The following is a 50,081-nucleotide window of genomic DNA, read 5'->3' on the forward strand; positions in this document are numbered from 1 at the left end:
AAAAATAAGGGGGCATTGTATGCAATGCCCCCTTTACTCGCGAGGGCGAGCAACCCAGAAGTTGAGCCGAGCGAAGTCTTGTGGCGAGCGGGCTTGTCGGGACGCCGCACCGCCACTCTCGGCTGCGAAGCAGTCGTAAAACCGGCTATCTCAGTCTGCCTGATAGACCGAGTTCTCGGGTTTCAGGACCGCTTCGCGCTCCAGCGCGGGCAAGCCCGCTCGCCACAAGACCGCGCTTGCCTTTAAATGTCCTTGGCCCAAGGGCAGGCGCCGCCACATCGTCATCGCTGAAACGCCCCGGGACCTTGCCCGTCAGCCCCTGCCCCAGCGAGACATCGACCCCGGCACTCACCAGCCCCACCACCGCGTCGATATCCAGTGTCCAGCCCTGTTCCGGATCCAGGGCCACGCCGGTGACTTCGCAAAGACTCAGCGGGATGGTTTCAGGCCTTGGACCGAGAATACGCAAAATCAAATAAAATTTATTTTAGACACGCAGTCCAATTTATCCGTTCCCGACGCATTCAAACCATCACACTCTTGTGCTCGGTTCCGTTCAATCTGAGGGGCAGGATCACCAGCAGGACGCCCGAGACCACGCAAAAGCCCGCGATCGCCTGACCAGGCGGTTGGACAAGTTGCAAAAGATGGGGGCAGCCACGAGTCGGCGAGCATGCGGCCGAGCAACTTGATGGCAGTAAGGACCTCAAGTATCAATTCGCCAAATTTTTACGGAAAATTGATAGCGCCAATCACTAAAAAGACGCAGGTCTTATCGGGTCCGAACAAGCCTCTACTTATACTGGAAGCGTACCCACCGAGATCGGCCAAGCCGATTGAACGTGCCCATTAACGCTACAGGTATCGAGGACTAACGTCATGTTACTCAGCGCACTCCTGTTTGCAGCGATCATCGGCTTTTATCTGTTGTGCGGGCTCGTCGTCTACTTTGCCGATAATGTCATCACGCCCTCGAAAGCCCCGGATATCAAGCCTGTCCTGCCGAACCGACACAGCCGCAACTAACTCTGGAAACGACTCGCCGGCAGCGTTTAAACAATGCAGCGGGAGCACCTCGCCCGCCGTCCCACTGAAGGACCACAAAAAGGAATGCTCGACATGGCCATTGATCTGTTACTGGCGCTGGTGGTCAGTGTAGTGATCTATCTGTTCTACGCCGCTATCAACCCGGAAAAATTCTGACTGCCTGTTTCTGTTTAATCGCGCACGCTAGAAAAGTCCACTGATTCAGGAGTTAATGCAATGCCACACCTCTGACTACATCATTACCTTGATCGCCACCCTCCAGGGCGGCCACCAGACCCTGAGCCTGGGCCCGGTCGCCGCCCAGAAAGCCATTGAAGACCTCGAAACCAACGGTGGCGGTTTCTTCAACGTCAACGCCGCGCACCCGTTCGAGAACCCCAGCGCCCGGAGCAACCTCATGCTGATCCTGCTGATGGCCTGCCTGCCCGCCGCGCTGGAGGTGATGTTCAGCCACATGATCAAGAACCATCGCCAGAACGCGGTGATCTACAGCGTCATGGCCTTGATGCTGGGGGTATTCGGCGAGTCGCGGGTCAATGTGCTGGCGCTGAACCAGGCTCTGCAACGGGACTATCCGACGCATCAATAAGGCGGGACAATAGACGGGACTTACTCTGCGCCAGCGACACTGCCATGAACGTACAGGTTTCACGAAAAGTCCCACCCCTGCTCTGCCTGCTGATACTGGCGATCGGGTTTTCAATGATCGCCGGCTGTTCGGGGAGAGGATCGCACACCCCGGAGGGAGGATATGCCTGCTATGCCAAGGCGGTGCCATCGCAGGGGGATGGCGGGTTGGCCTGGGGGCCGAACGTGAAAAACGCCAGCGTCAAAGCGATGGGTAATTGCCAGCGCTACGCCGCTGAATCAGGCGGAACGCCTGCAACCTGCAAGGTCACCCTGACCGGCTGCCGATAAGCATCACTGCCCCACCCTACAAGCAGCCTGCTTGCGGGCGATGGTGTCCCTGAAGTCGATACAAGACTGACAGGGCTCATCGCCAGCAGGCTGGTTCCTGCCGGTTTTTTGGCATTTTCAAGATCCCATACAGAGACAGGACTCACAAACTTACAGAGGGGGCTTGCACAGCCAATATTATGGTATACCATCATACCATCTGATCAACGTGCACCCAGGAGCCCCCTTATGAGTTTCGAAATCCGCAAGATCGTCAGCTACTCCGAACAGACCCTGATCGAAGGCGGCAAGGCCGCGGACAAACCGGTGACCATGATCGGTCTCGCCGTGGTGATGAAAAACCCCTGGCTGGGCCGGGGTTTCGTCGAGGACCTGAAACCGGAAATCCGCGCCAACTGCTCCGACCTCGGCGCCATGATGGTCGAGCGCCTGGTGGCGGCCATTGGCGGCGCCGAGCGCATCGAAGCCTACGGCAAGGCCGCAGTGGTCGGCGCCGACGGTGAAATCGAACACGCCTCGGCGGTGATCCACACCCTGCGCTTCGGCAACCACTACCGCGAGGCGGTCCAGGCCAAGAGCTACCTGAGCTTCACCAACAAGCGCGGCGGTCCCGGCACCTCGATCCAGATCCCGATGATGCACAAGGACGACGAAGGCCTGCGCTCGCACTACATCACCCTGGAAATGCGCATCGAAGACGCTCCGCGCGCCGACGAAATCGTCGTCGTCCTGGGTTGCGCCGACGGAGGCCGCCTGCACCCGCGCATCGGCAACCGTTATATCGACCTGGAAGAACTGGCCGCCGAGAAAGCCCGGTAATCAATAAAAAAGGCAGGAGCGCTCCATGATTCGGCTCACCGCTGAACGCACCCCGGCTGGCACCAGTTACCTGGCGACCGGCCAAGGCCAGCCTGTGGTCTTGATCCACGGCGTGGGCCTGAATAAAGAAATGTGGGGCGGCCAGATCGTTGGCCTGGCCACCACGTACCGCGTGATCACCTACGACATGCTCGGCCATGGCGCCAGCCCGCGCCCGGCCAGCGGCACCTCGCTGCTCGGCTATGCCGACCAGTTGCTGGAGTTGCTCGACCACCTGCAATTGCCCCAGGCAAGCGTGATCGGCTTTTCCATGGGCGGGCTGGTGGCGCGGGCGTTTGCCTTGCACTACCCGCAACGTCTGCAGGCCCTGGTGGTGCTCAACAGCGTGTTCAATCGCAGCGCCGAACAGCGTGCCGGCGTTATCGCCCGCACCGCCCAGGCCGCCGAGCACGGACCGGACGCCAACGCCGAAGCCGCGCTGTCGCGCTGGTTCAGCCGCGAATACCAGGCGGCCAATCCCGCGCAAATCGCCGCCCTGCGCCAGACTTTGGCGGACAATGACCCACAAGGCTACCTGACCACCTATGAGCTGTTCGCCACCCAGGACATGTACCGTGCCGAGGATCTGGGCGGCATTCAGGTGCCGACCTTGATTGCCACGGGTGAGCTCGACCCGGGCTCGACCCCGGAAATGGCCCGCCAATTGGCCGAACGCATTCCCGGCGCCACGGTTGCCGTGCTTGCCGAACAACGGCATATGATGCCCGTGGAGTCGCCACGCCTGGTCAACCAGGTGCTGCTGGACTTTCTCACCAGCGCCCACGCCCGACCCAACCAGATAAAGGGGATCGTTGCATGACACTCGCCCGCTTCCAGATGTGCATCGACGGTGAATGGGTCGATGCCCTGTCCGGCAAGACCTTCGACAGTCTCGACCCGGCCCTCGCCGAACCCTGGGCGCAGTTGCCCGACGCCGACGAAGCCGATGTCGAGCGCGCGGTCCAGGCCGCACAAAGGGCTTTCGACAACCCGTCCTGGCGTGGCCTCAGTGCCACCGCCCGAGGCAAGCTGCTGCGTCGCCTCGGCGACCTGATTGCGGAGAACAAGGAACGCCTGGCGCAACTGGAAAGCCGCGACAACGGCAAGCTGATCCGCGAAACCCGTGGCCAGGTCAGCTACCTGCCGGAATTCTTCCATTACACGGCGGGCCTGGCCGACAAGCTCGAAGGCGGCACGCTGCCGCTGGACAAGCCGGACCTGTTCGCCTACACCGTGCACGAACCGATGGGCGTGGTCGCCGGGATCATCCCCTGGAACAGCCCGCTCTACCTGACCGCGATCAAACTGGCACCAGCCCTTGCCGCGGGCAACACTATCGTGCTCAAACCCTCCGAACACGCCTCGGCCACTGTCCTGGAGCTGGCGCGCCTGGCCCTGGAAGCTGGCATTCCGCCTGGCGTGGTCAATGTCATCACCGGTTACGGCGCGAGCACCGGTGCCGCCCTGACCCGCCACCCGCTGGTGCGCAAGATCGCCTTTACCGGCGGCGCCGCCACCGCCCGCCATGTGGTGCGCAGCAGCGCCGAGAACTTCGCCAAGCTGTCCCTGGAACTGGGCGGCAAGTCGCCGAACATCATCTTTGCCGATGCCGACCTGGACAGCGCGATCAACGGCGCCATCGCCGGGATCTACGCGGCGTCCGGACAGAGTTGCGTCTCCGGTTCACGGCTGCTGGTGCAGGATGAGATCTATGACGAATTCGTCGAGCGCCTGGTGGCACGCGCCCGGCGCATTCGCATCGGCAACCCGCAGGACGACACCAGCGAGATGGGCCCCATGGCCACCGCGCAGCAACTGGCCGTGGTCGAAGGCCTGGTGGCCGACGCCCTGGCCGAGGGCGCCCAACTGCGCCTGGGCGGCAAGCGCCCGCCGAACCTGGGCAACGGCTGGTTCTACGAACCGACCCTGTTCGAATGCGACCGCAACTCGATGAAGATCATGCAGGAAGAAGTCTTCGGCCCGGTAGCGTCGGTGATCCGTTTCAAGGACGAGGCCGAAGCCCTGGCCATCGCCAACGACTCACAGTTCGGCCTCGCCGCCGGCATCTGGACCCGCGACCTGGGCCGCGCCCATCGCCTGGCCCGGGACATCCGCTCCGGGATCATCTGGGTCAATACCTACCGCGCGGTCTCGGCCATGGCGCCCATCGGCGGTTTCAAGAACAGCGGCTACGGTCGCGAGAGCGGCATCGATTCGGTGCTGGCCTATACCGAACTGAAAACGGTGTGGATCAACCTCTCGTCGGCCCCCATGCCCGACCCCTTCGTGATGCGCTAGGAGACAAACGAGATGATCGAACCCGGTATCTACAAAGAAGTCATGGGCTCCTTCCCCTCCGGCGTCACGGTGGTCACCACCCTGGACACCGGGGGCGGCATCGTCGGCATTACCGCCAGTGCCTTCAGCGCCTTGTCCATCGACCCGGCGCTGGTGCTGTTCTGCCCCAACTACGCCTCGGACACCTACCCGATCCTGCGCGACAGCAAGCAGTTCGCGATTCACCTGCTGTCCGCCGAGCAGACCGCCGAAGCCTACGCCTTCGCCGGTAAAGGCAAGGACAAGGCCAAGGGCATCGCCTGGCACCTGAGTGCCCTGGGCAACCCGCTGCTGGACAAGGCCACGGCAATCATCGAGTGCGAGCTGTGGCGCGAATACGACGGCGGCGATCACGCCATCATCGTCGGCGCGGTAAAGAACCTGATCTTGCCCGAGCAAGCGGTGACGCCGATGATCTACCACAAGGGCAAGCTCGGCCCGCTACCCGCCCTGGCCTGAGGTTTTGCCATGGTCCGAGCCGACGCGGATGAACGCCGCATGATAAGCTTGCCGATGATTTCGGCCCTCGATCGGCCCCACGAACTTTTAGAGCGGATCCCATGAAACGCCTGCCACTCGACGACAGCTTCAAGGTCAATCGCAACCCCGTTACCCTGCGCGAAATCGTGCTGGACAAGCTGCGAAGCGCCATCATGAACTTCCAACTCATGCCGGGGGACCGCCTGGTCGAGCGCGACCTCTGCGAGCGCCTCGGCGTCAGCCGCACCTCCGTGCGCGAAGCCCTCCGGCACCTGGAATCCGAAGGCCTGGTGGCGTTCGCCGATGCCAAGGGGCCGAGCGTTGCCATCATCACCCTGGACGATGCGGTCGATATCTATGAACTGCGCTGTGTGCTGGAAGGCCTGATCGTCCAGTTGTTCACCCTGCGGGCCAAGGCCAAGGATATCAAGGCCCTGGAAAAGGCCCTCGAAGTCAATCGCAAGACCCTCAAGGACGGCGAACTGCAACAGGTCATCGATTCGGTGCAGGGTTTCTACGACGTCCTGCTCGAAGGCTCGGGCAACCGTGCCGCGGCCACCCAGCTGCGCCAGTTGCAGGCCCGGATCAGCTACCTGCGGGCCACCTCGGTGTCCCAGGAAAACCGGCGCGGCGCCAGCAACCAGGAAATGGAACGCATCGTCGAGGCGATCAAGAGCGGCGACCCGCTGGCCGCCCACCAGGCCTCGGTCGACCACGTGCGCGCGGCGGCCAAGGTGGCCCTGGAATACCTCAAGCGCAAGCAGGACGAAACCGGCCCGGCCCCCGAGATCACCGCGCCCATCGCCCTCAAAGAACCGCGCATGGGTCGCTGACATGCCCAGCCCGCGCTTCTGCCCGCAGTGCGGCGGCGCCGACCTCGCTCGGCAAATGCCGCCGGGCGACAGCCATGAACGCCTGATGTGCGCGGGCTGCGGCTACATTCACTACGTCAATCCGAAGATCATCGCCGGCTGCATCATCGAGCGCGACGGCAAGTACCTGCTGTGCCAACGGGCGATTCCGCCACGGCCCGGCACCTGGACCCTGCCGGCGGGCTTCATGGAAGCGGGCGAGACCACCGAGCAGGCGGCCCTGCGCGAAGTCTGGGAGGAGAGTGGCGTACGCGCGGAGATCCTCTCGCCCTACTCGATCTTCAGCGTGCCGAAGATCAGCGAGGTGTACATCATCTTCCGCGCCATCGCGCTGGAGATCACTGGCCAATACGGACCGGAAACCCTGGACTACCAATTCTTCGCGCCCGAGGACATCCCTTGGGACAGCATCTACTACCCGGCAATCCGGCAGATCCTCGAACGCTACATCGAGGAACGCCAGGCCGGGGTCTACGGCATCTACATCGGCAACGACGACAGCGGCAAGATTCACTTTATCCGCTGAACGCCTTCAGGGCGCCATACCCTCGACAATGATCACTTCGGCCCGGGCCGCGCCTTCGCGGTGCCGGCGCGCTTCCTGATATTCCACCGAACGATAACAGGCCAGCGCCTGGTCGTAGCAGTCGAACTCGATCACCACATTACGCTGTGGCGTTTCCCGCCCCTCCAGCGCCTCGGCGCGCCCGCCCCGTGCCAGCATTCGTCCGCCGTAGCGGGCAAATACCGCCGGGGCGCGACGGGTGTACTCGGTGTATTGCTCGGGGTCCGTGACATCCACATGGGCAATCCAGTAAGCCTTCATCGATGACCTCATTGCTGGTTTATTTTGTATTATGGTATACCATAAATCACATATTCATACAGAGCGAGCGCCGCCATGGCCTTTGACAGCATCCAGGACATCATCGACGACTACCGCCAGGGCAAGATGGTCCTGCTGGTGGATGACGAAGATCGCGAGAACGAAGGCGACCTGCTGATCGCCGCCGACTGCTGCAACGCCGGGGCTATCAGCTTCATGGCCCGCGAGGCACGCGGACTGATCTGCCTGACCCTGACCGACGAACATTGCCGGCGCCTGGATCTTACGCAGATGGTGCCGAGCAACGGCAGCGCCTTCAGCACCGCCTTCACCGTATCCATCGAAGCCGCCCACGGCGTGACCACCGGCATTTCCGCAGCCGACCGCGCGCGCACCGTCGAAGCCGCGGTGGCCGCCGATGCCCGCGCCGAAGACCTGGTACAACCCGGGCATATCTTTCCCCTGCGCGCCCGCGAAGGCGGCGTGCTGACCCGCGCCGGGCACACCGAGGCCGGCTGCGACCTGGCGCGCCTGGCCGGCTTTACCCCGGCCTCGGTGATCGTCGAAGTGATGAACGATGACGGCAGCATGGCCCGGCGCCCGGACCTGGAAGTGTTTGCGCGCAAGCATGGCATCCGGATCGGCACCATCGCCGACCTGATCCACTACCGCCTGAGCACCGAACACACGGTGCAGCGGATCGGCGAACGGGAGCTGCCGACCGTGCATGGCACCTTCCGCCTGATCACCTTCGAGGACCGCATTGAAGGCGGTGTGCACATGGCCATGGTGATGGGCGATATCCATCGCGAGACACCGACGCTGGTCCGGGTCCATGTTATCGACCCACTGCGCGACCTGGTTGGCGCCGAGTACCACGGGCCAAGCAACTGGACGCTCTGGGCCGCGCTGCAACGAGTCGCCGAGGAAGGCTGCGGTGTCGTCGTGGTGCTGGCCAACCACGAGTCATCCCAGGCCCTGCTCGAGCGTGTACCGCAACTGACCCGACCACCGCGCCAGTACAGCCGCTCGCAATCGCGGATCTATTCGGAGATCGGCACCGGGGCACAGATACTGCAGGACATCGGTGTCGGAAAACTGCGCCACCTGGGGCCGCCGCTCAAATATGCCGGGCTGACCGGCTACGATCTGCAGGTCGTGGAAAGCATCCCCTTCCCACAACCCTGAGCCCAACATCAACCTGTAGGAGCTGGCTTGCCAGCGATGAGGGCCGCGAGCCTTGCATCGATTGCCCAGACGCCATCGCCGGCAAGCCGGCTCCTAGAAAAAAGCGCCACGGACGGATCACCGGCAAGGCAAAGTGCTTGCAGAAAGCTTGGAATACCATAATATGATATTCCGTAGACCGGAGATATCTGCCAAGTGCCCCCGACAGGGAAAGCACAAGAAAATGCCCTTGGCACAGTCGCCTTAAAAAGGCTCAGATGGACCTACTGCTCCCGATAGGCGGGCATCAACAACCCGCTCAAAATCACAACAAATGAGGGCGTGAAAATGGTGTTGAACAAAGGTGCAACCGCGACATTGCTCGCGGGCTTCCTGGCAATTGGCAGTTCCTTCGCCATCGCCGCCGACAGCGTGAACTTCGTCAGCTGGGGCGGCAGCACCCAGGACGCGCAGAAACAGGCCTGGGCCGATCCGTTCAGCAGGGCCAGCGGCATCACCGTGGTCCAGGACGGTCCTACCGACTACGGCAAGCTCAAGGCCATGGTCGAAAGCGGCAACGTGCAGTGGGACGTGGTCGACGTCGAGGCCGACTTCGCCCTGCGCGCCGCCGCCGAAGGCCTGCTCGAACCCCTGGACTTCAGCCAGATCCAGCGCGACAAAATCGACCCGCGCTTCGTCTCTGACCATGGCGTCGGTTCGTTCTACTTCTCCTTCGTTCTTGGCTACAACCAAGGCAAACTGGGTGCCAGCAAGCCGCAGGACTGGACCGCCCTGTTCGACACCAAAACCTACCCTGGCAAACGCGCCCTCTACAAATGGCCAAGCCCGGGCGTGCTGGAACTGGCCCTGCTGGCCGACGGCGTGCCCTCCGACAAGCTCTACCCGCTGGACCTGGACCGCGCCTTCAAGAAACTCGACACCATCAAGAAAGACATCGTCTGGTGGGGCGGCGGCGCGCAGTCCCAGCAGTTGCTGGCCTCCGGTGAAGCGAGCATCGGCCAGTTCTGGAACGGCCGGATCTACGCCCTGCAGCAGGACGGCGCGCCGGTGGGCGTGAGCTGGAAACAGAACCTGGTCATGGCCGACATTCTGGTGGTGCCCAAAGGCACGAAAAACAAGGCGGCGGCCATGAAGTTCCTGGCCAGTGCCAGCAGCGCCAAGGGCCAGGCCGACTTCTCCAACCTGACCGCCTATGCCCCGGTCAACGTCGACAGCGTCGCGCGCCTGGACTCGGTACTGGCACCGAACCTGCCGACTGCCTACGCTAAGGATCAGATCACACTCGACTTCGCATACTGGGCCAAGAACGGTCCGGCCATTGCGACACGGTGGAACGAATGGCTGGTCAAATGAAAATGGCGGCCACGCTTTCCCCTGACACCCGCCCGACCGGGAGCGCCCCTGGCGCTGCCGGCCTGGCCAGCAGCAAGGCGGAGGTCATGCAGCAGTCCTCGTATGCGCAGCGCTGGCGGGGGGCGGGAAACCTGTTACCCGCCCTGCTGTTCCTCGGCCTGTTTTTCTTCGCGCCGTTGATCGGCCTGTTGCTGCGCGGCGTGCTGGAGCCCACGCCGGGGCTGGAAAACTATCAGCAACTGTTCGCCAACTCGGCCTATGCGCGGGTCCTGCTCAACACCTTTTCGGTGGCCGGGCTGGTCACGCTGTTCAGCCTGCTGCTGGGCTTTCCCCTGGCCTGGGCGATTACCCTGGTGCCCCGTGGCTGGGGCCGCTGGCTGCTGAGTATCGTGTTGCTGTCGATGTGGACCAGTCTGCTGGCGCGGACCTATTCATGGCTGGTGCTGCTGCAGGCCTCCGGGGTGATCAACAAGGCGCTGATGGCCATGGGCATCATCGACCAGCCGCTGGAGATGGTGCACAACCTGACCGGCGTGGTGATCGGCATGAGCTACATCATGATCCCGTTCATCGTCCTGCCGTTGCAGGCGACCATGCAGGCCATCGACCCGATGATCCTGCAGGCCGGGGCCATCTGCGGTGCCAGTCCGTGGCGTAACTTCCTGCGGGTGTTCCTGCCGCTGTGCCGGCCGGGGCTGTTTTCCGGCGGGCTGATGGTCTTCGTCATGTCCCTCGGTTACTACGTCACACCGGCCCTGCTCGGCGGTGCGCAGAACATGATGTTGCCGGAGTTCATCATTCAACAGGTGCAGTCGTTCCTCAACTGGGGCCTGGCCAGCGCCGGTGCCGCCCTGCTGATCCTGATCACCCTGGTGTTGTTCTACTTCTACCTGAAGCTCCAGCCGGAATCCCCGGTCGGCGCCAGTAACGCGAGGTAAGCCGTCATGCTCCTGACTCCCAATGCCATGAGCCGGCGCCTGCGCCTGGGCCTCTACCTCACCACTGGACTGATCGCCCTGTTCCTGTTGCTGCCGATCGTGTTCATCGTGCTGCTGTCGTTCGGCTCCTCCCAGTGGCTGGTGTTTCCGCCACCGGGTTGGACGCTGAAATGGTACGCCCAGTTCTTTTCCAACCCGGACTGGATGAACGCCGCCCTGGCCAGTTTGAAAGTGGCGATCCTGACCACCTTTTTCGCCGTCGCCCTCGGCCTGCCGAGCGCCTTCGCCCTGGTGCGCGGGCGCTTTCCCGGTCGGGAATTGCTCTATGGCCTGTTCACCCTGCCGATGATCGTGCCGCTGGTGATCATCGCCGTGGCGGTGTACGCGCTGTTTCTCAAGCTGGGCTACACCGGGACGCTGTTCGCCTTCGTGGTCAGCCACGTGATCGTCGCCCTGCCCTTCACCATTATCTCGATCATCAACTCGCTGAAGCTGTTCGACCAGTCGATCGAGGATGCCGCGGTGATCTGCGGTGCTTCGCGCCTGCAGGCGGTATTCAAGGTGACCTTCCCGGCGATTCGCCCCGGCATGGTGGCCGGCGCGCTGTTCGCCTTCCTGGTGTCGTGGGATGAAGTGGTGCTGAGCGTGATGATGGCCAGTCCGACCCTGCAAACCTTGCCCGTGAAAATGTGGACCACCCTGCGCCAGGACCTGACCCCGGTGATCGCCGTCGCTTCGACGCTGCTGATCGCCCTGTCGGTGCTGGTGATGGTGCTCGCCGCCGCCCTGCGCCGGCGCAATGAACTGCGCGCCTGAGCGCCCTGGAGTAAAACATGAGTGCCGTGATCAAAGACCCCGCGCAGTCCAGCGACCGCCCCCTGGTCAGCCTGCGCAACCTGAACAAGCACTACGGCGACTTCGCCGCCGTGGACAATATTTCCCTGGATATCCGGGAGGGCGAATTCCTTACCTTCCTCGGTTCCAGCGGCTCGGGCAAAAGCACCACCCTGTCAATGCTGGCCGGTTTCGAGACGCCCAGCAGCGGCGAAATCCTGGTGGGCGGACAATCCCTGGTCAAGGTACCCCCGCACAAACGCGATATCGGCATGGTGTTCCAGCGCTACTCGCTGTTTCCCCACCTGTCAGTGCGCGACAACATCGCCTTCCCGCTGACCCTGCGCAAGCTCAGCAACGACGAACGCTCGCGCCGGGTCGACGCCATGCTCAAGCTGGTGCAGCTCGAAAGCTTTGCCCATCGCCGTCCTTCGCAACTCTCCGGCGGCCAGCAACAGCGCGTGGCGATTGCCCGGGCGCTGGTCTACGAACCGCGCATCCTGCTGATGGACGAACCCCTGGGAGCCCTGGACAAGAAGTTGCGCGAAGACCTGCAGGACGAACTGCGCCAACTGCATCGGCGGCTGGGCATCACTATTGTCTACGTGACCCATGACCAGGAAGAAGCCATGCGCCTGTCCCAGCGCATCGCGATCTTCAGCCACGGCAAGATCGTCGGCCTGGGCAGCGGCTACGACCTCTACCAGAACCCGCCGAACGCCTTTGTCGCCTCGTTCCTCGGCAACTCGAATTTCCTCAAGCTCAAGGCCCGCGGCAATGCCGTGGCGGATTTCGAGGGCCAGGCCCTGGCGATCCGGCCGACCTCCGGGGTGTCCAGCGAGCAGCCGCTGTTGCTGATGGTGCGTCCGGAGAAGGCGCTGGCACTGAGCCTCGAACAGGCCGCCGCCGAGCCCTTGCCGGCGGGCTGGAACGAAGTGCCGGCCAAGGTCGCTGAAATGCTCTTCCTGGGTGAGAGCCAGACCTGCAGCGTGGTTACCGACGGCGGCACGGCAATGACGGTCAAGGCGCTGTCGGCCACCGGCATGCCGCTCAAGGCCGGTGATCGGCTGCGGGTACGCTGGGCCAGCACCGACGCCTGCGTCTATACCCAATGGAGCGAAGGCGATCTGAATAAAGCCGCCGGCGCCCATTGAATAAAACCCGGGCCAGGGGTGTTATATCCGGGTAGCCAGGCACTATCGGCCATGCAACCCGGAGATCCGAATGAACATCCTGTTATCTGCGACCGCGCTGGCCAGTGCGCTCCTCTGCACCTCGACACTGGCGGCGCCCCCGGACTGGCGCCTGGCCAAGGACGAAGACGGTATCCAGGTCTACCTGAGCCACGTTCCGGGTTCGCGCTACCAGAGCTTTCGCGGCGTAACGCGGATCAACGCCGATGTCAGCACCCTGAGCAACCTGCAGGAAAACCTGCGGGTCGCCTGTAAATGGTTGTACGCCTGCGCCGATATGCGCCTGCTGAAAAATGACGGCGACGACACCTGGGTCTATCTGACCACCGCGCTGCCCTGGCCGGCACAGACCCGCGACATGGTGATCCATGTGCACAGCCAGCGCGCCGACGACGGCAGTCTGACCCGGTCTCTGGAGGCGGTGCCCGGCTTCGTACCCCACGTACCCGGACAGATCCGGGTCAGGCAGATGAAAGGCACCTGGACCCTGCATCCGGAAAGTGACACGCGAACCCGTGTGACCTATGAGCTGCAAGCCGAACCCGCCGGCGATATCCCCTCCTGGCTGGCCAACCAGTTCGTGGTCGACGCGCCGATGGTCAGCCTCAAGACCTTGCGCGTGGTGGCCGAGCACCAGGGCCTGCGCAACGTCGAAACGGTGCCCTAGTCAGGCCTGGAGCCGTACTTTGAAGTCCTCGACCCAGGCCCGGACCATGGCCGAATAACGCGCTTCGAGATTGAAGAGCCGCGCCCAGAAAACTCAACATTATCTAACGTCGCATATACCAGTTCGCCATCTGATCATCGCAACCTTCAAGGCATCGTTCAGAACCAGGCAGGAGACGAGGGCATAACCGAATATCGCGACCATCTGCCAGCCTGGCAAAGGAACGAACCCCTTTAGTCCGACGAACGTCAGGGCAGTCCCCACAATAACGTCCAGGATTAAAGCGGCCATGAAGGTTTTACTTGGCAGAGTCGCCCAAAACCAGCGGCGCTCCCTTGCCGATACGACGGAGAATACGGCGAAGTACAGCAGCATCAGAAAGCTGAACGTATAGAGTGCGTCGTTGTTGCTTACCAAATCGAATCTCGTCCAGCAGATCCACAATAGAAAAAGCGTTTCGGCAACCATTGCAACACCGAGAACTACCGATACGCTAATGAAGCCACCGATATTCCACGTCTCGGGACGCTTCGACGGCCTGACATTGTCCGTGGAGAGGGAGACTTTCGCGAAATCCGTCAGGAACACCAGCAGCAGCATCGCGAAGGCGGAGACCACGAACTTACCTGTCACAATGAAGGCGATAGACACAAAAGCGGCCTTCAGAATCGTACGGCTGATCTTGTTGATGACCCACGTAAGGATACGCTGATAGATCGTCCTCCCCTGCTCGATCAGCATGACAATGTTGATCAGCCCCGCCTCGGTCAGAACAACGCTCGCAGCACTCTTGGCGACATCGGTGGCGGTGCTGACCGCTATCCCGACCTCGGCTTGACGCAGGGCCGGAGCGTCGTTGACGCCATCGCCCGTCATCCCGGTTACGTGTCCTGCGGCCTGAAGCCGCTTCACCACGGTATATTTATCTTCCGGAAACACTTCGGCAAAACCATCAATGCCAACGAAAATATCGACCTCTCCGCCCCCCGCTTGTGTGCTCGCCGCTTGTAAGTCCGTAACACGCCGGATCCGGGAGAGCCCAACGCCCTGGCCGATTTCAAGTGCGACAGGGAGTGCATCCCCTGTCAGCATCTTTACCTGCACGCCCAGCTCATGGAGAGTCGCGATGAGCTGCTTGGCGTCCGGTCGTGGAGGATCGAACAACTCCACCAGTCCAAGCAGGACAGGGACACCGTCTTCGGCGCCGCGCGCTACTGCTAATGTACGAAAGCCTTTTTCGGCTGAAGCGCTGACCCGTACCTCCAACGTCTCGATCTCGCGGGGCTGGAGTCCACAAACCTCGGCGATGGTACGCACCGCGCCTTTCATCACGCACACCCGCTGTCCGTTCAGCTCGACAATGGCTTGCGTCCGACGCGTTTTGGCGTCGAAGGGTGCAAAGGACAAGGGCTTTGCTGCGACAACGTCGTCTGAAATATGATGTTCCCTGGCTGCGGCAAGAAAGGCGAGATCGATAGGATCCTGGTTGGACTCCTGTGACGCCAGCGCGCCCGCCACCAAAACATCGGCTTGCGTCGCTTGTCCCAATGGCGTGACCCCCGTAACCGCCAGCTGGTTCATCGTGATGGTGCCGGTCTTGTCCACGCAGAGGACGTCCATCGTCGCCGCGTCTTCCGCGGCGCTGAGCCGAGTGACCAACACCCCACGCCGAGCCAGTTCCTTCGACCCGAAAGCCATGCTGACAGTGAACATGACAGGCAGTGCGACCGGTACCGCGCTCATCAGGAGAACAAGTAGCAAAGGGACCATTTCGAGCAGTGGCACACCACGGATCAGCGACAGGGCGAGCACCAAGCCGAGCAGTACGCCGACAATGACGAACAGCCAGCGCACGATCCTGCTCACAACCGCTTCGATGTGAAGTTTCGGACGAGCCTCCCGCACAAGTTCCGTCGTGCGTCCGAAATAAGTCTGCGCGCCCGTCAGAATCACCACGCTATTGCCTTCGCCATGCCGGACGATGGACCCCGACGAGAGGACATCTCCAGGCACTTTTTCAGACGCTTGCGACTCTCCGGTCAACGCTGATTGATCCAGGCTCATGGCACCGGTGAGAAGCTTCAGATCGGCGGGGATGATGTCACCCGGGCGCACGCGGACAATATCGCCGGGGACCAGCTCTCGGGCGGAAATCACTTGCCACTTCGAGTCGCGCAGCACTCGGGTGTTGACCTGCAGGCGCTTTTGCAGCGCCTTGACGACGCCAGCGGCGCGCTGTTCCTGAGTAAAGCTCAGCACAGCGTTGACAACCAGTAACACGCCCACAACGGCAAGATCGGTATAATGTCCGAGCACAACGGACAAGATCATGATCAGTTCAAGCATCCATGCCGAAATTCCCCAGAATTTTCGCAGGAACGTCAAGGCCGGATGCCCCGTCTTTTCGGCTACCTCATTGTAGCCATGCTCCTTGCGCTGCGTGTCGACCCCCGCATGTGTGAGCCCGGTATCAGGGTTCACCTGGAGAGCGGCAAGCGTTTGGGGAACCGTCGCAGTGGCAATGTCAGGTACGTTTATTTGAGCTGGCATAGCTTCGGAACCATTTGCGTGGGCTCTCTTCATGAATATCCTTCTCTAGCGTTTGCACAGGTCACGCTCAGTTGTCTGGATCGCTCATCAGGCCATTCGCCTACGACGTTTGTTGACGATACTCCCATTCCCCTGCTCTTGATTGAAGACCAGGCGTGTGGTGGCCGAGCATCAGGGCCAGCTCAGCGTCGAAACAGCGCCCTGGTCAGGCCTGGAGCCGCACCTTGAAGTCCTCGATCCAGGCCCGGACCATGGCGGAATAAGGCGCTTCGGGCCGGGCCATGCGTTTCATTTCCCCGAGAATCTGGTCCTGGAGGAAGTACAGACGCTTGGCGATACTGGCCACCGTCACGGAGAACGGCGCGTCCGGATCAGGTACAAGCTCGTCGGCCATCGATCCCACTTCCAGTGCCAGCATTTCCAGGAACTCCAGCTGGCGCAGCAGGCGCGTACGCTCCTGCACCAGGCCCAGCCGGTTCAAACCGTAGACATGAATCGAGACGCTGCCCTTGAGGCTCACGCCGGCTGCCAGCGCCTCCTCGATGTGGCCATCCAGGGCTGCGTCGGCCCCAGCCACGGGCGCAAGGTCAGCTCCCGCGTGTGAGCGGGGCAATACCAGGCCGATCAGGTTGGCCCGATCAATATGAAACTTCAGGTGTTCCTCCGGGTTATCGCGGCACGGGTCGAGCAGCAGCGGGTATTCGTCGGCAAAATCCTGCGCAGCGGACATGGCCCGTTGGCCGAGGATCGGGAAGCTGTCCTTCTTGCCGGAAAGCAGCAGGCTGCCCTGGTTGAAACCCTGGCGGTCGTCCTGCAGGGTCAGCAACTTGGCCGACAACCTGGGGGTGACCTGCTTGCGCTTGCGGTTGCAGTCAATGCAACTGGGCAACAGGTTGTCCCAGTCCATGGCCACCCACCAGTAACCGGGATGGCTGGCGTCCTCGGACACCGCGCCCTTGGGTCGGTAATGTTCGACATCCACCGGCGCGGTGGAGGCGAAGAAGCTTTCGCAGTAGGCGCATTTACCGTGGAACAGTTCATCGAGCTGTTTTTTTACGCTGTCGGATTTGTAGACCGCAAAAGCCGGCGGGCTGCCCGCGGGCGCGGCGAACCAGGCTTTGAGTTTTTGCAGCTCCCTGGCGGCGGGTGAATCGGTTCCGGACAGGGCATCCGGTGCCTTGGCAATCGTTCGAATGACGGCGCGCATGCTTCAGATCCCCTCCAGAACCGCGAGGATCCGTTTTTTGGATTCTTTGCGCAGCTCGCGGAGCTTGAGCGCGCTGGCCTGGCGACGGTTCTGCAGGTACTCCACCACCGCTTCCTGCACCAGCCGCTGGACTTCGGTGGCCCCCACCGGCAAGGCGTCGCTGATATCTCGTTCGAAGCGGCTCCAGGCGTGCTGCTGGGCGTCGCTCAGGGGTTGGCCCTGCTCACGGGCGACCAGCAGATCAGCGAACATTGCCAGCTCGCGCTCGGTGTCCGGCTGGTCGGTGGAGGTCAGGCTGAAAAAGTCCGAGGTCAGCAATTGCTCGATGGTCAGTTGGCTGACGTTGGGCAGGCGGACTACCTGCTCCACCATCACCGGCCAATCGCTGTCGGGATTGTCCTCGCTGGCAACCCGCTGCATGACGATCACCTCGCCGTCCTGCATTCCGCGCACGCACAGCGGATCGTGAGTGGTGGCGATGAAGGTGACGTTCGGCAAGGTTCTGCGCAGGGCGCCCATGATCCGGATTTTCCAGCGTGGGTGCAGATGGGCTTCGACCTCGTCGATCAGCACCACGGCCTGAGCGGTTTCCAGGCTCTCGAAGTGGGGGTTGATGCGCCGGTTCATCAGGCCCTGGATAATGTCGCAGACCATCGCCAACACCGAACGATAGCCTGAAGACGCCAGGCTCAACGGGGTTCGGCATAGCACCTGGCTGCCAGCAGCAGGTGTCACAATCAGGCAGCGCTGTTTTTCAATGTCTCTCTCCATGACCTTGAACCGACCCTCTATGGAAAGGATGTCTCGCAGGGCTCGCACCACATTGTTGAAATCGTCCTCCTTGAGGCTGAGCAACCACTTTTCCGGATTGGACAACAGCGCGGTCGAGTCGAAGAGGTTGATAACCGAGCGGCCCGGGCTGTAGCGGCGCACCCTTTTCTGATATTGCCGGAAGGCTCCATAGGCAAAGACTGGAGGCACGATAGATGTGCCTTCGTGCCAGTAAATACTGTCGGCAATGGTCAACTCCCGCTTGCCGGCACCATGGAAGGTGGCTGTTACTGACGCCGAGCTGCATTGAGGCACCTGCCCCGCGCCCAGCAGGACGGGATCGAGGGGCATAGCGGCGAAGTCGACCGGCAGTTGCGCGCAGGCTTCTTCACTACAGAGCACCAGGGCGGCAGCTTCGAGGATCGAGCTTTTGCCGGCGGCATTTTCACCGAGTATCAGCAGGGCGGGTCGGTCGGACTTCGCACTCGGGGCCTGCGCGGACTGAACAACGGGCATCTGCAACTCGAGCTGCTCGATACCCTTGAAATTGTTGAAGCGGATCGATTCCAGCAACGGGTAATCACGCGGCAAGGATCGAGATCTTTCCGGGAACGGGGCGAGTTGCTCTGCAACCGGTCGTGCCAGATGAGCCTCAAGATCTCCATACCAATCCGAAAAGCTGGCACCTTGGTAGAGTGTTCGCAACGTGGCCTCCACGCGCTCCGGCCCAAGCGCCGGCGGCGGCAGCTTGCTCGTTGAAAGCGCCATTGCAATACGTCGACACAGCAAGTACCAGAGGCCGCCAAAATCCAGCGAGGCAAAATCAAAGAGCCCGGGAGTCTGCCTGTCCTCCTCCCGCTGGGAAAACCAGTGATCGATCAGCTCTGCGGAATAGGCCTTCAGCTTGTTTCGACGCAGCTTGAGCAACTGGACACGATTGAGCTTGAAATGGGCGATCGTTTCACTTGCGCGCTCGCTCAGGGCATGGAGTTCGCCCGAGAGATCGACTGACAGGTGGAGTACCAGGTCAATTCGCTCGCAAGGATCGAGCAGGACATGACGCTCCTTGAGCGGGTAGTCGCACCAAAGTCCCGAGTTATCCGACACATAGGCTTGAAGTTGCCGCTCCGAGGGTAAGGGCGAGCGCTTGCCCCGGACAGGGAAGTAATCCGGTCGGTCGGGCTCACAGCCCTTACAGATGGGATAAAGATTCTCCCAGGCACTGCTCAGCCAAGCGTAATACAGGTGAGCATCTGCCGGTCGCTCAAGGGGGCTGGCTCCGGCATCCGGACGAAATCGGTAAGTGGACGTGGGGACCACTCGCTCACAGAACGCACATTTTCCGTGAAACAGCCGGCTCAGGCTGACACGTACGGACGCATCATCCAGATCAAAACCCAATTGCGGCGCTCGACTCTGCGCCCTCATTGTCATGTCAGTCAGAAAGTAATCGGCCAGCGCCTCTCTACCGGCACTAGCCTCCCGACTCCGCAACAGACTCGGCGGCGGCACGGAACTGCGATCAAAACGTTGCATGACCCTCTTCCCTAAGCAGTCAGGGGAAAGCCTGTCGCCCTCCCCTCAAAAGCACAGACTCTAAACGGCAGTTCGGGAAAAGTGGAGCCGTTTAAAGTCAGCGGACTGTATCGAGCTGAAACACCGACAAAAAAGCCCTTGCACGCACAGTATTACGGTATACCATAATACCTACAAACTTATAAAATCCGCTTCGCCACCCGAGGACCGTCCCATGATCGATGCCACCCTCTACAAACAAGTCATGGGCTCGTTCCCGTCCGGGGTCACCGTGATCACCACCCTGGATGATGACGGCCAGGTGGTGGGCCTTACCGCCAGCGCCTTCAGCTCCCTGTCGATGGACCCGGCCCTGGTGCTTTTCTGCCCCAACTACAGCTCCGACTCCTATCCGCTGCTGATCAGGAACAAGCGTTTCGCCATTCATGTGCTGTCCGGCGGCCAGCAGAGCGAGGCCTATGCCTTCGCCCGCAAGGGCAAGGACAAGGCCCAGGGCATCCAATGGACCTTGAGCGAACTGGGCAATCCGTTGCTGCCCAACGCCAGCGCCATCATCGAGTGCGAACTGTGGCGCGAATATGAAGGTGGCGACCACGCGATCATGGTTGGTGCGGTGAAGAACCTGATCGTGCCCCGCCAGGACACCAGCCCGATGATCTACTGCCACGGCAAGATGGGCGCCCTGCCCGTTCTCGCCTGAGCCAGTACACCGCCGCGCAGACGGTCCTTGCTTAAGGGCAATAAACAGTATTATGGTATACCAACAAATCAGCAGACAGACCTGCCGGCCAACAACAAAAGACCCGAGGTAAGCGTCATGAAGTTTTCCCTCTTCATCCACATGGAGCGTTGGGACGAAAGTGTCAGTCACCGCCAATTGTTCGAAGACCTCAGCGAACTGACCCTGATGGCCGAGGCCGGCGGCTTCAGCACCGTATGGATTGGCGAGCATCACGCCATGGAATACACCATTTCCCCAAGCCCGATGCCGCTGCTGGCCTATCTCGCGGCCAAAACCAGCACCATTCACCTGGGCGCCGGCACCATCATCGCGCCCTTCTGGCATCCGTTGCGGGTTGCCGGGGAATGCGCGTTGCTGGACGTGATCAGCAATGGCAGGATGGAAGTCGGCCTGGCCCGTGGCGCCTACCAGGTGGAGTTCGACCGCATGGCCGGCGGCATGCCGGCCTCCTCCGGTGGCCAGGCATTGCGGGAAATGGTGCCGGTGGTGCGGGCCCTGTGGCAAGGCGACTATGCCCACGACGGTGATATCTGGAAATTCCCCACCTCCACCAGCGTGCCCAAGCCGATCCAGAAGCCCAACCCGCCGATGTGGATCGCCGCCCGCGACCCGGACTCCCACAACTTCGCCGTGGCCAATGGCTGCAATGTGATGGTCACGCCGCTGATGAAAGGCGACGAAGAGGTCCTGGACCTGAAGAACAAGTTCCAGGCCGCTCTGGACAACAACCCCGAGGTGCCGCGCCCGCAACTGATGGTGCTGCGTCACACCCATGTGCATGCGGTCGATGATCCGGATGGCTGGAAAGTCGGCGCCACCGCCATCTCGAAATTCTATCGGACTTTCGACGCCTGGTTCGGCAACAAGCAGGTGCCGGTCAACGGTTTCCTGGCACCGAGCCCGGAAGAAAAGTTCGCCGAGCGTCCGGAGTTCGCCTTGGAGAATATCCGCAAAAACACCATGATCGGCACGCCGCAGGAGGTGATTGAACGTATCCGCTATTACCAGGCGCTGGGTGTCGATGAATACAGTTTCTGGTGCGACAACAGCCTGCCCCATGCAGAAAAGAGAAAATCCCTGGAACTGTTTATCCAGCAGGTAGTACCCGCGTTCAACTGATCGCCCGGGTTCTACGAGCATTGGAGCAGCTACCGGCCAACACTCGGACTGCTGCTCTATGTCACACTGGTCGCTGCGGGGCAGATGGTATATTCCTGCCACGCCCCAGCGGCTTGATCCCTCCTTTCAAGTCCCTGATCGGTCTCTTGTTCATCCAGACGACGGTGACGCATTCAATGAGCAGTTCCCTTCCACTCGCCCGCGACATCGATGGCAAGGCCATTGCCGCCCGCGTGCTCGAAGAAGTCCGTACAGACGTTGCAGGCTTGGCCGCACAAAGCGTTTTCCCGGCCCTGGCAGTCCTGCTGGTCGGTGATGACCCGGCCAGCCACGTCTATGTGCGCAACAAATTGCAGCGGGCCGAAGAAGTCGGCATCCGTTCGCTGGAGCATCGCTTGCCGGCAAGCACCGGCCAGGCAGAATTACTGCAGTTGATTGCCGGACTGAATGCCGACCCGGCGGTGAACGGCATCCTGGTGCAACTGCCTCTGCCCGCCCATATCGAGGAACAGGCGGTGATTCAGGCCATCGACCCGATCAAGGACGTGGATGGGTTTCATCGGGAAAACGTCGGCGGCCTGGTCCAAGGCGCCGAGGTGCTGACGCCTTGCACACCCAGCGGCTGCATGCGCCTGTTGCAGGAGACCTGTGGCGATTTGAGCGGCTTGCACGCGGTGGTCATTGGTCGCTCGAATATCGTCGGCAAGCCGATGGCGACCCTGTTGCTGCAGGCCCACTGCTCGGTCAGCGTGGTTCATTCGCGCAGTGTTGACGCCGCGGCATTGTGTCGACTGGCCGATATCGTTGTCGCCGCCGTGGGGCGAGCGCAGTTGATCGATGCCAGTTGGCTCAAGCCGGGTGCGGTGGTGATCGACGTGGGGATCAACCGGATTGAAACCGAGACCGGTAGCCGTCTGGTGGGAGACGTCGACTATGCCAGCGCACGTACGGTGGCCAGCGCCATCACTCCGGTACCGGGCGGGGTCGGGCCGATGACCATCGCCTATTTGCTGAAAAACACCGTGATTGCCACGCAACTGCAGCGGGCCAGGAAATAGGCACGGTGCGAAGGGTTCGGCCCTAATTCATACCACCGGCGAAAGCCCTGCGCCCGGCCTTCATCTCAGTGCGCAATTCGCCGATGAAATTGGAAATCGAGCGGATGCTGGTGAAGCTGCTGGTCGATACCCCGTTGAGCTGCAGATCCACGCGCCCCGAGACCGGGTCGAAGATCTTGATCATCAAGGAACCGCCGGCATTGGCCGTGCAGGTGCAGGACAACGGGAGGAAGCCGGATTCAATGATCCGGCGCAACTCTGCTTCTGGAATCATGCTGTTCATCCTTGAGATCAGTCTGGGGAGCGCCTGACGGGTCCAGCATAGACCCGTTTTTTCAAACGCAAGGCCCTGCGCGAGCAGATCGTTCGAGGGACTGTGATGCCTGTCACAGACAGGCACCCATCCTGCCGCGCCATCCGACGAATTGCACTCCCCCGCCACATGTGGCTGATACGGCCTCACGGCAGCGCGTTTCAGCGCTGCTGCGAGGCAAAGCGACCCTTCCCCGCCTGCTTCGCTTCGTACATGCGGCTGTCCGCCTCGCGCAACAGCTGTGTCGCGGTTCTCGGATCATCGCGCTGGTACACCGCAATCCCGATACTCACCCCCACCTGCACGGTAGCCGCACCGATCAGCACCGGCTCATTGATCAGTTGAATCAGTTTATGCGCCAGCTGCTCGGCGTCCTGGGTGCCGCCGAACTGGCCTTCCACCACGGCGGTAAACTCATCGCCGGCCAGCCGAAACACCGCATCCGTCTCCCGCAGACCGGTCTTCAACTTCTCGGCCACGATCTGGAGCAACAGGTCGCCGATTTCATGGCCAAAGGTATCGTTCACCGCCTTGAAGCCATCCAGGTCAAGAAACAGCACCCCCAGGGGAACGCCGATCCGGCGGGCCCTGGCCATCGCATTGGGCAGGTATTCGAGCAAGGATCGGCGGTTTGGCAGCCCGGTCAAGGTATCGGTCAACGCTTCTTTCTCGCGGCGTTCGGCCATGGCCTTGCGTTCGGTAATATCGTGCAGGAAAACACTGAAGAAGCGTTGCCCGTCGATTTCGACAGGGCTGATCCGCACCTCGACGGGAAAGACCATGCCGTCGCGCCGCACCGCCGATATCTCCAGGCGCTGGCGCAGCGCCTCATCGTCACCGGTGGCGAGATAACGCCGCCACCCGGCCAGATGAACCTCGCGCATGGCTACCGGGATGACCAGATTTTCGAATGACTGGCCCAGCGCCTCATCACGGGACCAGCCGAAGGTCGTCTCGGCCATTCGGTTCCAGGCCCTTATCGCGCCCGACTCATCGATACTCACGTAGGCATCGCTGGCGTGCTCCAGCACCGCCGAGAGCTCCGCCTCACGCTGCCGGAGCTCGCGATCGGCATGCAGCCGCTGAAGCATCGTATGGGACAGCATTTCATTGGCCCGCAGCAGTTCCGCGGTACGCTCCTCGACACGCTGCTCCAGGCTGTGTCGCAACGCCTGCAGGGACGCCTCGGTTTCCTTGCGCCGCTGGATATTCTGGACCGTCGCGATGTAGTACTCCAGATCGCCGTCCACCGACAGCAGCTTGGCCACATGCAGGTCGACCCAGACCGAGGAGCCGTCCTTGTGCCGGTATCTTTTCTCAAGCTGATAACGATCGATTTCGCCACGGTTCAACTGGCGCAACAGATTCAAGTCACTGTCCAGGTCGTCAGGGTGAGTGATGTCCTGGAAGCTCAGGGTCATGAGTTCGTCGGCTTCATAGCCGACGATGGAACAGAACGCGCTGTTGAGACTGAGAAAGCGCCCGTTGGCCGCGACCGCCGCGATGCCCGTGGGTGCGAGGGCAAAGGCGGTTTTCAGGCGTGCCTCGCTGGCCGCGAAGGCTGCCGCGGAGTGGGTGATATGCGAGCGGGACAGCAGCGCGGCCTCGCGCATCTGGAATTCCCGGCTGACCAGCCCGGCAAAGTCCTCCAGGATCTGCCGTGACTCATCGCTGAATATCCGGGCCTTGCAATCCATCGCACAGAGCGTACCCAGGGCATAGCCCTCGATGGAGCGGATCGGCGTTCCCGCGTAAAAACGGATACGTGGATTGCTGGTAACCAGCGAACTGGACGAAAAGCGCGGATCACTCAGCGCGTCGAGGACCACCATCGTCCGCTCTTGCTCTATGGCAATCGTGCAGAAGGAGATATCCCGGGGCGTCTGCCTGACGTCCATACCGACCCTGGACTTGAACCACTGACGGTCACTGTCGACCAGCGAAATCAGCGCAATGGGCACCTCAAGCGTGGTGGCCAGCAACCGCGTGATGCGATCAAAAACCGGCTCCGCCGCAGTGTCGAGCACCTCCAGAGCGCGCAACAGCTTTAAACGTCCAACTTCAGTGCGGTGCAAAATGGACGACCTCTCTCAGCTGATTCGGTTGCGTTCTATCTCCGTGTCGAGAATAGTGCGGCGATTCGCTCTGGGCGTGTGTAGGAGCCGTAGGCCACGGTATGCATGGCTGATGCTGACAGCATATGCCATTCTGAGTGGGCTTCAAGAAAGGGATGGTATTAGACTGACGGTGGTGATGAGTGGTGGCGCTCGTCAAATGACCAAAGGATGAACGCAGTGAGCCGGACCAGCCATATCTGCCTGATGGCGAGCTATAACCAGTGGATGAACGCCAAGCTCTATGAGTCGGCCAAGGGCTTGTCCGAAGAGGAGCTGAGCGCCGACAGGAAAGCTTTTTTTGGCTCGATTCTCGGAACCTTGAACCACCTGGCGGCCGGGGACAGGGTCTGGCTACAGCGACTCGCCCGGCATCCGGCGCAGTACCCGGCCCTGGAGCCCATTCGACAGTTGCCCACGCCCGAGCGCCTCGACCAACTGCTGTTTCCTGATTTCCAGGCACTAGCGGCGCATCGGGTATGGCTCGATCAAATCATTATCAACTGGGCCCGCTCAGTGACCGAGTCGGATCTGGATCACCCGCTCCACTACAAGAATATGAAGGGCGTAGCGGCTGAAAAGGACTCTTATGGCTTGATCATGCATTTTTTCAACCACCAGACCCATCACCGCGGACAAGTGACCACCTTGCTGTCACAGGCGGGTGTTGATGTAGGGAGTACGGATCTGGTGGCCCTCATTCCTTGCGAGCCACAGATCTGATCAAACAATCAAGCGCCTTTATTTGGCAGTGGAACTGCCGGCCTGGCTCAACCCTTTGTCGTTGTGATCGCCCGGCGTAGTGGCCGAAATCGCCGTGGCTTTCGACAGCCCTCGTGTGGTTTTGGAATGGGCGACATGCGACGTGGCGATCCCGTGACCACGAGAGGTTTTGTGGGCGCGTCCAATGTGAGTGCCACTCACGCCATGATCGCGAACAGCCTTGCCGTCATGATCGGTTTCCTTGCCTTCGGCGAGGCCGTTGCTCTTGGAACTGGCCGAGTGGCCGCTACCGGCATGACCACTTCCCTCTCCACTATGCCCGCCAGCACCACCAGCACCACCGTTGCCACCGTTGCCACCGCCATGACCACCCTCTTTGGCATAGGCAGACGCCATGATGGACAGTTCAGCCGGCAATAAAGGGGCAACAGCAAGCATCAGGGTGCATGACATGATGGCAACCAGGCTTTTCTTTTTCAAACGCATGATGGCTTCCGTAAAGTTAGTATTTGCGTAATCTCTGACACAATTGGTTACGTGTTGTTCAAAGACAAGCGACCAACGGAAGCCTCCAGCCCTGCTTATAAAGTTAATGCGAAATGCTCGCTTTGACTCTTCCCTGGATGCCCCGGCAAGACAAGCCGATATCACACCGGATCAGTGCAGGCGCTCAGTCGTTCAAGGCACCACTCAGCACTTCATAAATAATTCCGCTCGCGATAGACACCAGAATCAAGTCGGGCCCCGCCTGCTGCCATTCATATCCGTCGTAGCGCGGAAGCTGCCCCACAAGTCGACCATCCAGCTTTTTCGCAATGCCGGGTGGAAGAGGTTTTCCACGAGCCAGTTTTTTCTGGATGCCCGGCGGCAATGCTGGCCCGGGACGCCAGTAATCGCGGTGTCCGCCAATGACGCCGAGTACGCTTCCTCGATCGATGCTTGGCCCGTGCCCCCAATCACCACCTCCTGATTTTCTGCCTTTGCCGTGGCCGCCTTGATTGTCCTGGCCTTGGTCGTCTTGCGAAAAACCCCTGCCGTGTCCCTGGCCATTGCCGTTGCCGTTACCCGGATCAGCCAAAGCGGTAGCAGAGCCGGTTATCAGGGCGAAGCAGGTCAGTACCGTCATGAACGAACGAGATTTGAACATATCTGTTTTCCCAGAAAGAGGAACATCCCCACTGCAATGTAGACGGCATTGGGCAAGGAAGTTCCACTGCAACAGCAGCCATGGGAAGTGACGGTACAGGCAAAGTCGTTCAATGACGCAGCAATTTGCGCAACGGCACACCGTCCTTGAGCACGGGAGACTTGATGACGATGTAGCTGAAGTACTTGGAGATACCGATGTTCTTGTCCAGCAGGCTTTCGATCACCTCCTGGTAATGCTGGATACTGCGAGTCATGAAGCGCACCAGGTAATCATAGCCACCGCTGATCAGATGGCATTCAAGCACTTCGTCCACCAGCCGGATATTGGACTCGAATTTGGCAAAGTCTTCACGTTTGTGGTCGCTCAGGGTGACTTCGGTGAAGACCGTCACCGAATCGGTGATCTTCGCCAGGTTCAGGTGTGCCTTGTAGCTGGAAATGTACCCGGCCGACTCCAGCCGCTTGACCCGTTGCAGGCAGGGGCTGGCCGACAATCCCACCGCATCGGCCAGGCTCACGTTGGTCATGCGCCCATCTTTTTGCAGTTCAACCAAGATGCTGATGTCGATCCGGTCCAGTTTTACTAAACCTTCCATTGCCTACCTCTTGACTGCCGTTTGTAAGACAATCTTCTAGCAAAATCAGCGCCGTAAAGACAGCTGATGCTGCGCTACCAGATCCGCCATGCTGTTGATGCAGTAATCCGCGGCGCAGGGCGAGGAGCGCTTTACCTGGTCTCGACAGATCAGGCATACATCTCCGGCCGCCGGCCGGACGGCCGCAGGCCGAGTCACCTGCAGAATGTGCCGGACTTCAAGCTCGTTGCTCTTCAACCATTCTGGATCGAGCAAAGGATCGCTGGCCAATGAAATGAAATCATCGGGCGTAATCCCCAGCCGCTCACAAAGCAGCCCTCGATCTTCCGTATCGCGGTCGCCGCGCACCAGCAAGCGATAGAACTTGCGCAGGTACAACATCGCCCCCGGCGCGTCCTCGAACAGCGACCAGTTGGCAGCCGAACGGGCAAAGCTCATACCCTCCTCCCAACTGGCTTTCAGCCCCCAGCGCTCGGCCAGCTGGCGATGGGCGAAACACTGCGAGCCACTAAAGCCCAGTTCTGCGAACCGAGGATAAAGCACACGTACGACCTCGGCGTACTCCGCCAGTACCTGTTCCTTGTCTGAGTGACCGCCTCGGCTGTCGAGCAATGGTTGCAATGCCGCCCAGACCCCCGAATCGCGATCGACCAGAACCTCGTCGCAATCAATGAGCAGTGCCCGATATTCAGTCAGCCCCATGGTGTGCAAAGCCTCCGATGATGCATTTCATCCATCCGTGCTCCATAAACGCCCACGGGCGATGCCTGGCGGCACCGCCCCGAGCGGGCACCTGCTCAGTTCAAGACGCGTGCCAACGCGCCGTCGAGAATCTGCAGCGCTTCGTCGATCTGTTCTTCAGTGGTCACCAGCGGGGCGAGAAAGCGTAGAACGTTACGGTAAACACCACATTTGATCACCAGCAAACCGCCAATGCGCGCCTCATCGATCAAGCGCTGGTTCAAGTCAGCATCGGGAGTACGCGCCTCGTCATCCTTGATCAGCTCGAGCGCCAGCATGAAACCGCTGCCGCGCACATCGCCGATTTGCCAGTGACGCGCCTGCAAGCGCAACAGCCCCTGGCGCAAACGCTCGCCCAGTGCTTCACCGCGGGCCAGCAACTGCTCTTGCTCAAAGGCATCGATCACCGCCAGGGCCGCGGCACAAGACAAGGCGTTGCCGCCGTAGGTGCCACCCAGGCCGCCCGGCAACGGGGCGTCCATGATCGCCGCCTTGCCGACCACACCCGATAGCGGCAAGCCACCCGCCAGGCTCTTGGCCACCGTCACCAGATCCGGCTGGATCCCGGCATGCTGGAAACCGAACCATTTGCCGGTACGGCCGAAACCGGTCTGGATTTCATCAAGGATCAACACGATGCCATGCTTTTCAGTCAGGGCACGCAGTGCCTGAAGAAACTCCACCGGCGCCGCAAGGAACCCGCCGTCACCCTGCACGGGCTCGATGATGATGGCCGCGACTCGCTCCGCTGCCACCTGAGTGGCCAACAACTCGTCGAGCGCCTTGAGCGCCATATCGCTACTGACACCACGATAGGCATTCGGGTAGGGGGTATGGAACACCTCCGGTGCAAACGGCCCGAAGTTCTGCTTGTAAGGCTGGCTCATGCCGGTCAGGGTGGTGCCGAGCAACGTGCGGCCGTGGAAGCCGCCGCGAAAGGCGATAACGGCCGAACGGTTGGTGTGGGCACGGGCAATCTTGATCGCGTTTTCCACGGCTTCGGCGCCCGAGGTGAAGAACGCCGCTTTGTACGCTTCCTGGCCACCGATCATTTCGCACAGGCGTTGGGCCAGGTCGAGATAAGGCTTATAGGCAACTACCTGGAAACAGGCATGGGAGACCTTTTGCAATTGTGCCTGCACGGCCGCGACCACCTTGGGATGATTGTGGCCGATATTCAGCACACCGATACCGCCGACGAAGTCCAGGTAGCGCTTACCGTCCACGTCCCACAATTCAGCTCCCTGGGCGCGATCGATCACCAACGGGTGAGCGGTAACCAAGCCACGCGGCACGAATTGATCGCGCTGACGGAGCAAATGAGGGGTTTCGTCGACTTTGCTATTCATGGCATTTCCCATCGTGAGTCCGGCAACCGGAAGGTGGTTGCGATGCTGTTCAGGTTAAGCCTTGCGCGAAACGATCTACGCCGAACTTGGCCCCTGAGAAATTCGGATCAACTGTTTTCACCCTGCCAAACGGCAGATTCCTTCAGCACGCCGAATCTGCCGGAACATCACCAACAGAACGTCGCGCGAACCGTTTAGCCCGGTGCTTTCGACAGATCCTGCGCCGGCATTGCGCGATGATGGAGAGCCCCTTCACCCGTTCAGGAAATGCCCATGGCCCTGCTGTATAAAGCTGACCCCGTACGCGGCGACCAGTGGAAAACGCTGTTTGCCGAACACGCCCCGGATATCGAATGGCGCGCCTGGCCGGACATCGGCGACCCGACGGACATCGAGTACCTGGCCGCCTGGCAGGCGCCCGACGATCTCGAGGCGTTGCTGCCCAATCTCAAAGTGCTGTTCGCCCTGTCTGCCGGCGTCGATCAACTGGACCTCGGTCGCTTGCCCATCAGTTTGCCGCTGGTGCGCCTGCTGGATCCGGGCATCACCCGGGGCATGTGCGAATACGCCAGTTTCGCCGTGCTGAGCCTGCACCGGGACATGCTCCGTTATCGTCAGCAACAGACAGCTCGTTGCTGGCAGGCGCACTTGCTGCAACCGGCGAGCAAGCGGCGGATCGGTATCATGGGCCTCGGGACCCAGGCCCGGCGGATTCTGGCGACATTGCGGCCCCTGGGTTTTTTGTTGTCCGGTTGGGCTCGCAGCGTCCATCAGGTCGATGGGGTGGATTGCTATGCCGGCAACGAACAACTGCCTGCGTTCCTGAGCCAGTGCGACATTTTACTGTGCGTACTGCCGCTGACCGAACAGACCGAGGGCATTCTCGACGGCCGACTATTCGAGCAACTGCCTCAGGGCGCGGCGCTGATCAACATGGGCCGTGGCGCTCATCTGGTGGAAAGTGACCTACTGGCGGCCCTCGACAGCGGACAATTGAGCGGCGCCGTCATCGACGTGCTGCGGCAAGAGCCGGCACCGCCGGATCATCCGTTCTGGCTGCATCCAAAGATTCTGCTGACCCCACATATCGCGGCCATGACCCAGCCGGAAAGTGCGTTCGAGGTGTTGCTGGAGAACATTCGCCGACATCAGCGTGGCGAACCGATGGTCGGTGAGATCGATCGTACGCGGGGCTATTGAATACAGCGCAAATCCACTGTGGAAACGGGCTTGCCCCCCCCCACAGTGGATCAGTGGCATGGTTCAAAGGCGCTCGGCAATCGCTTTGCCCACCTCCTGCGTCGAACCCTTTCCGCCCAGATCCGGCGTGATCGGCCCCTCGGCGATCACCCGTTCGATCGCCTGCAGGATCCCGTCATGCGCCGCGCGATAGCGCTCGTCACCATTACCCAGGAAATCGAGCATCAACGCCCCGGACCAGATCATCGCAATCGGGTTGGCGATGTTCTGCCCGTAGATATCCGGCGCCGAGCCATGTACCGGCTCGAACAGCGACGGAAAACGGCGCTCGGGATCGAGGTTGGCCGAAGGCGCGATACCGATGGTGCCGGCACAGGCCGGGCCGAGATCGGAAAGAATGTCGCCGAACAGGTTCGACGCCACCACCACATCAAAGCGGTCCGGTTGCAGCACGAAACGTGCACACAGAATATCGATATGCTGCTTGTCCCAGGTGATGTCCGGGTACTGCTCGGCCATCAAGGCCGTCCTCTCGTCCCAATAGGGCATGCTGATGGAGATGCCGTTGGACTTGGTCGCCGCCGTCAGGCGCTTGCGCGGTCGGGTCCGGGCCAGTTCGAAGGCGAATTTGAGGATCCGGTCCACACCACGCCGGGTGAACACCGATTCCTGCAACACGAACTCATGCTCGGTGCCTTCGAACATCTTGCCGCCGACCGAGGAGTACTCGCCCTCGGTGTTCTCGCGGATCACCACAAAATCAATATCCCCCGGCTTGCGCCCGGCCAACGGGCAGGGCACACCGGGAAACAGCCGCACCGGGCGGATGTTCACGTACTGGTCGAAGTCCCGACGGAACTTGAGCAGCGAACCCCACAGGGAAATGTGGTCGGGCACCTTGTCCGGCCAACCCACGGCGCCGAAATAGATCGCGTCAAAGCCCTTGAGCTGTTCGAACCAGTCGTCGGGCATCATTTGCCCATGTTCCAGGTAGTAATCGCAGTGAGCCCAGTCGAGCACTTCGATGCTCAAGTCCAACTGCCATTTCTTCGCAGCCTGCTCCAGCACGCGCAACCCTTCCGGCAGGACTTCCTTGCCGATACCATCGCCGGCAATCGCGGCGATTCTGAATGCCTTGCTCATCAATCATGCCTCGCAAATGTCTGTGCCATCGTGGCTGGGGTTACAGCCCACCGATGTGGAAGGCTTTGACTTCCAGGTACTCGTCGAGGCCGTACTTGCTGCCTTCACGGCCCAGGCCCGACTGCTTGATGCCGCCGAACGGGGCGACTTCCATGGAAATGATTCCGGTATTGAGACCGACCATGCCGAACTCCAGCGCCTCGCCGAAACGCCAGGAGCGCCGCAAGTCCTGGGTAAAATAGTAGGCGCCCAGACCGTAAGGTGTAGCATTGGCCAGCGCGAGCGCTTCGGCCTCAGAGGTAAAGCGCATCAGCGGCGCCACCGGACCGAAGGTTTCTTCGTTGGCCAACAGCATGCCGGCATGGGCTTCGCCGAGCACGGTGGGTTGGACAAACTGACTGTCGCCCTCGGGTATCGCGCCACAGAGCAAACGCGCGCCCTGGCTCAAGGCATCGTCGATATGTCGGGCGACCTTGCTCACTGCGGCCGCATTGATCAGCGGGCCGATAGTGACATCGGCGTCCAGGCCGTTGCCGACCTTGAGCTTGCCCACCTCCTCCACCAGTCGCTGGGCAAACCGCTCGTAAATGCCGTCCTGCACGAGGATGCGATTGGCGCAGACGCAGGTCTGGCCGGCGTTGCGAAACTTGCTGAGCATGATGCCGGCCACCGCCTGCTCCAGGTCGGCGTCGTCGAACACAATGAACGGCGCGTTACCGCCCAACTCCAGGCTCAGGCGCTTGATGTGTTCGGCGCTCTGGCGCATCAGCAGGCGGCCGACTGCCGTGGAGCCGGTGAAGGAAATCTTCCGGACTGTCGGGTTGGCGGTCAGCTCTTCACCGATACCCGCGGGCATCCCGGTCAGCACATTGAACACGCCGGGCGGAATCCCGACCCGCTCGGCCAACACCGCCAGGGCCAGGGCCGAGAGCGGTGTCAGGTCCGAGGGTTTGACGATGATCGGGCAGCCCGCGGCCAGCGCTGGAGCGCATTTGCGGGTGATCATCGCGTTGGGGAAGTTCCACGGGGTGATCGCGGCACAAACCCCCACCGGTTGCTTGAGGGTCAGCAGCCGGCGATCGCCGCTGGGGGCCGGCATGGTTTCACCGTAAACCCGCCGGGCTTCCTCGGCGAACCATTTGACGAAACCGGCGCCGTAGCGAATTTCGCCCTTGGCCTCGTTCAAGGGTTTGCCCTGCTCGCAGGTCATGATCAGTGCCAGGTCGTCGAGGTTGTCGAGCATGGCCTGATACCAGTGTTCCAGTAGCGCCGCCCGCTCGGCCGCCGGGCGGGCGCGCCAGGCCGGCCAGGCCCGCTCGGCGGCTTCGATGGCGCGACGGGTTTCCGTGCCTTGCATCGCTGGCACGCGGGCGAGCAAGCGGCCGCTGGCCGGGTCGCTGACGTCCAGGGTCGCGGCGTTGTCAGCGCCGATCCACTGCCCATCGATGTAGGCGAGTTCTACCAAAAGGCTGGGGTCTTTCAAACGATTCTTGAGCATGGTCGAGGTCCTGATCCGAGACAACTGCCAGTCTAGGGAGGAGCCACGGACGAGGATGCTGAAAGCGCCATAACAGCAGTGTCGGATGCTGAAAAACGGGATGGGACGGCAGGCTCTACTGGTGGGCATTGGCTATTTATCGTGGCGAACAGCAAACCTGTGGCGAGGGGCCTTACTGTTTCAGGGAGCCCAGCAGTCCCTGCAGAAACCGCTCCCCGGCCTCCATCTGGCTGATCTCGATAAACTCGTCCGGCTTGTGGGCCTGTTCGATCGAGCCCGGCCCGCAGACCACCACCGGGACATCCAGTCGTTGCTTGAACAACCCGCCTTCGGTGCCGAAAGAGACTTTGGCGGTGCCGGTGTCCGGTGCGGCAAAGTTCTTCAGAAAGCGCACCGCCTCGACGCTCGGGTGGGTGTCGAGACCCGGATAAACATTGAGGGTTTCGATTTCGATGTCCGCCACACTGGACAGGCGCCTGGCTTCGCGCACGATCACTTGCGCACGCTCGCGCATCTGCTCCAGGAACTGATCCAGATCGTCCGCCGGCAGGTTGCGCACTTCAAAGTCGAGGGTACAGAGGTTGGGCACGATGTTCAGTGCCCTGCCGCCGCCGATCTGCCCGACATGCACCGTGCTGTAAGGCACATCGTAGTCGGCATCCTGGGCACCCTGCTCTTGCAACTGCTGCTGGCTTTGACGCAGTGCAGAAATAAAATCACAGGCCAGGTGAATCGCATTGACCGAGCGCGGAGCCAGCGATGAGTGGGCCTCCAGGCCCCGGCAATAGGTGCGATAGGAGCCCTTGCCCTTGTGCCCGAGCACGAACTGCATCTGGGTCGGCTCGCCGATCAGGCACAGGAACGGCCGTACCGGGGCCAGGTGCAACACATCGAGCAAACGCCGCACACCGACGCAACCGGTCTCTTCGTCATGGGACAGCGCCAGTTGCAGCGGTCGGCTCAACGGGCCGTCCGCCGCCTCGAGCATGGCGTCGATGGCCAGGGCGATGAAGCCCTTCATGTCGCAGCTGCCACGGCCATAAATCTTGCCGTCCCGCACCGTCGCCTGAAACGCCGGGAGGGTCCAGGCCTGGCCCGCCGCCGGGACCACGTCGGTGTGCCCCGACAGCAGGATCCCCGGTAACTCCCGGGGGCCAGTGCTGGCGAACAGGTTGGCCTTTTTACCCGTTTCATCCTTGACGATCAGCGACTCGATGCCCTTGCTCAGCAACAGGTCGCGGACGTACTCGATCAAGGCCATGTTCGACTCCGAAGACACGGTGTCGAAGGCCAGCAGATGTTTGAGAATATCCAGTACACGGGGTTTCATGAGGCCTTGCTCCGTTGCTCGGCTGAAAGGGCGAATCGGCGGATGGAGAACGGTTCGATCGAAGTGCTGGTGCTGCCGCTGCTGATCAGTTCGGCCATCACATCGCCGACGCCCGGGCCGAGCTGGAAACCATGCCCACAGAAGCCGAAGGCATAGAACAAGCCGTCGACGGTACCGCTCGGGCCCATCACCGGCAGGGAGTCAGGCAGGTAACCTTCGATGCCGCTCCAGACCCGGATGATGTTCAGGTTGCCGACTCCCGGCAGCAGGCGACGCATCTGCCCGAGCTGGTTGAGGATGCTGCGCGGCTCGACCTGGGCCCGCCGGGTCAGCATGTCCGGTTTGCTGCGGTAGCCGCCACCGATGACGATGTTGCCACGAGGGATCTGGCGGAAATAAATCACTTCCTCGGGAATCTTGGTGTACACGCCAATCACCGTCGGCAAGGCGTAAGGCACCGGTTCGGTGACCGCCATCTGTGGGCCGTGGGTGTCCAGCGGGACCGGCTCGCCGAATTGCGCCGAGAGTTTCTGCCCCCAGGCACCGGCGGTAATCAGCAGACGTTCGGCGCTGAACTGGCGACCATCGGTGGTGGTGATGCTGAACTCACCGCCGACCTTCTGTACCTCGGCCACTTCTGTCTGCTCCTCGATCCGCGCGCCGATACGCCGCGCCGCCCGGGCAAACGCCGGGGCCGCCAGGCGTGGGTTGGCGTGACCGTCGTGGGGTGCATAGGAGCCGCCCTTCACATCCGGCCCCAGGAACGGAAAACGCTGGTGCAGGTCCGTGCCGCGATAAATCTTCAGGTCCAGTTGCGCAGCCTCGGGGGCCGCGGCATAGGCTTCGAGCTCGGCGATTTCGTCTTCGCGGTAGCACACCCGCATGTGCCCACTGGCAATGAACTCGAGGTCGTCATCAATCAGCTCCGGCAAGCGCTTCCACAACGCCCAGGAACGGTTGGCCAACTCCAGCTGCCCAAGGAAACGCCCCTGCCGCCGGACGTTGCCGAAGTTCACGCCGCTGGCGTACTGACCGATCTGGTCGCGCTCCAGCAGGATCACCGTCTGCCCGCGCCGGCGCAGGAAAAATGCCGCCGCCGAACCCATCAGGCCACCGCCGACAATCACCACATCAGCTTTCTGTAGCGTCATGGCGACACCTCCTCGGTGAGCATCGACAGCGGTTTGACCGGCGCCTGGCCGCGCTGGCGGCCGACCTGTTGCACGGTGACACCCGCCGCGGCGGCAATCACCTCGGCCCCGGCCTGGGAGCAATAGCGCCCCTGGCAACGGCCCATGCCGACTCGGCTGAAGGCCTTGGCCCGATTGACTTCACAGGCGCCTTTTTCGCTGACCGTGCGCCGCAACTCGCCGGCGCTGATCATCTCGCAGCGGCAGACAATGGCAGTATCCGGCAAGGCTTTGGCTTGCGCCGAAGGCCAGGGAAACGCCTGAGCCAGGCCCAGGCGGAACTGCTCCATCACCGCCAGCGCCTGGCGCTGTTCATCACGCAACCCGGCATCCACCGGTTTGTGCAGATCCTCCAGCAACGCCATGGCCACCAGGCGTCCGGCGCATTCGGCGGCATCCGCGCCACGAATTCTCGAACCATCACCGGCGGCATACACGCCGCTCACCGAGGTCCGGCCGTCGTCATCGGTGGCCAGCAACCATTGGCTGGAGGCCTCATCGAAGCGCAGTCGACAACCGGCCAGGTCCGCCAATTGGGTTTCCGGACGCAGGTGATAACCCAAAGCGACGGCATCGCATGCCACGTCCAGGGTCGCCCCTGCCGCCGTCCGCACCTGCACGCCACTGACCCCGCTGGCTGCGTCACCCAGAACTTGCAGGGGGTGGATGCCCAGGTGCAGCGGAATCTTCGCCCGGTACAACTGCGCCAGGAGTTTCATTCCGGTGAACAACAGCCCGGGACGCGCCAGCAGTTTTGGCAAGGCCCCGATGCGTTTGCCCAGCGGCGAAGTATCGAGCACCGCCGCGACCTTGGCACCGGCCTTGAGGTACTGGCTGGCGACCAGATACAGCAACGGTCCACTGCCCATGAACACCACGCTGTGGCCGATGGACACCGCCTGGGACTTGAGCGCGATCTGCGCGCCACCGAGGCTGTAGGTACCCGCCAACTGCCAGCCTTCGATCGGCATCAAGCGGTCGGTGGCACCGGTGCACAGGATCAGCGCGTCGTAATCCACGGTCGAATGTTGGCCCTGGCTGACGCAGCACAGTTGCCCCGGTATCAGGTTCCATACCAGGGTGTCCGGGCGGTAATCAATCGACCCGCGCAAGCGGTCGAAACTCAGGTGCAAGTCCCGGGCCTTGGCGGCTTCGCTGCCATACAGCGTGGCGTAATCGCGGGTAAAACCTTGCGGCTGACGACGGTAGATCTGCCCGCCATCGCGACGACTCTCATCGATCAGGATCGGCTTGAAACCAGCGGCCAGCAGGGTTTCGGCGCAGCGAATACCCGCCGGCCCGGCGCCGACAATGACTATCCGTGCAATGGCCATATCGCCTCCGGTTGTGTGGTGACAATCTCCAGCCCTTCACGGACTTCGTTGGAACAGGCGCGCAGGCGTTCACCACTGCGGGTCCAGACCCAGCAATCCTGACAAGCCCCCATCAGGCAGAAACCGGCACGGCGGCCCGTATCGAACTCCGACTGACGCAACGCAGTACCCCGGGTCAGCAACGCGACCATCAGCGTATCGCCCTGCAAGGCCTCGATCGGTACCCCGTCCACCTGCAGTTTGACAGTCGGCCGGCCCTGCTCGGCCAGTCTTACAAAACGCCCCTTCATGCATAGGCTCCCTGGATCATGATATTCAAGTCCTGCTGCGTCTTGAGCAGCTCGGCGCTGTCGTGATGGCAGAGGATTTCACTGCCGCCCTCGATGATCCGGCGGTTCGGCGCGGTCTGATTGCACAGGCCGTCCAGCCGTACCGGGCAGCGATTGAGGAAGGTGCACAGCTCCGGCACATTGGCCTTCGCGCCGATGGGCGGCAGTTCACCGCAGGTGGTGCCGCAGTTTTCAAGCCATCCCTGGCGCAGTTCCGGCACCGAATGGATCAACAGGTCGGTGTAGGGATGGAACGGGGCCTGGGCAAATGACTGCCGGGTGCCGGCCTGGACCTTGTGGCCGCTGTACATCACCACGATGTCGTCGCACAGCGCCCGTACGGTGGAAATATCGTGACTGATGAACAGGTACGAAACCCCCAGTTCCTGACGCAGGTCGCGCAGCAGTTCGAGAATCGCCGCGCCGACCACGGTGTCGAGTGCCGAGGTCACCTCGTCGCACAGGATCAGGTCCGGCTTCGCCGCCAGCGCCCGCGCCAGGTTGACCCGTTGCTTTTGCCCTCCGGAGAGTTCATTGGGACGCCGTTCGGCCATGGCTCGCGGCAGCCGCACCAGGTCCAGCAGTTCACCGATACGCTCGCGCAATGCGGCGCCCTTGAGGCCGAAATACATCTTCAGCGGGCGGCTCAGAATGGTACCGACGCTGTGCATGGGGTTGAGTGCGGTGTCGGCGTTCTGGAAGACCATCTGAATGCGTCGGAACTGCTCAGGGGTGCGTTCGCAGAGACTGCCGCCCAGTGGCTGGCCGGCGAATGTCAGCGCCCCCAATGCCGGGGTCAGCAGCCCGGCCACCACCCGTGCCAGGGTCGACTTGCCGGAACCCGATTCGCCAATCACACCGATGGCCTGTCCCCGGCGCACCGTCAGGTCGATGTCCTCCAGCACGCGGATCGACGGCATGCCTTGCGGGTTTTTGTTACCGTAGCCGGCGGTCAGACCCTTGATCGTCAGCAACGGTTCGTCTTCGGCCAGGCCGCTGGGCGGACGGATCGTCGTATCGGGCCGCGCCGCCGCCAGCAGGCTACGGGTGTACTCATGGGCCGGGCCCTTGAGCAGCGGCGCGGTGGCACTCTGTTCGAAGACCTGGCCGCCGTTGAGCACCACGATCTGGTCGGCCATCTGCGCGACGACGGCGAGGTCGTGGGAGACATAGACCGCCGTTGCCCCACGCTCATGGACCACTCGTTTGAAGGCACGCAGCACGTCGATCTGGGTGGTCACGTCGAGGGCGGTGGTCGGTTCGTCGAGCACCACCAGCAACGGATCGCTGATCAACGCCATCGCCGCCATCACCCGTTGCAATTGCCCACCTGACACCTGGTGCGGGTAACGCTGGCCGATGTGATCAGGGTCCGGCAAGGCCAGGTCGCGGAACAACTCGATGGCCTTGGCTTCGAGCACGGCCCGGCTGCCCAGGCCATGAATCAAGGCGCCCTCCACCACCTGGTCGATCAGCTTCTTCGCCGGATTGAACGCCGCCGCCGCGCTCTGGGCGATATACGACACCCGGTTGCCACGCAGACCTTGCAGTTCGCGTTCGCTCAACGCCAGCATGTCGTGCTCGCCGACCTGCACCACCCCGCCCGACAACCGGCAGCCGCGCCGGGCATACCCGAGCAGCGCCAGGGCGATGGTGGTCTTGCCGGAACCGGACTCGCCGATCAATGCCAGCACTTCGCCTTTTTCCAGGGAAAAGCTCACACCCTTGACGATTTCCACCTCGCCGCGCTCGCCACAGGCGACTACGCGCAAGTCTTCGACCCGAATCAATTCACTCATTTCAATGACCTCCCGTACGGCGACTACGTCGGGACGACAGTCTGTCGATAAACAGATTCACACCAATGGTCAGGGTGCCGATGGCCAGCGCCGGAATCACGATGGCCGGCGCGCCCTGGTTGAGGCCGCCGATGTTTTCCCGTACCAGGGAACCGAGGTCGGCATCCGGTGGCTGCACCCCCAGACCGAGGAAACTCATGCCGCTGAGCAGCAACACGATAAAGCCGAATCGCAGGCCCAGGTCGGTCAGCACCGGGTTGAGCATGTTCGGCAGGATTTCCACACAAGCGATGTACAACCGACGCTCGCCACGGGTACGGGCTACCTGCACGTACTCCAGCGCCTCGATATTCACCGCCATGCTGCGGGCGATGCGGAAGGCGCCGGGGCAGAAACTCAGGACTGCCGTACAGATCAGCAACGTGACCGAGGAGCCGAACGCTGAAACCATGATCAGCGCCAGCATCTTGCTCGGAATCGAGATAAAGGCGTCCATCAAGCGACTGATCACTTCGTCCAGCCACTTGGGCGACACCACCGACAGCAACGCACAACCGGTGCCCAGGCCACTGGCCAACACTGCGGCAATCAACGCCAGGCCAACGGTGAAACGCGCGCCGACCAGAACACGGCTGAGCATGTCGCGCCCCAGGTAGTCGGTGCCAAACGGGTAAACGGCGCTGATGTTGTCAAAGACATTGTCGGAGACCACTTCGCCCACCGGGTGTGGTGCCAGCCAAGGGCCGAAAATCGCCACCAGCAACCAGATAACGCACATCACGGCCCCGATCAGACCCAGCCAGGCAGGTCCATGGGACACCTTGCCAACCGACAGGTCAGGGGTCGTCGGCGTCGATTTCACAATGAGGTTGTTCATTGGTTTCTCAGCCTCGGATTGGACAGAATCGCGCACAGGTCGGCAATCAGCACCAACCCCAGGTACGCCGTACAAAACAGCATGGTGCAGGCCTGGACCAGCGCCATGTCACGGTTGGTCACGGCATCGACCATCAGGCTGGCGATGCCGGGGTAGTTGAAAATCGTCTCGACAATCACCACTCCGCCCAGCAGATAGGACAGGCTCAGGGCGATGGCATTGGCGATCGGACCGATGGCATTGGGCAAGGCATGGCGCAATACGATGCGCATTGGACTCACGCCTTTGAGCCGAGCCATTTCCACATATGGGCTGTCGAGTTGATCGATCACCGCGGCCCGGGTCATGCGCGCCATTTGCGCGACGATCACACAGCACAGCGTCATCACCGGCAAGGCGTAAGTGCGCAGGAATTGCAGGGGTGAGGTGATGTCACTGGCATAGGACAGCGCCGACAACCAGCCCAGGTTCACCGCAAAAATCAGCACCGCCAGGGTCGCCACCAGAAACTCCGGCACCGCGACCATCGCCAGGGTGACAAAGCTCAGGAAACTGTCGATGCGCCCACCGCGGCCCATGGCCGAACCGATGCCCAGCACCAGGGCCACCGGCACGGACACCAGCGCCGTGGCGGCCGCCAGCATCAAGGTGTTGGGCACCCGACCGGCCATCAATTCGCTGACTGGCATGGCATTGGAAACCGACAATCCCATATCGCCGCTGAGCAGGCTCATCAACCAATGCAGGTAACGCAACACACCCGGCTGATCCAGCCCCAGTTTCAGGCGCAAGGCCGCCACCTGCTCCGGCGTGGCAAACTGTCCCAAAGCCTGTTGCGCCGCATCTCCCGGCAGCACCGCCGTGATGGCGAACACCACCATGGAGACGATCAACAAGGTTACGATCGCGGCGCCCAGGCGCCGGCCGATCAGCCACAGTGTGTTGCTATTCATCGCCCTCTCCTCCTGCAATGCAGCGCTGGCAAACCCCGCGGCAGCCCATCAGGCGTCCAGCCAGACCTGCTCGGCGAACATGTAGCCCATGAACCCGCCCAACGGGTTGCTGCCATAGCCCTTGACGCGCTGGTCGACGGCATCGATGTTGCTGATGAACACCGGGATGCCGATACCACAGTGGTCATGCGTCAGGGTCTGCATGTCCGCGTACATCTTGCTGCGCTTGGCGTCATCGGTTTCAGCACGGGCAAGCATCAGCAACTGGTCGAACTGGTCGTTCTTCCAGCCGGACTCGTTCCACGGCGCGCTCGACTGGAAGAACTGCGAAAACATCACGTCGGCGTTTGGCCGCGGGTTGATGTTGCCGAAGCTCAACGGGTGTTTCATCCAGTGGTTGGACCAGTAGCCGTCACTGGGCAGGCGGTTGACGTCGAGCTTGAGCCCGGCCTGTTTCGCCGATTGCTGCAACAGCACGGCGATGTCCACCGAACCGGTCGCCGCCGGCGAGGCCACCAGCGGCATGCTGATGCTGTCCATGCCGGCTTTCTTCAACAGGAACTTGGCTTTTTCCGGGTCATAGACGGTCTGTGGCAGGTCAGCGTTGTAGTAGCGCGAGCCGGGGGCAATCGGATGGTCGTTACCGACCACGGCAAAACCACGGAACACGGCGGATTTGATCTGCTCGCGGTCCATCAGGTGCTTCATGGCCTGGGTGAATTCCGGACTTTTGCCGGGCATCTGGTCCTGGCGGATGATCAAGTCAGTGTAGTTGCCCGATGGCGCATCCACGACGCGGTGAGTGGCACTGGCCTTGATTCGCGTGGTGGAGCGCGGATTGACCTCGTTGATCATATGCACGTCGCCCGAGAGCAGCGCGTTGACCCGCGAAGGCTCGTCGGCAATGGCAATGAACTCGATCTCGTCCAGGTAAGGCAGGCCCGGTTTCCAGTAGCCGGTATTGCGCGCCGCAATCGAACGCACGCCTGGCTTGAACTCCTTGACCTTGAACGGCCCGGTACCGATGCCTTGATTGAAGTCGGTGGTGCCCTCCGGAACGATCAGCAGGTGCGAGACGGCGAGGATCGATGGCAGTTCGGCGTTGGGCGCGCTCAGGCGGATCTGTACTTCATTGGCAGCGGTGGCCTTGATCTCGGTGAACTGCTCCATCAGCGGCATGACCTTGGAGCCGGTCAGCGGATCCTTGTGCCGCGACAGCGAGAACACCACGTCGGCGGCGCTCAGGGTTTTGCCGTTGTGGAAAGTCACGTCCTTGCGCAGGGTGATGGTCCACAGCGTGGCATCGACGTTGTCGATGCGCTCGGCCAGCTCCAGTTGCGGCACCAGGTGGCTGTCGAAACGGGTCAGGCCGTTGTAGAACATATAGTGACGCGCGTAGTCGGTGGACAGCGCCCCCTTGGCCGGGTCCAGGGTATCGGCGGTGGAACTGGACATGCCGGCGACCCGAATCCGACCACCCGGCTTGCCTTTGCCGGGACTCGCGGCCTCATCGGCAAACAGCTTGCCGGCGGCGCTGAACAGGCTACCGGTGCCTGCGGCGGCCACCCCGGCCACACCGAGCAACTGCAAGGCACTGCGGCGTGACATGCCGCGATTGAGTCCTTCGAATACCCTCAGGCTTTCCTGGCCGGAGATCAGATTGGAGTCGATCTTGTTGTCAGTCATATCAGCTGTACCTGTCGATAATGAGAAGGCTCATGCTCACGGTTGTCCGGAGCGTCTTGAAACGCAAACGACGGTGATGCCACCACTTCAACTCAATGCAAATAGTCCTGGAGCCGGTAATAGGCGCCCACCAGCGGCAAGAACCACGGTTTACCGAAATGCCCGGGAATCGCCGGCCAGTCGAGTTCGCGCCAGGGGTTGGCCTCGACGTTACCGGCCATCACCTCGGCCATCACCTGGCCCATGTGCACCGACATCTGCACCCCATGGCCGCTGTAGCCCATGGAGTGATACACGCCGCCATGCTGGCCGGCACGGGGTAACCGGTCGGACGTCATGTCCACCAGCCCGCCCCAGCAATAGTCGATCTTCACGCCGGCCAACGGCGGGAACATCTGCACCATCGCCGCCCGCAGCACCTTGCCGCTCTTGGCGTCGGAGACGCCGTCGGACATCGCGAACCGCGCACGCCCGCCAAACAGCAGGCGGTTGTCCGGGGTCAGGCGGAAGTAGTTACCGATCATGCGGCTGGTGACATAGGCTCGCCGACCGGGCAGTAACTGCTCGATCAGCGCCTGGGGCAGGACCTCGGTGGCGATCACGAAACTGCCCACCGGCACGATCCGCCGCCGGTACCAGCCCAACCCGCCGTGCTGACAGGCGCCGGTCGCCAGCAGCACCTGCCCGGCGTGCAGAGCCCCCTTGGCGGTGTTGACCTGATAACCGCCGGCCCGGGTTTTCCAGTCCTTCACCGGCGTGTCCTGATAGATCAACGCACCGCGACGTACGGCGGCCTCGGCCAGACCGACACCGAAGCGCCCGACATGCATCTGCACGCCGTTGCGCTGCAGCAGGCCACCGTGGAACTGGGCCGAGTCGACTTCAGCGCGAATCTGCTCGGCAGACAGCAACTCGACATCGGCATCGACTTCCCGGCGAATCAATTCGCAGGTCCGTGCCAGGCCCTCGTAGTGCATCGGCTTGGCGGCCAGTTTGAGCTTGCCGTTTCGCTTGAGGTCGCAAGCGATCTGCTCCTGCTCCACCAGCGAAACCACGCTTTGCACGGCACTCTCGTAGGCTTTGTAATAGGCTCGCGCCCGATCGGCACCGAGGCTGGCGCTCAAGCCGGCGTAATCCTGGGCCACGCCGGTATTGCACTGCCCGCCGTTGCGCCCCGAGGCTTCGCCGATCACCCGCCCGGCCTCCAGCACCACCACACTGGCGCCCTTCGAGGCCAGCGCCCGAGCCGCTGCCAGGCCGGTGAAACCGCCACCGATGACGGCCACGTCGACCTGCCCGGGCAATGCGCCGAGCTGTGCACCGGTAAACGCCGGTGCGGTGTCGAGCCAGTAGGATTCACTGCCCATGTCTGATCCGCCTATGCCAAGAAGACTACCGTTACGACTCAGAGACCGACCAGCGCGGCCAGCCCACCGATGTCGCTGATCTGCTGATAGCCGTAGAAAGCGTTGCCCGGGACTTCGTGGCCACGGGCAACGAAAGCCTTGTTGCGGATCTTCATGTCGTGGGCCGGCATCAGGTCGTAACGGAAGCTCGACGACACATGCAAGATGTCCTCCGGGCCGCAGTTGAGGTTGTCGAGCATGTACTCGAACGCCGCCAGACGCGGTTTGTAGGCCTGTGCCTGTTCGGCGGTAAAGACCTTGTGAAAGGGTGCGCCGAGCTTGTCGACGTTGGACATGATCTGGCTGTCGCTGGCGTTGGAGAAAATCACCAGGGGGATCTTGTCGGCGATTTTCGACAGACCGGCCGGTACGTCCGGGTGCGGGCCCCAGGTCGGCACGGCGTCGTAATACAGCTGGCCTTCGTCACGGTATTCGATGCCCCAACGCTTGCAGGTCCGGGCCAGGGCGGTCTTGAGGATTTCGTCATACGGCCTCCAGTCACCCATGACCTGGTCCAGGCGATAGGCCGAGAAGTCCTTGACGAACTGGTCCATCTGCTCGGGCACGACACGATCGGCGAACAGCTCGCGAGTCATCGTACCCATGTGGAAATTGGTCAGCGTACCGTAGCAGTCGAACGTAATGAATTTGGGACGAAGAAAGCTCATTGAGTGCGGTCCTGAAGTTCGTTGAGGTCATGGCGTGACAAGCATTCGCTCCGTTTCAGGAGCCGTGCTGCGACGCTGCAGCACATCGTCATTACAACACCGTGAAATCAGCAGATGGCGTTAAAAGCGACCTCTGCTCAATACAAACCACCGTTTTGGCACCTCACCTCAGCAGACTTTGCGGGTCGCTCCAGCCTTGGGCAAACCCCGTATTCATGCGCTCTTATGGACCTTTATAGTCCTAACGGACCGCAATGCGCACTGAACCACCGCAGAACCTGCGTCGGGCCGAACGAAAACGGGCGCTTCCCTGAGGAAGCGCCCGTCTGGGTGCAGTTTGAACCCCTGAGGTGCGATGTCGTGCCATGCACTTGTGGCGAGGGAGCTTGCTCCCGTTCGACTGTGAAGCAGTCGCGGAAGCGCCTGACAGGTTTTACTTGAAGCACCGCAGTGGCTGGTTTTGGGGGCGCTTCGCACCCCAGCGGGAGCAAGCTCCCTCGCCACAGGGGGTTATGTTCTGCGCGTTACTGCACGATATCGATCAGCACACTCTTGAAGCGCAAATTGGCCTCGAATGCTTCGCGCCCCAGATCCTTGCCGATCCCGGAACGTTTGTAGCCGCCGGTCGGCAGGATGTAGTCGTTACTGCGTCCGTAACGATTGACCCACACGGTCCCCGCCTCCAGGCGCCGAACCAGGCGCAAGGCGCGATTGAGATCGGCCGTGTGCACACCCGCCGCCAGGCCGTAGGTCGCATGCGAAGCCAGGTTCAGCGCCTGCTCTTCGTCGTCGAACGCCTGCACCGTCAACACCGGGCCAAAAATTTCTTCGCAGACTGCCGGATTCTGGTTATCCAGACCGACCAGCAAGGTCGGCTGGTAATAGGCCCCGCCCAGGCCTTCGAAGAGCCCGCCGCCGCTGAGCACTTCGGCACCGGCCTGGCGCGAGCGCTGGACGATGCCATCAATGCGACTGGCTTGCAGCCGGGAAATGATCGGCGACAGCGTGCTCTCGGACAACCAGGTCGGCCCAGGGCGCAGTTCCTCGAAATACGCCTGCAAGTGGGCAATGAACGGTTCCATGATCGAACGCTGGATCAACAACCGGGAACCGGACACACACACCTGCCCGGCATTTCCGGTAATGGCCAGGGCCACCGTGCGCGCGGTCTTGGCGATATCCGGCACATCGGCGAAAACCAGTTGCGGGCTCTTGCCACCGAGTTCCAGGGTGACCGGTTTCGGACCGACCAGTGCGCAGGTGGACATGATGCTCGAACCGGTCGCGGTGGAGCCGGTGAAGGTCACCTTGCCCACCCGTGGATGCCGACACAACGCGTCGCCGGTGATACGACCATCGCCCTGGATCACATTGAAGATCCCCGCCGGCATGCCCGCCTGCACCGCCAACTCGGCAAAGCGCAGACTGGAGAACGGCGTCAATTCCGACGGCTTGAGGACCACCGCATTACCGGCCGCCAATGCCGGGGCGACTTTCCAGGAGGCCATGCTCAACGGAAAATTCCACGGCGCAATGGCGGCAATCACCCCGTAAGGTTCGGCGATCTGCATGCCCAATCGGTCGGTCTGGGTGGCAGCGACCTGGCCGCCGTGCTTGTCCGCCAACTCGGCAAAGAAGCGAATGCCCTCGGCGACATAGGGAATATCCCAGGCGATCACATCTTTATGCGGGCGGGTCGAGCCCACCGCCTCCAGCGGCGCCAGGACGGCAGCATCAGCTTCGATCAAATCGGCCCAGCGGCGCATGACCCGTGCCCGCTCCCGGGGTGGGCGACTGGCCCAATCGCTGCGATTAAACGCCTGCCAGGCACCCTCGACCGCTTCATCCACCAGATCGACATGGGCAATCGGCAACTGCGCATAGACCTGGCCATCCGAGGGTCGCACAACGTCCAGCCCCGGTTGCGCATCACGGTATTTGCCAGCAATGAAATGAGCGCTGCGCACAGCGATAAGGCAAGGATCGAAGCTATCCATGGAGCACTCCAAAAGAGGGATGGCGAGTCGTGAAGCCAGGCCTCCATCGTAGAAAAAAAACGCAAGCATTTGCTGCCGACCTTGCGCGGCAATTAAGTAGTAAGTGTGGTCTGCGGGTCTTGGGCGCGGGGAATCTGCCGAATGCTCCGGGCCCTCTTGCCAGGCCTTCACGCAGATGGGATACAGGCAGCCTCGTGCCGCAAAACCGCTCGCTCATGCACACTGTTTAACGGAGACTCGCCATGTCCGCCCCACAACCTGTTGCTTATCTCTATCGCCCGATGACAGCCGCCGACCTGCCCTCGGCCCATGCCTTGTCCGTGCAACTGAAGTGGCCCCATCGCCTGGACGACTGGGCCATGTTGCAACGGGTCAGCGAAGGCTTCGTGGTCCTGGATGGCGAGCGTCTGATCGGCACGGCATTCGCCTGTCCGCAAGGCAAGTTCGCGACCATCGGCCTGGTGATCGTCAGTGACGACTATCAGGGTCAGGGCATCGGTCGCCAGTTGATGGAACGGGCACTTGAAGCCTGCCGGTCACGTACTCCGATGCTGAACGCCACCCTCGCCGGCGCGCCGCTTTACACCAGCCAGGGCTTTATCGAGTTCGGCCGGATTCAGCAACATCAAGGTCAAGCCCATGTCCCCGCCCCCGAGCCATTGGCCGACGGTGAAGTGTGTCGACCTTTGCACGCAGCCGATCGGACTCGTCAACTGACGCTGGCCAACGCAGCCAGCGGGCTGGACCGCAAAGCCGTGCTCACGGTTCTACAGGATGTGGTCGAGCATTCGGTGGGCATCGAGCGCGACGGACAGTTGCGCGCCTTTGCCCTGCTGCGCCCATTTGGTCGTGGCCGTTGCATCGGCCCGGTGGTCGCCGAAAACCCCGGACAAGCCAAACACCTGATCGCCGCGTTACTGGCCGAGGTGCCGGACGCGTTCGTACGTATCGACATTCCAGCGGACAGTGGCTTGAGCGAGTGGCTGGAATCGGCCGGTCTCAAGCAGGTCGACACCGTGGCGCAAATGGCGCGCGGCACACCGCCACAGGCGGCCGACGGCGTCCGCCAGTTCGCACTTGTCACCCAAGCCATCGGTTGACCATCGCGAGCGAAGAACCAGCCGCTATCCCCCTCAACAGCCCATTACCAGGGAGCGTCACCCGCATGTCTGAACCTACCGTTGTGCTTTTGGCTCGCGCTGACGGCAGCCGTGTCACCACGCCTTTCAACACCATGCCCTTGAGCGCCGCCGATCCATTCGGGGAACACCGTCAGATCGCCTACACCGGGACCGACGGTATCTGCGCGGGGATTGTGAGCACAGGCCTGGCACTCGATATCGATGTTTTTCCGCACACGGAAATGATCGTGATCCACGCCGGTAACGTCGTGCTGCAATCCCAGGGCCAGACGTTGAAACTGGGCATCGGCGCGAGCGCGGTGATCGGACGCGGCACGACCTTCCGGTTGCTGGCGCAGCCCGATACCCGCTGGGCCTTCTGTGCCGTCATCGACCCTGCGGCTGAACCGAGACCAGGGCTGACAGCGCTGGACCGGCAAGCGCTGCTCTCGCCTTCGGCCGCCCCGGAAGCCCACATCCTGATCGGCCCCACCCCGCAGTGCAGGTCGGGCAATGCCTTCGAAGACACCAGTACCGACCTGCGCGTCGGCGTCTGGGACTCGACGCCCTACGAACGCCAGGGGCGGGCGCACAAACTCAATGAGCTGATGCACCTGATTGAAGGCAGTGTCACCTTGCAGGCCGCCGATGGTACGAGTTTGACGGTCAACACCGGTGATACGGTATTCGTACCGCAAGGCACACCGTGCGCGTGGAAAAGTACCCGTTATGTACGCAAGTTCTACGCGGTGAAATAGAGCCCCATCTATCGGTGGTGGCGCAGCAAAGGCGCTTTATTGAGGGACGTTTACGAGCGCACAGCGTTGACCTTCGTCCCCCCCCCGACACCGGGAATCTGGAACAGGATTTGATTGAGCATTTGCGCTCGCTTTGGAGCTGGTGGCGGTCGTCAAGCGCTGGGGAAATCGTCGATGGTCCTGCGGTGGATGTTGCCGTCTCGATGCTCACAGGCATGTCCTGGCTGCATCTGGTCACCGCTAACCTGGGGAATCTTGATGACATCGACAATTCGGTCGCGGTGATCGTCAAAGGCCTGAGAGTTCGCTAGCCGGGAGGGGGCCAAGGTTTTTTTCGCCCATAACGACACTGACAGTTCTTATTAGCTTTATCGCACGTCCAACCGCTCATCGTTCTTCGCTGCAAGTTCGTCTTTACGCCAGAGAGTAACGTTCATGAATAGTCGAAAACGTGAGGAGTTTACGGACCTGCGATCCGGACGCTCCTTTGCCGCCAACGTGTCAGCTGCAGTCTTGCTGCTCCTGCTGGCCGTTTGCTCTTTCAGCGACCTGAAGCCCCAGTCCAGCCTGCTCTCACCCGGGGATGCCGGTGAAACCCTGGCCAATAGCGGTATCGCGTTATCGCCTGCTGCTTGGCCAAGCGAAACCTGGTGGACCAGCTTCAACGATGCACAGCTCAACACCTTGGTTGAAGAAGCACTCGCAAATAGATGAGAAGAGACAAGAACAAGAAAGCACCGCCAAGCTAATGCCTGCGGGGCTTTCTGAGAAGGATTGAGAATCCTTGAGAATCGAAAATGGTGCCCGAAGCCGGAATCGAACCGGCACGCCCTTACGAGCGGGGGATTTTAAGTCCCATGCGTCTACCAGTTTCGCCATTCGGGCGGTAGCGCGGTGAAGCGGTCTACGCAGTGGCTTATTTTGCGAGCCAGAGGCCTTCAAAACCTGCCAGCCAACCTGATGCCTGCGCGACAAGGGGACGAATATATACATCCCCACCCGGCGAAGCAAGTTTGCTGACGTCAATTCCCCACGCCACACACATTTCGCAACCATCTGATTTTCAAAGAATTGCCCGGTACCTGGCACGCCTCGAACCAGGACGTCCCCTCAAGAACCCTCCCACCTGGCCAAGTCATTGGATTTCCAAAGGTTGTGCATCAAATTGATATCTGCCTGTAATTATTTCATCACAAAGGGCCGCGATAATGGAACTCAGCCAAAGGATCCGGCCCCATCCCAAAAAGCCCGCACACCAGACTGTGTGAAAACGCAGTCCGCCGCGGTTTAAAGCAAATGCCCCGACTTGTCGG

Annotated in this window: 48 protein-coding genes, 1 tRNA gene and 1 pseudogene; 25 read left to right on the forward strand and 25 right to left on the reverse strand. The window is 61.6% G+C overall.

Annotated elements, in window-relative coordinates:
- Nucleotides 1-879: 879 nt before the first annotated feature.
- The 10 genes from M5B99_RS24985 to M5B99_RS25030 all read left to right on the forward strand — a co-directional run bounded on the left by M5B99_RS24985 (nt 880) and on the right by M5B99_RS25030 (nt 7,038).
- Entirely contained in the window at nt 880-1,026 is a 147-nt protein-coding gene (locus M5B99_RS24985; protein ID WP_164886179.1) for a hypothetical protein, read from the forward strand.
- A gap of 84 nt (nt 1,027-1,110) precedes the next feature.
- Nucleotides 1,111-1,203, forward strand: a complete 93-nt coding sequence (locus tag M5B99_RS24990; RefSeq protein ID WP_248806567.1) for a potassium-transporting ATPase subunit F — start codon at nt 1,111-1,113, stop codon at nt 1,201-1,203.
- A 55-nt stretch (nt 1,204-1,258) separates the two neighbouring features.
- Nucleotides 1,259-1,636: a potassium-transporting ATPase subunit KdpA gene (locus M5B99_RS24995; protein WP_248806568.1), complete on the forward strand. Its 378-nt coding sequence runs from the start codon at nt 1,259-1,261 to the stop codon at nt 1,634-1,636.
- Between the two features lie 44 nt (nt 1,637-1,680).
- A complete protein-coding gene (locus M5B99_RS25000; RefSeq protein WP_248806569.1) occupies nt 1,681-1,965 on the forward strand; it encodes a hypothetical protein in 285 nt (94 codons plus the stop codon).
- Nucleotides 1,966-2,193: 228 nt separating this feature from the next.
- Complete coding sequence (locus M5B99_RS25005) at nt 2,194-2,784, forward strand: amino acid synthesis family protein (RefSeq protein ID WP_248806570.1); 591 nt, start codon at nt 2,194-2,196, stop codon at nt 2,782-2,784.
- Between the two features lie 25 nt (nt 2,785-2,809).
- The gene (locus tag M5B99_RS25010) at nt 2,810-3,643 is read left to right on the forward strand and encodes an alpha/beta fold hydrolase (RefSeq protein WP_248806571.1); all 834 of its coding nucleotides are present in this window, start codon (nt 2,810-2,812) and stop codon (nt 3,641-3,643) included.
- Nucleotides 3,640-5,121: an aldehyde dehydrogenase gene (locus M5B99_RS25015; protein WP_248806572.1), complete on the forward strand. Its 1,482-nt coding sequence runs from the start codon at nt 3,640-3,642 to the stop codon at nt 5,119-5,121. Before M5B99_RS25010 ends, M5B99_RS25015 begins: the two co-directional genes overlap by 4 nt.
- A 12-nt stretch (nt 5,122-5,133) precedes the next feature.
- Nucleotides 5,134-5,619 (forward strand): flavin reductase family protein, encoded by a 486-nt coding sequence (locus M5B99_RS25020; RefSeq protein ID WP_248806573.1) that lies wholly within the window; start codon nt 5,134-5,136, stop codon nt 5,617-5,619.
- A 101-nt stretch (nt 5,620-5,720) separates the two neighbouring features.
- Complete coding sequence (locus M5B99_RS25025) at nt 5,721-6,473, forward strand: GntR family transcriptional regulator (protein ID WP_100943754.1); 753 nt, start codon at nt 5,721-5,723, stop codon at nt 6,471-6,473.
- Nucleotide 6,474: 1 nt separating this feature from the next.
- The gene (locus M5B99_RS25030; RefSeq protein WP_248806574.1) at nt 6,475-7,038 is read left to right on the forward strand and encodes an NUDIX hydrolase; all 564 of its coding nucleotides are present in this window, start codon (nt 6,475-6,477) and stop codon (nt 7,036-7,038) included.
- A gap of 6 nt (nt 7,039-7,044) precedes the next feature.
- Here the strand turns inward: M5B99_RS25030 and M5B99_RS25035 are convergent, their stop codons facing one another.
- Entirely contained in the window at nt 7,045-7,338 is a 294-nt protein-coding gene (locus tag M5B99_RS25035) for a DUF1330 domain-containing protein (RefSeq protein ID WP_248806575.1), read from the reverse strand.
- 75 nt (nt 7,339-7,413) lie between these two features.
- Between M5B99_RS25035 and ribBA the strand changes: the two genes are divergently transcribed.
- The 6 genes from ribBA (at nt 7,414) to M5B99_RS25065 (ending at nt 13,511) form a co-directional block, all read left to right on the forward strand.
- Complete coding sequence (ribBA, locus tag M5B99_RS25040; protein WP_248806576.1) at nt 7,414-8,526, forward strand: bifunctional 3,4-dihydroxy-2-butanone-4-phosphate synthase/GTP cyclohydrolase II; 1,113 nt, start codon at nt 7,414-7,416, stop codon at nt 8,524-8,526.
- Nucleotides 8,527-8,853: 327 nt separating this feature from the next.
- Nucleotides 8,854-9,879 carry an ABC transporter substrate-binding protein gene (locus M5B99_RS25045; protein ID WP_248806577.1) on the forward strand — a complete coding sequence of 342 codons (1,026 nt, stop codon included), beginning with the start codon at nt 8,854-8,856 and terminating at the stop codon, nt 9,877-9,879.
- Nucleotides 9,876-10,817: an ABC transporter permease gene (locus M5B99_RS25050; RefSeq protein ID WP_248806612.1), complete on the forward strand. Its 942-nt coding sequence runs from the start codon at nt 9,876-9,878 to the stop codon at nt 10,815-10,817. Before M5B99_RS25045 ends, M5B99_RS25050 begins: the two co-directional genes overlap by 4 nt.
- Before the next feature lie 6 nt (nt 10,818-10,823).
- On the forward strand, nt 10,824-11,633 hold the full coding sequence (locus tag M5B99_RS25055; protein WP_248806578.1) for an ABC transporter permease: 810 nt from the start codon (nt 10,824-10,826) through the stop codon (nt 11,631-11,633).
- Nucleotides 11,634-11,650: 17 nt separating this feature from the next.
- Nucleotides 11,651-12,805: an ABC transporter ATP-binding protein gene (locus M5B99_RS25060; protein WP_248806579.1), complete on the forward strand. Its 1,155-nt coding sequence runs from the start codon at nt 11,651-11,653 to the stop codon at nt 12,803-12,805.
- A 70-nt stretch (nt 12,806-12,875) separates the two neighbouring features.
- A complete protein-coding gene (locus tag M5B99_RS25065; RefSeq protein WP_248806580.1) occupies nt 12,876-13,511 on the forward strand; it encodes an START domain-containing protein in 636 nt (211 codons plus the stop codon).
- A 99-nt stretch (nt 13,512-13,610) separates the two neighbouring features.
- Here M5B99_RS25065 and M5B99_RS25070 read toward each other — a convergent pair whose 3' ends face one another.
- The 3 genes from M5B99_RS25070 to M5B99_RS30070 form a co-directional block, all read right to left on the reverse strand.
- The gene (locus M5B99_RS25070) at nt 13,611-16,094 is read right to left on the reverse strand and encodes a plasma-membrane proton-efflux P-type ATPase (RefSeq protein ID WP_248806581.1); all 2,484 of its coding nucleotides are present in this window, start codon (nt 16,092-16,094) and stop codon (nt 13,611-13,613) included.
- 172 nt (nt 16,095-16,266) lie between these two features.
- Nucleotides 16,267-17,268 (reverse strand): endonuclease, encoded by a 1,002-nt coding sequence (locus M5B99_RS25075; protein WP_248806582.1) that lies wholly within the window; start codon nt 17,266-17,268, stop codon nt 16,267-16,269.
- A 3-nt stretch (nt 17,269-17,271) separates the two neighbouring features.
- A complete protein-coding gene (locus M5B99_RS30070; RefSeq protein WP_248806583.1) occupies nt 17,272-19,146 on the reverse strand; it encodes an AAA family ATPase in 1,875 nt (624 codons plus the stop codon).
- A gap of 643 nt (nt 19,147-19,789) precedes the next feature.
- Between M5B99_RS30070 and M5B99_RS25085 the strand changes: the two genes are divergently transcribed.
- The 3 genes from M5B99_RS25085 (at nt 19,790) to folD (ending at nt 22,494) form a co-directional block, all read left to right on the forward strand.
- The gene (locus M5B99_RS25085; protein ID WP_248806584.1) at nt 19,790-20,275 is read left to right on the forward strand and encodes a flavin reductase family protein; all 486 of its coding nucleotides are present in this window, start codon (nt 19,790-19,792) and stop codon (nt 20,273-20,275) included.
- A gap of 117 nt (nt 20,276-20,392) precedes the next feature.
- Entirely contained in the window at nt 20,393-21,436 is a 1,044-nt protein-coding gene (locus tag M5B99_RS25090) for an LLM class flavin-dependent oxidoreductase (RefSeq protein WP_248806585.1), read from the forward strand.
- A gap of 176 nt (nt 21,437-21,612) precedes the next feature.
- Nucleotides 21,613-22,494, forward strand: coding sequence for a bifunctional methylenetetrahydrofolate dehydrogenase/methenyltetrahydrofolate cyclohydrolase FolD (gene folD, locus M5B99_RS25095; protein WP_248806586.1), 882 nt, complete (start codon nt 21,613-21,615; stop codon nt 22,492-22,494).
- A 22-nt stretch (nt 22,495-22,516) separates the two neighbouring features.
- Here the strand turns inward: folD and M5B99_RS25100 are convergent, their stop codons facing one another.
- Both M5B99_RS25100 and M5B99_RS25105 read right to left on the reverse strand, forming a co-directional pair.
- Nucleotides 22,517-22,768, reverse strand: a complete 252-nt coding sequence (locus tag M5B99_RS25100) for a DUF1652 domain-containing protein (RefSeq protein ID WP_248806587.1) — start codon at nt 22,766-22,768, stop codon at nt 22,517-22,519.
- A gap of 200 nt (nt 22,769-22,968) precedes the next feature.
- On the reverse strand, nt 22,969-24,882 hold the full coding sequence (locus tag M5B99_RS25105; RefSeq protein WP_248806588.1) for a PAS domain S-box protein: 1,914 nt from the start codon (nt 24,880-24,882) through the stop codon (nt 22,969-22,971).
- A gap of 219 nt (nt 24,883-25,101) precedes the next feature.
- On the opposite strand from M5B99_RS25105, the gene M5B99_RS25110 reads away from it, so the two are divergent.
- Complete coding sequence (locus M5B99_RS25110; RefSeq protein WP_248806589.1) at nt 25,102-25,644, forward strand: DinB family protein; 543 nt, start codon at nt 25,102-25,104, stop codon at nt 25,642-25,644.
- A gap of 312 nt (nt 25,645-25,956) precedes the next feature.
- On the opposite strand, the pseudogene M5B99_RS30350 reads toward M5B99_RS25110, so the two are convergent.
- The 5 genes and pseudogenes from M5B99_RS30350 to gabT all read right to left on the reverse strand — a co-directional run.
- Nucleotides 25,957-26,061 (reverse strand): annotated as a pseudogene (locus M5B99_RS30350) (hypothetical protein); the annotation flags it as partial.
- 253 nt (nt 26,062-26,314) lie between these two features.
- Nucleotides 26,315-26,791, reverse strand: a complete 477-nt coding sequence (locus M5B99_RS25120; protein WP_248806591.1) for an anti-virulence regulator CigR family protein — start codon at nt 26,789-26,791, stop codon at nt 26,315-26,317.
- A gap of 109 nt (nt 26,792-26,900) precedes the next feature.
- Complete coding sequence (locus M5B99_RS25125; protein ID WP_100943735.1) at nt 26,901-27,389, reverse strand: Lrp/AsnC family transcriptional regulator; 489 nt, start codon at nt 27,387-27,389, stop codon at nt 26,901-26,903.
- 45 nt (nt 27,390-27,434) lie between these two features.
- The gene (locus tag M5B99_RS25130) at nt 27,435-28,091 is read right to left on the reverse strand and encodes a 2-haloalkanoic acid dehalogenase (RefSeq protein ID WP_248806592.1); all 657 of its coding nucleotides are present in this window, start codon (nt 28,089-28,091) and stop codon (nt 27,435-27,437) included.
- A 95-nt stretch (nt 28,092-28,186) separates the two neighbouring features.
- Nucleotides 28,187-29,479 (reverse strand): 4-aminobutyrate--2-oxoglutarate transaminase, encoded by a 1,293-nt coding sequence (gene gabT / locus M5B99_RS25135; RefSeq protein WP_248806593.1) that lies wholly within the window; start codon nt 29,477-29,479, stop codon nt 28,187-28,189.
- Nucleotides 29,480-29,752: 273 nt separating this feature from the next.
- On the opposite strand from gabT, the gene M5B99_RS25140 reads away from it, so the two are divergent.
- Entirely contained in the window at nt 29,753-30,679 is a 927-nt protein-coding gene (locus tag M5B99_RS25140) for a 2-hydroxyacid dehydrogenase (RefSeq protein ID WP_248806594.1), read from the forward strand.
- Nucleotides 30,680-30,742: 63 nt separating this feature from the next.
- On the opposite strand, the gene M5B99_RS25145 is transcribed toward M5B99_RS25140, so the two are convergent.
- From M5B99_RS25145 to M5B99_RS25205, 13 genes are all read right to left on the reverse strand, one after another.
- Nucleotides 30,743-31,822, reverse strand: coding sequence for a tartrate dehydrogenase (locus M5B99_RS25145; protein WP_248806595.1), 1,080 nt, complete (start codon nt 31,820-31,822; stop codon nt 30,743-30,745).
- A 40-nt stretch (nt 31,823-31,862) separates the two neighbouring features.
- A complete protein-coding gene (locus M5B99_RS25150) occupies nt 31,863-33,320 on the reverse strand; it encodes an NAD-dependent succinate-semialdehyde dehydrogenase (RefSeq protein ID WP_248806596.1) in 1,458 nt (485 codons plus the stop codon).
- 172 nt (nt 33,321-33,492) lie between these two features.
- Nucleotides 33,493-34,650, reverse strand: coding sequence for an acetylornithine deacetylase (argE, locus tag M5B99_RS25155; RefSeq protein WP_248806597.1), 1,158 nt, complete (start codon nt 34,648-34,650; stop codon nt 33,493-33,495).
- A complete protein-coding gene (locus M5B99_RS25160) occupies nt 34,647-35,801 on the reverse strand; it encodes an NAD(P)/FAD-dependent oxidoreductase (protein WP_248806598.1) in 1,155 nt (384 codons plus the stop codon). Before M5B99_RS25160 ends, argE begins: the two co-directional genes overlap by 4 nt.
- Complete coding sequence (locus M5B99_RS25165) at nt 35,798-37,174, reverse strand: NAD(P)/FAD-dependent oxidoreductase (protein ID WP_248806599.1); 1,377 nt, start codon at nt 37,172-37,174, stop codon at nt 35,798-35,800. The genes M5B99_RS25160 and M5B99_RS25165 overlap by 4 nt, the downstream gene beginning before the upstream one ends.
- On the reverse strand, nt 37,156-37,464 hold the full coding sequence (locus M5B99_RS25170; protein ID WP_248806600.1) for a (2Fe-2S)-binding protein: 309 nt from the start codon (nt 37,462-37,464) through the stop codon (nt 37,156-37,158). Before M5B99_RS25170 ends, M5B99_RS25165 begins: the two co-directional genes overlap by 19 nt.
- Nucleotides 37,461-39,302, reverse strand: a complete 1,842-nt coding sequence (locus M5B99_RS25175) for an ABC transporter ATP-binding protein (protein WP_248806601.1) — start codon at nt 39,300-39,302, stop codon at nt 37,461-37,463. The genes M5B99_RS25170 and M5B99_RS25175 overlap by 4 nt, the downstream gene beginning before the upstream one ends.
- 1 nt (nt 39,303) lies before the next feature.
- A complete protein-coding gene (locus tag M5B99_RS25180; protein WP_248806602.1) occupies nt 39,304-40,179 on the reverse strand; it encodes an ABC transporter permease in 876 nt (291 codons plus the stop codon).
- Nucleotides 40,176-41,132 carry an ABC transporter permease gene (locus M5B99_RS25185; RefSeq protein ID WP_248806603.1) on the reverse strand — a complete coding sequence of 319 codons (957 nt, stop codon included), beginning with the start codon at nt 41,130-41,132 and terminating at the stop codon, nt 40,176-40,178. The genes M5B99_RS25180 and M5B99_RS25185 overlap by 4 nt, the downstream gene beginning before the upstream one ends.
- 48 nt (nt 41,133-41,180) lie before the next feature.
- Nucleotides 41,181-42,818, reverse strand: coding sequence for an ABC transporter substrate-binding protein (locus M5B99_RS25190; RefSeq protein WP_248806604.1), 1,638 nt, complete (start codon nt 42,816-42,818; stop codon nt 41,181-41,183).
- A gap of 92 nt (nt 42,819-42,910) precedes the next feature.
- A complete protein-coding gene (locus tag M5B99_RS25195) occupies nt 42,911-44,185 on the reverse strand; it encodes an NAD(P)/FAD-dependent oxidoreductase (protein WP_248806605.1) in 1,275 nt (424 codons plus the stop codon).
- 38 nt (nt 44,186-44,223) lie between these two features.
- Complete coding sequence (locus M5B99_RS25200; protein WP_248806606.1) at nt 44,224-44,892, reverse strand: haloacid dehalogenase type II; 669 nt, start codon at nt 44,890-44,892, stop codon at nt 44,224-44,226.
- A gap of 524 nt (nt 44,893-45,416) precedes the next feature.
- Nucleotides 45,417-46,889, reverse strand: a complete 1,473-nt coding sequence (locus M5B99_RS25205) for an aldehyde dehydrogenase family protein (protein ID WP_248806607.1) — start codon at nt 46,887-46,889, stop codon at nt 45,417-45,419.
- 242 nt (nt 46,890-47,131) lie between these two features.
- Between M5B99_RS25205 and M5B99_RS25210 the strand changes: the two genes are divergently transcribed.
- The 4 genes from M5B99_RS25210 to M5B99_RS25225 all read left to right on the forward strand — a co-directional run bounded on the left by M5B99_RS25210 (nt 47,132) and on the right by M5B99_RS25225 (nt 49,482).
- The gene (locus tag M5B99_RS25210; protein WP_248806608.1) at nt 47,132-47,989 is read left to right on the forward strand and encodes a GNAT family N-acetyltransferase; all 858 of its coding nucleotides are present in this window, start codon (nt 47,132-47,134) and stop codon (nt 47,987-47,989) included.
- 65 nt (nt 47,990-48,054) lie between these two features.
- Nucleotides 48,055-48,768 (forward strand): cupin domain-containing protein, encoded by a 714-nt coding sequence (locus M5B99_RS25215; protein WP_248806609.1) that lies wholly within the window; start codon nt 48,055-48,057, stop codon nt 48,766-48,768.
- Between the two features lie 110 nt (nt 48,769-48,878).
- Nucleotides 48,879-49,079 (forward strand): hypothetical protein, encoded by a 201-nt coding sequence (locus tag M5B99_RS25220; protein ID WP_248806610.1) that lies wholly within the window; start codon nt 48,879-48,881, stop codon nt 49,077-49,079.
- A 124-nt stretch (nt 49,080-49,203) separates the two neighbouring features.
- On the forward strand, nt 49,204-49,482 hold the full coding sequence (locus tag M5B99_RS25225) for a hypothetical protein (RefSeq protein WP_248806611.1): 279 nt from the start codon (nt 49,204-49,206) through the stop codon (nt 49,480-49,482).
- Nucleotides 49,483-49,566: 84 nt separating this feature from the next.
- On the opposite strand, the gene M5B99_RS25230 is transcribed toward M5B99_RS25225, so the two are convergent.
- A tRNA-Leu gene (locus M5B99_RS25230) sits at nt 49,567-49,653 on the reverse strand.
- Nucleotides 49,654-50,081: the final 428 nt, after the last annotated feature.

Origin of the sequence: Pseudomonas sp. MWU13-2100 (genome assembly GCF_023242365.1) — a bacterium.
Taxonomy (GTDB): domain Bacteria; phylum Pseudomonadota; class Gammaproteobacteria; order Pseudomonadales; family Pseudomonadaceae; genus Aquipseudomonas.

Coding starts and splice junctions, on each gene's coding strand:
- M5B99_RS24985 (WP_164886179.1), top strand. CDS start 880: ATGTTACTCAGCGCACTCCTGTTTGCAGCGATCATCGGCTTTTATCTG.
- M5B99_RS24990 (WP_248806567.1), top strand. CDS start 1,111: ATGCTCGACATGGCCATTGATCTGTTACTGGCGCTGGTGGTCAGTGTA.
- M5B99_RS24995 (WP_248806568.1), top strand. CDS start 1,259: ATGCAATGCCACACCTCTGACTACATCATTACCTTGATCGCCACCCTC.
- M5B99_RS25000 (WP_248806569.1), top strand. CDS start 1,681: ATGAACGTACAGGTTTCACGAAAAGTCCCACCCCTGCTCTGCCTGCTG.
- M5B99_RS25005 (WP_248806570.1), top strand. CDS start 2,194: ATGAGTTTCGAAATCCGCAAGATCGTCAGCTACTCCGAACAGACCCTG.
- M5B99_RS25010 (WP_248806571.1), top strand. CDS start 2,810: ATGATTCGGCTCACCGCTGAACGCACCCCGGCTGGCACCAGTTACCTG.
- M5B99_RS25015 (WP_248806572.1), top strand. CDS start 3,640: ATGACACTCGCCCGCTTCCAGATGTGCATCGACGGTGAATGGGTCGAT.
- M5B99_RS25020 (WP_248806573.1), top strand. CDS start 5,134: ATGATCGAACCCGGTATCTACAAAGAAGTCATGGGCTCCTTCCCCTCC.
- M5B99_RS25025 (WP_100943754.1), top strand. CDS start 5,721: ATGAAACGCCTGCCACTCGACGACAGCTTCAAGGTCAATCGCAACCCC.
- M5B99_RS25030 (WP_248806574.1), top strand. CDS start 6,475: ATGCCCAGCCCGCGCTTCTGCCCGCAGTGCGGCGGCGCCGACCTCGCT.
- M5B99_RS25035 (WP_248806575.1), bottom strand. CDS start 7,338: ATGAAGGCTTACTGGATTGCCCATGTGGATGTCACGGACCCCGAGCAA.
- ribBA (WP_248806576.1), top strand. CDS start 7,414: ATGGCCTTTGACAGCATCCAGGACATCATCGACGACTACCGCCAGGGC.
- M5B99_RS25045 (WP_248806577.1), top strand. CDS start 8,854: ATGGTGTTGAACAAAGGTGCAACCGCGACATTGCTCGCGGGCTTCCTG.
- M5B99_RS25050 (WP_248806612.1), top strand. CDS start 9,876: ATGAAAATGGCGGCCACGCTTTCCCCTGACACCCGCCCGACCGGGAGC.
- M5B99_RS25055 (WP_248806578.1), top strand. CDS start 10,824: ATGCTCCTGACTCCCAATGCCATGAGCCGGCGCCTGCGCCTGGGCCTC.
- M5B99_RS25060 (WP_248806579.1), top strand. CDS start 11,651: ATGAGTGCCGTGATCAAAGACCCCGCGCAGTCCAGCGACCGCCCCCTG.
- M5B99_RS25065 (WP_248806580.1), top strand. CDS start 12,876: ATGAACATCCTGTTATCTGCGACCGCGCTGGCCAGTGCGCTCCTCTGC.
- M5B99_RS25070 (WP_248806581.1), bottom strand. CDS start 16,094: ATGAAGAGAGCCCACGCAAATGGTTCCGAAGCTATGCCAGCTCAAATA.
- M5B99_RS25075 (WP_248806582.1), bottom strand. CDS start 17,268: ATGCGCGCCGTCATTCGAACGATTGCCAAGGCACCGGATGCCCTGTCC.
- M5B99_RS25085 (WP_248806584.1), top strand. CDS start 19,790: ATGATCGATGCCACCCTCTACAAACAAGTCATGGGCTCGTTCCCGTCC.
- M5B99_RS25090 (WP_248806585.1), top strand. CDS start 20,393: ATGAAGTTTTCCCTCTTCATCCACATGGAGCGTTGGGACGAAAGTGTC.
- folD (WP_248806586.1), top strand. CDS start 21,613: ATGAGCAGTTCCCTTCCACTCGCCCGCGACATCGATGGCAAGGCCATT.
- M5B99_RS25100 (WP_248806587.1), bottom strand. CDS start 22,768: ATGATTCCAGAAGCAGAGTTGCGCCGGATCATTGAATCCGGCTTCCTC.
- M5B99_RS25120 (WP_248806591.1), bottom strand. CDS start 26,791: ATGTTCAAATCTCGTTCGTTCATGACGGTACTGACCTGCTTCGCCCTG.
- M5B99_RS25125 (WP_100943735.1), bottom strand. CDS start 27,389: ATGGAAGGTTTAGTAAAACTGGACCGGATCGACATCAGCATCTTGGTT.
- M5B99_RS25130 (WP_248806592.1), bottom strand. CDS start 28,091: ATGGGGCTGACTGAATATCGGGCACTGCTCATTGATTGCGACGAGGTT.
- gabT (WP_248806593.1), bottom strand. CDS start 29,479: ATGAATAGCAAAGTCGACGAAACCCCTCATTTGCTCCGTCAGCGCGAT.
- M5B99_RS25140 (WP_248806594.1), top strand. CDS start 29,753: ATGGCCCTGCTGTATAAAGCTGACCCCGTACGCGGCGACCAGTGGAAA.
- M5B99_RS25145 (WP_248806595.1), bottom strand. CDS start 31,822: ATGAGCAAGGCATTCAGAATCGCCGCGATTGCCGGCGATGGTATCGGC.
- M5B99_RS25150 (WP_248806596.1), bottom strand. CDS start 33,320: ATGCTCAAGAATCGTTTGAAAGACCCCAGCCTTTTGGTAGAACTCGCC.
- argE (WP_248806597.1), bottom strand. CDS start 34,650: ATGAAACCCCGTGTACTGGATATTCTCAAACATCTGCTGGCCTTCGAC.
- M5B99_RS25160 (WP_248806598.1), bottom strand. CDS start 35,801: ATGACGCTACAGAAAGCTGATGTGGTGATTGTCGGCGGTGGCCTGATG.
- M5B99_RS25165 (WP_248806599.1), bottom strand. CDS start 37,174: ATGGCCATTGCACGGATAGTCATTGTCGGCGCCGGGCCGGCGGGTATT.
- M5B99_RS25170 (WP_248806600.1), bottom strand. CDS start 37,464: ATGAAGGGGCGTTTTGTAAGACTGGCCGAGCAGGGCCGGCCGACTGTC.
- M5B99_RS25175 (WP_248806601.1), bottom strand. CDS start 39,302: ATGAGTGAATTGATTCGGGTCGAAGACTTGCGCGTAGTCGCCTGTGGC.
- M5B99_RS25180 (WP_248806602.1), bottom strand. CDS start 40,179: ATGAACAACCTCATTGTGAAATCGACGCCGACGACCCCTGACCTGTCG.
- M5B99_RS25185 (WP_248806603.1), bottom strand. CDS start 41,132: ATGAATAGCAACACACTGTGGCTGATCGGCCGGCGCCTGGGCGCCGCG.
- M5B99_RS25190 (WP_248806604.1), bottom strand. CDS start 42,818: ATGACTGACAACAAGATCGACTCCAATCTGATCTCCGGCCAGGAAAGC.
- M5B99_RS25195 (WP_248806605.1), bottom strand. CDS start 44,185: ATGGGCAGTGAATCCTACTGGCTCGACACCGCACCGGCGTTTACCGGT.
- M5B99_RS25200 (WP_248806606.1), bottom strand. CDS start 44,892: ATGAGCTTTCTTCGTCCCAAATTCATTACGTTCGACTGCTACGGTACG.
- M5B99_RS25205 (WP_248806607.1), bottom strand. CDS start 46,889: ATGGATAGCTTCGATCCTTGCCTTATCGCTGTGCGCAGCGCTCATTTC.
- M5B99_RS25210 (WP_248806608.1), top strand. CDS start 47,132: ATGTCCGCCCCACAACCTGTTGCTTATCTCTATCGCCCGATGACAGCC.
- M5B99_RS25215 (WP_248806609.1), top strand. CDS start 48,055: ATGTCTGAACCTACCGTTGTGCTTTTGGCTCGCGCTGACGGCAGCCGT.
- M5B99_RS25225 (WP_248806611.1), top strand. CDS start 49,204: ATGAATAGTCGAAAACGTGAGGAGTTTACGGACCTGCGATCCGGACGC.